The sequence below is a fragment of the Nonomuraea sp. NPDC050680 genome (genome assembly GCF_040654555.1).
Lineage (GTDB): Bacteria > Actinomycetota > Actinomycetes > Streptosporangiales > Streptosporangiaceae > Nonomuraea.
Window position 1 is genome coordinate 619,280 of the sequence record NZ_JBFAIF010000003.1, and the last position, 55,734, is coordinate 675,013.

General features: G+C 70.7%; 52 protein-coding genes (1 of these 52 running past the window's edge). 31 read left to right on the forward strand and 21 right to left on the reverse strand.

Annotated elements, in window-relative coordinates:
- Positions 1–1,422, reverse strand: partial view of an AAA family ATPase gene (locus AB0H88_RS14100; protein ID WP_357644184.1) — the beginning only. Its footprint begins 1,491 nt before the window's first position; the window shows 1,422 of its 2,913 coding nt (coding positions 1–1,422); it begins with the start codon at positions 1,420–1,422; its stop codon lies beyond the left edge, outside the window.
- 367 nt (positions 1,423–1,789) lie between these two features.
- Between AB0H88_RS14100 and AB0H88_RS14105 the strand changes: the two genes are divergently transcribed.
- The 4 genes from AB0H88_RS14105 to AB0H88_RS14120 all read left to right on the forward strand — a co-directional run bounded on the left by AB0H88_RS14105 (position 1,790) and on the right by AB0H88_RS14120 (position 5,659).
- The gene (locus tag AB0H88_RS14105; protein WP_357644186.1) at positions 1,790–2,392 is read left to right on the forward strand and encodes a hypothetical protein; all 603 of its coding nucleotides are present in this window, start codon (positions 1,790–1,792) and stop codon (positions 2,390–2,392) included.
- Between the two features lie 92 nt (positions 2,393–2,484).
- Positions 2,485–2,856, forward strand: coding sequence for a hypothetical protein (locus AB0H88_RS14110; protein WP_357644188.1), 372 nt, complete (start codon positions 2,485–2,487; stop codon positions 2,854–2,856).
- 192 nt (positions 2,857–3,048) lie between these two features.
- Positions 3,049–3,636 carry a hypothetical protein gene (locus AB0H88_RS14115; RefSeq protein ID WP_357644190.1) on the forward strand — a complete coding sequence of 196 codons (588 nt, stop codon included), beginning with the start codon at positions 3,049–3,051 and terminating at the stop codon, positions 3,634–3,636.
- Positions 3,637–4,075: 439 nt separating this feature from the next.
- On the forward strand, positions 4,076–5,659 hold the full coding sequence (locus AB0H88_RS14120) for an NAD(P)/FAD-dependent oxidoreductase (protein ID WP_357644192.1): 1,584 nt from the start codon (positions 4,076–4,078) through the stop codon (positions 5,657–5,659).
- A gap of 294 nt (positions 5,660–5,953) precedes the next feature.
- On the opposite strand, the gene AB0H88_RS14125 is transcribed toward AB0H88_RS14120, so the two are convergent.
- Positions 5,954–6,799: a serine hydrolase gene (locus tag AB0H88_RS14125; RefSeq protein ID WP_357644194.1), complete on the reverse strand. Its 846-nt coding sequence runs from the start codon at positions 6,797–6,799 to the stop codon at positions 5,954–5,956.
- A gap of 62 nt (positions 6,800–6,861) precedes the next feature.
- Positions 6,862–7,356, reverse strand: coding sequence for a VTT domain-containing protein (locus AB0H88_RS14130; RefSeq protein WP_357644771.1), 495 nt, complete (start codon positions 7,354–7,356; stop codon positions 6,862–6,864).
- Between the two features lie 147 nt (positions 7,357–7,503).
- Between AB0H88_RS14130 and AB0H88_RS14135 the strand changes: the two genes are divergently transcribed.
- Entirely contained in the window at positions 7,504–8,025 is a 522-nt protein-coding gene (locus AB0H88_RS14135) for a hypothetical protein (RefSeq protein ID WP_357644196.1), read from the forward strand.
- On the opposite strand, the gene AB0H88_RS14140 is transcribed toward AB0H88_RS14135, so the two are convergent.
- The 3 genes from AB0H88_RS14140 to AB0H88_RS14150 all read right to left on the reverse strand — a co-directional run bounded on the left by AB0H88_RS14140 (position 7,994) and on the right by AB0H88_RS14150 (position 13,367).
- The gene (locus AB0H88_RS14140) at positions 7,994–11,362 is read right to left on the reverse strand and encodes a BTAD domain-containing putative transcriptional regulator (protein WP_357644198.1); all 3,369 of its coding nucleotides are present in this window, start codon (positions 11,360–11,362) and stop codon (positions 7,994–7,996) included. The genes AB0H88_RS14135 and AB0H88_RS14140 overlap by 32 nt on opposite strands.
- Positions 11,363–11,443: 81 nt before the next feature.
- A complete protein-coding gene (locus AB0H88_RS14145; protein ID WP_357644200.1) occupies positions 11,444–12,499 on the reverse strand; it encodes a lysylphosphatidylglycerol synthase domain-containing protein in 1,056 nt (351 codons plus the stop codon).
- A gap of 49 nt (positions 12,500–12,548) precedes the next feature.
- Entirely contained in the window at positions 12,549–13,367 is an 819-nt protein-coding gene (locus AB0H88_RS14150; protein WP_357644202.1) for a PIG-L family deacetylase, read from the reverse strand.
- A 39-nt stretch (positions 13,368–13,406) separates the two neighbouring features.
- Between AB0H88_RS14150 and AB0H88_RS14155 the strand changes: the two genes are divergently transcribed.
- Positions 13,407–14,489 carry a glycosyltransferase family 4 protein gene (locus tag AB0H88_RS14155; protein WP_357644204.1) on the forward strand — a complete coding sequence of 361 codons (1,083 nt, stop codon included), beginning with the start codon at positions 13,407–13,409 and terminating at the stop codon, positions 14,487–14,489.
- Positions 14,490–14,565: 76 nt separating this feature from the next.
- On the opposite strand, the gene AB0H88_RS14160 is transcribed toward AB0H88_RS14155, so the two are convergent.
- A complete protein-coding gene (locus AB0H88_RS14160) occupies positions 14,566–15,354 on the reverse strand; it encodes an NAD(P)-dependent oxidoreductase (protein WP_357644206.1) in 789 nt (262 codons plus the stop codon).
- Positions 15,355–15,392: 38 nt separating this feature from the next.
- On the opposite strand from AB0H88_RS14160, the gene AB0H88_RS14165 reads away from it, so the two are divergent.
- Positions 15,393–15,626, forward strand: coding sequence for a hypothetical protein (locus AB0H88_RS14165; protein ID WP_357644208.1), 234 nt, complete (start codon positions 15,393–15,395; stop codon positions 15,624–15,626).
- Complete coding sequence (locus AB0H88_RS14170; protein ID WP_357644210.1) at positions 15,623–16,075, forward strand: SRPBCC family protein; 453 nt, start codon at positions 15,623–15,625, stop codon at positions 16,073–16,075. Before AB0H88_RS14165 ends, AB0H88_RS14170 begins: the two co-directional genes overlap by 4 nt.
- Before the next feature lie 4 nt (positions 16,076–16,079).
- Here AB0H88_RS14170 and AB0H88_RS14175 read toward each other — a convergent pair whose 3' ends face one another.
- The gene (locus tag AB0H88_RS14175) at positions 16,080–17,537 is read right to left on the reverse strand and encodes a DUF2079 domain-containing protein (protein ID WP_357644212.1); all 1,458 of its coding nucleotides are present in this window, start codon (positions 17,535–17,537) and stop codon (positions 16,080–16,082) included.
- A gap of 124 nt (positions 17,538–17,661) precedes the next feature.
- Positions 17,662–18,042, reverse strand: a complete 381-nt coding sequence (locus AB0H88_RS14180) for a hypothetical protein (RefSeq protein WP_357644214.1) — start codon at positions 18,040–18,042, stop codon at positions 17,662–17,664.
- A 195-nt stretch (positions 18,043–18,237) separates the two neighbouring features.
- Here AB0H88_RS14180 and AB0H88_RS14185 point away from each other — a divergent pair, with 195 nt between their 5' ends.
- Positions 18,238–19,347 (forward strand): aromatic ring-hydroxylating dioxygenase subunit alpha, encoded by a 1,110-nt coding sequence (locus tag AB0H88_RS14185; RefSeq protein WP_357644216.1) that lies wholly within the window; start codon positions 18,238–18,240, stop codon positions 19,345–19,347.
- Here the strand turns inward: AB0H88_RS14185 and AB0H88_RS14190 are convergent.
- Positions 19,317–19,886, reverse strand: a complete 570-nt coding sequence (locus AB0H88_RS14190) for a DUF1707 domain-containing protein (RefSeq protein WP_357644218.1) — start codon at positions 19,884–19,886, stop codon at positions 19,317–19,319. The genes AB0H88_RS14185 and AB0H88_RS14190 overlap by 31 nt on opposite strands.
- 180 nt (positions 19,887–20,066) lie before the next feature.
- Here AB0H88_RS14190 and AB0H88_RS14195 point away from each other — a divergent pair, with 180 nt between their 5' ends.
- Positions 20,067–21,011: an anti-sigma factor RsbA family regulatory protein gene (locus tag AB0H88_RS14195; protein ID WP_357644219.1), complete on the forward strand. Its 945-nt coding sequence runs from the start codon at positions 20,067–20,069 to the stop codon at positions 21,009–21,011.
- Positions 21,012–21,373: 362 nt separating this feature from the next.
- Positions 21,374–22,003: a DUF998 domain-containing protein gene (locus AB0H88_RS14200; protein WP_357644221.1), complete on the forward strand. Its 630-nt coding sequence runs from the start codon at positions 21,374–21,376 to the stop codon at positions 22,001–22,003.
- Here AB0H88_RS14200 and AB0H88_RS14205 read toward each other — a convergent pair.
- On the reverse strand, positions 21,964–22,329 hold the full coding sequence (locus tag AB0H88_RS14205; protein ID WP_357644223.1) for a hypothetical protein: 366 nt from the start codon (positions 22,327–22,329) through the stop codon (positions 21,964–21,966). The genes AB0H88_RS14200 and AB0H88_RS14205 overlap by 40 nt on opposite strands.
- A gap of 59 nt (positions 22,330–22,388) precedes the next feature.
- Between AB0H88_RS14205 and AB0H88_RS14210 the strand changes: the two genes are divergently transcribed.
- From AB0H88_RS14210 to AB0H88_RS14230, 5 genes are all read left to right on the forward strand, one after another.
- Positions 22,389–22,853 (forward strand): universal stress protein, encoded by a 465-nt coding sequence (locus tag AB0H88_RS14210; protein ID WP_357644225.1) that lies wholly within the window; start codon positions 22,389–22,391, stop codon positions 22,851–22,853.
- 128 nt (positions 22,854–22,981) lie between these two features.
- Positions 22,982–23,959, forward strand: a complete 978-nt coding sequence (locus tag AB0H88_RS14215; RefSeq protein WP_357644227.1) for a phosphotriesterase-related protein — start codon at positions 22,982–22,984, stop codon at positions 23,957–23,959.
- Positions 23,960–24,000: 41 nt separating this feature from the next.
- The gene (locus AB0H88_RS14220) at positions 24,001–24,387 is read left to right on the forward strand and encodes an STAS domain-containing protein (protein ID WP_219530398.1); all 387 of its coding nucleotides are present in this window, start codon (positions 24,001–24,003) and stop codon (positions 24,385–24,387) included.
- Positions 24,388–24,397: 10 nt separating this feature from the next.
- Positions 24,398–25,291: a sigma-70 family RNA polymerase sigma factor gene (locus AB0H88_RS14225; protein ID WP_357644229.1), complete on the forward strand. Its 894-nt coding sequence runs from the start codon at positions 24,398–24,400 to the stop codon at positions 25,289–25,291.
- A 145-nt stretch (positions 25,292–25,436) separates the two neighbouring features.
- Positions 25,437–25,943, forward strand: coding sequence for a hypothetical protein (locus AB0H88_RS14230; protein ID WP_357644231.1), 507 nt, complete (start codon positions 25,437–25,439; stop codon positions 25,941–25,943).
- A 274-nt stretch (positions 25,944–26,217) separates the two neighbouring features.
- On the opposite strand, the gene AB0H88_RS14235 is transcribed toward AB0H88_RS14230, so the two are convergent.
- The 3 genes from AB0H88_RS14235 to AB0H88_RS14245 form a co-directional block, all read right to left on the reverse strand.
- On the reverse strand, positions 26,218–27,297 hold the full coding sequence (locus AB0H88_RS14235; protein ID WP_357644233.1) for a hypothetical protein: 1,080 nt from the start codon (positions 27,295–27,297) through the stop codon (positions 26,218–26,220).
- Positions 27,298–27,580: 283 nt separating this feature from the next.
- Positions 27,581–30,160: a Tex family protein gene (locus AB0H88_RS14240; protein WP_357644235.1), complete on the reverse strand. Its 2,580-nt coding sequence runs from the start codon at positions 30,158–30,160 to the stop codon at positions 27,581–27,583.
- A gap of 289 nt (positions 30,161–30,449) precedes the next feature.
- Positions 30,450–30,884, reverse strand: a complete 435-nt coding sequence (locus tag AB0H88_RS14245; protein ID WP_357644237.1) for an RpiB/LacA/LacB family sugar-phosphate isomerase — start codon at positions 30,882–30,884, stop codon at positions 30,450–30,452.
- A 156-nt stretch (positions 30,885–31,040) separates the two neighbouring features.
- On the opposite strand from AB0H88_RS14245, the gene AB0H88_RS14250 reads away from it, so the two are divergent.
- From AB0H88_RS14250 to AB0H88_RS14280, 7 genes are read left to right on the forward strand one after another with little or no spacing between them, the layout of a single operon-like run.
- Positions 31,041–32,120, forward strand: a complete 1,080-nt coding sequence (locus AB0H88_RS14250; RefSeq protein ID WP_357644239.1) for a DUF917 domain-containing protein — start codon at positions 31,041–31,043, stop codon at positions 32,118–32,120.
- Positions 32,113–33,711: a hydantoinase/oxoprolinase family protein gene (locus AB0H88_RS14255; RefSeq protein ID WP_357644241.1), complete on the forward strand. Its 1,599-nt coding sequence runs from the start codon at positions 32,113–32,115 to the stop codon at positions 33,709–33,711. Before AB0H88_RS14250 ends, AB0H88_RS14255 begins: the two co-directional genes overlap by 8 nt.
- Before the next feature lie 23 nt (positions 33,712–33,734).
- Complete coding sequence (locus AB0H88_RS14260; RefSeq protein ID WP_357644243.1) at positions 33,735–35,351, forward strand: ABC transporter substrate-binding protein; 1,617 nt, start codon at positions 33,735–33,737, stop codon at positions 35,349–35,351.
- A 3-nt stretch (positions 35,352–35,354) separates the two neighbouring features.
- On the forward strand, positions 35,355–36,371 hold the full coding sequence (locus tag AB0H88_RS14265; RefSeq protein WP_357644245.1) for an ABC transporter permease: 1,017 nt from the start codon (positions 35,355–35,357) through the stop codon (positions 36,369–36,371).
- A complete protein-coding gene (locus AB0H88_RS14270) occupies positions 36,368–37,309 on the forward strand; it encodes an ABC transporter permease (protein WP_357644247.1) in 942 nt (313 codons plus the stop codon). The genes AB0H88_RS14265 and AB0H88_RS14270 overlap by 4 nt, the downstream gene beginning before the upstream one ends.
- Complete coding sequence (locus AB0H88_RS14275; protein WP_357644249.1) at positions 37,306–38,043, forward strand: ABC transporter ATP-binding protein; 738 nt, start codon at positions 37,306–37,308, stop codon at positions 38,041–38,043. The genes AB0H88_RS14270 and AB0H88_RS14275 overlap by 4 nt, the downstream gene beginning before the upstream one ends.
- A 2-nt stretch (positions 38,044–38,045) precedes the next feature.
- Positions 38,046–38,909, forward strand: coding sequence for an ABC transporter ATP-binding protein (locus AB0H88_RS14280; RefSeq protein ID WP_357644773.1), 864 nt, complete (start codon positions 38,046–38,048; stop codon positions 38,907–38,909).
- Positions 38,910–38,915: 6 nt separating this feature from the next.
- Here AB0H88_RS14280 and AB0H88_RS14285 read toward each other — a convergent pair whose 3' ends face one another.
- Positions 38,916–39,392, reverse strand: a complete 477-nt coding sequence (locus tag AB0H88_RS14285; RefSeq protein WP_357644251.1) for a MarR family winged helix-turn-helix transcriptional regulator — start codon at positions 39,390–39,392, stop codon at positions 38,916–38,918.
- Positions 39,393–39,465: 73 nt separating this feature from the next.
- Between AB0H88_RS14285 and AB0H88_RS14290 the strand changes: the two genes are divergently transcribed.
- Positions 39,466–40,857 carry an MFS transporter gene (locus AB0H88_RS14290; RefSeq protein WP_357644253.1) on the forward strand — a complete coding sequence of 464 codons (1,392 nt, stop codon included), beginning with the start codon at positions 39,466–39,468 and terminating at the stop codon, positions 40,855–40,857.
- A gap of 78 nt (positions 40,858–40,935) precedes the next feature.
- Here the strand turns inward: AB0H88_RS14290 and AB0H88_RS14295 are convergent, their stop codons facing one another.
- Together AB0H88_RS14295 and AB0H88_RS14300 are read right to left on the reverse strand one after the other, a co-directional pair.
- On the reverse strand, positions 40,936–41,292 hold the full coding sequence (locus AB0H88_RS14295) for a DUF742 domain-containing protein (protein ID WP_357644254.1): 357 nt from the start codon (positions 41,290–41,292) through the stop codon (positions 40,936–40,938).
- Positions 41,285–43,186, reverse strand: coding sequence for a nitrate- and nitrite sensing domain-containing protein (locus tag AB0H88_RS14300; RefSeq protein ID WP_357644256.1), 1,902 nt, complete (start codon positions 43,184–43,186; stop codon positions 41,285–41,287). The genes AB0H88_RS14295 and AB0H88_RS14300 overlap by 8 nt, the downstream gene beginning before the upstream one ends.
- A 162-nt stretch (positions 43,187–43,348) precedes the next feature.
- Here AB0H88_RS14300 and AB0H88_RS14305 point away from each other — a divergent pair, with 162 nt between their 5' ends.
- Complete coding sequence (locus AB0H88_RS14305) at positions 43,349–44,911, forward strand: ABC transporter substrate-binding protein (protein WP_357644258.1); 1,563 nt, start codon at positions 43,349–43,351, stop codon at positions 44,909–44,911.
- Positions 44,912–44,918: 7 nt separating this feature from the next.
- Here the strand turns inward: AB0H88_RS14305 and AB0H88_RS14310 are convergent, their stop codons facing one another.
- Positions 44,919–45,089: a hypothetical protein gene (locus AB0H88_RS14310; protein WP_357644260.1), complete on the reverse strand. Its 171-nt coding sequence runs from the start codon at positions 45,087–45,089 to the stop codon at positions 44,919–44,921.
- 20 nt (positions 45,090–45,109) lie between these two features.
- Between AB0H88_RS14310 and AB0H88_RS14315 the strand changes: the two genes are divergently transcribed.
- Positions 45,110–45,736, forward strand: a complete 627-nt coding sequence (locus tag AB0H88_RS14315; RefSeq protein ID WP_357644775.1) for a hypothetical protein — start codon at positions 45,110–45,112, stop codon at positions 45,734–45,736.
- Between the two features lie 50 nt (positions 45,737–45,786).
- On the opposite strand, the gene AB0H88_RS14320 is transcribed toward AB0H88_RS14315, so the two are convergent.
- On the reverse strand, positions 45,787–46,980 hold the full coding sequence (locus AB0H88_RS14320; protein WP_357644262.1) for an MFS transporter: 1,194 nt from the start codon (positions 46,978–46,980) through the stop codon (positions 45,787–45,789).
- Between the two features lie 201 nt (positions 46,981–47,181).
- Between AB0H88_RS14320 and AB0H88_RS14325 the strand changes: the two genes are divergently transcribed.
- From AB0H88_RS14325 to AB0H88_RS14345, 5 genes are all read left to right on the forward strand, one after another.
- Positions 47,182–48,411: a transposase gene (locus AB0H88_RS14325; RefSeq protein ID WP_357644264.1), complete on the forward strand. Its 1,230-nt coding sequence runs from the start codon at positions 47,182–47,184 to the stop codon at positions 48,409–48,411.
- Positions 48,401–51,229, forward strand: coding sequence for an AAA family ATPase (locus tag AB0H88_RS14330; protein ID WP_357644265.1), 2,829 nt, complete (start codon positions 48,401–48,403; stop codon positions 51,227–51,229). Before AB0H88_RS14325 ends, AB0H88_RS14330 begins: the two co-directional genes overlap by 11 nt.
- Before the next feature lie 65 nt (positions 51,230–51,294).
- Positions 51,295–52,326, forward strand: a complete 1,032-nt coding sequence (locus AB0H88_RS14335) for an AlkA N-terminal domain-containing protein (RefSeq protein WP_357644267.1) — start codon at positions 51,295–51,297, stop codon at positions 52,324–52,326.
- 25 nt (positions 52,327–52,351) lie between these two features.
- On the forward strand, positions 52,352–52,636 hold the full coding sequence (locus AB0H88_RS14340; protein WP_357644269.1) for a hypothetical protein: 285 nt from the start codon (positions 52,352–52,354) through the stop codon (positions 52,634–52,636).
- Positions 52,633–53,865, forward strand: coding sequence for an MFS transporter (locus AB0H88_RS14345; protein ID WP_357644271.1), 1,233 nt, complete (start codon positions 52,633–52,635; stop codon positions 53,863–53,865). The genes AB0H88_RS14340 and AB0H88_RS14345 overlap by 4 nt, the downstream gene beginning before the upstream one ends.
- A gap of 41 nt (positions 53,866–53,906) precedes the next feature.
- Here AB0H88_RS14345 and AB0H88_RS14350 read toward each other — a convergent pair whose 3' ends face one another.
- Positions 53,907–54,863, reverse strand: coding sequence for a cobalamin biosynthesis protein (locus AB0H88_RS14350; protein ID WP_357644273.1), 957 nt, complete (start codon positions 54,861–54,863; stop codon positions 53,907–53,909).
- Positions 54,844–55,629 (reverse strand): aminoglycoside phosphotransferase family protein, encoded by a 786-nt coding sequence (locus AB0H88_RS14355; RefSeq protein WP_357644275.1) that lies wholly within the window; start codon positions 55,627–55,629, stop codon positions 54,844–54,846. Before AB0H88_RS14355 ends, AB0H88_RS14350 begins: the two co-directional genes overlap by 20 nt.
- Positions 55,630–55,734 lie beyond the last annotated feature (105 nt).

The window sequence follows — 55,734 nt, forward strand, 5'->3', positions numbered from 1 at the left end:
CACGGCGCGCCGATGCGAGAGCCCGATCGTCGCGAGCCGGCTGAGCTGGAGGGCCAGCGGGCCGCGGGCCTCGCGCGGCAGTTTGGGGTCCGCCAGCATGCCCTCCAGCAGCTCGACCACGAGCGGTACGTCGCCCAGCGCCGCCGCCTGGTCCGCGGCGGCGACGCCGTGCCTGCGCCACGCCTCGTATTCGCCCGCGCGTCTGGCATGGTAGGCGAGCTGTACGAGCGGCGGCGGGTCCAGGGCGGCCAGGGCCGCCATGGCCCGTCTGTGGGTGAGCTGCCTGTCGGGGCCGGGGATCGCGTCGTAGACGGCCTGCTGGGCGAGCGCGTGGCGGAAGCCGTACTGGCCGTCGGGGTGCTCCAGCAGGACGCCGGCCTTGAGCGCCTCGCGCAGGGCGGCCCCGGCGGGGGCGATCGGCGGTTGTTCGGGGGTGCCGCTCTTGTCGGCGATCGGGGGGTCGCCGGCGGTGCTGGAGACGGCGGCGATCAGCGGTTCGTCGGCGGGTAGCTTGAGTACGGCGGCGGCGTGCACTGCGCGCAGCGCGGGCGGCGACAGGTCCGCGAGCCGCTCCGCCATCGCCTCGCGGAGCAGCAGCGGCACCGCGATGCGGTCGAGCGCCTCCGGCTCCTCCACACCTCCGGGGAACTGGCCGTCACCGTCGAGCAGCGAGCGGACGACCTCCTCGATGAGGAACGGGACACCGGCCGTCCGTTCGCGCAGCCTGGCGGCGAAGCACGACGTCACCTGGGAGCGGCCGAGCAGCGTGCTGGTCAGGGTCCTGACGGCCTCGACGTCCAGCGGCTTGAGCGAGATCACCACGCTGTTGGCGCCCGGCGGATGCCGGTAGGCGTGGCCCAGCGGCAGTCCGGACCCGGGCAGGTCCTCCCGCCGGAAGGTCACCACCAGCGCCAGGCCCTCGGGCGGTTGCTGGGTGAGGAACCGCAGCAGGTCCCGGGTGCCGTCGTCGGCCCAGTGCAGGTCCTCCACCACCAGGACGACCGGCGCCGCGGCGTCCAGCAGCGCGTGGACCGCGCGGAACAGGCGGTGCCGCTCGGCCCGCGGGTCGCCGACCGGCGGTAGTGAGGGCGGCAGGTGTCCGGCGAGCTCGGGGAGGTAGCCGCGCAACGCCCCGGCCACCGGGTTGAGCGCCTCGGTCCCGGGCAGGGCGGCGGCGAGGTGGCGCAGGGCGTCGAACACCGGGCCGTACGGGAACGGCTCCCTGAGCTGGTGGCAGTGGCCGAGCAGCACGGTGCGCCCGCCGTCGCGCAGGACGTCGATGGCCGCCCGGACCAGCCGAGTCTTGCCGATCCCCGCTTCGCCCTCCACCAGGGCCACGGCGGGCGGTCGGGTGATCGCGCCGAGGAGTGCTCGCAACGGCGCTTCGCGTCCGACCATCGCGGGACTGGCGACACTCGTCATCGGCGTCTCCGAGGGTCCGGGTTTTGGTGCCCGTGCCGGAATACCGTTATCTACTACCAGTCATCTACGGTCAACCCTCGCTTTACTGGCATATCCTCCCACAACCCTATAAAGCGGACGGGGCGCCGACGCTTGGCTCGGGGCTGTCAGCGCGCTGACGAGGCTGTGCGCATCCCGATGAGCCCGAGCCGCTCTCTCGGCCGAACCTCGGCGGAGTGGCGATCCACGGATATGTCCCAAGTTTCTGCCGCTGTCCCCGGATGTTCAGGTGGCCGATAAAGGGCGCCGGGCGATTTGGGTGCGTGGCGGCTGTATTTCTCTTATGCGCGATGCCCCATATTTCAGCGGCACTCGGAATCATAGTGTCATGCGCGGTGCCGGGGCAATCCCCAAGGCTGGGTATGTGGGCGCGGTCGAATCCCTCCTAACTTTAAGGAGTCAGGAGCTCATCGCCCTAAAAAGGGGAACGGAAATGCACAGTAAAGGCATCACCAGGCGCGGGATGCGCAGGCTCGGCAGCGCCGTCATCGCCACGGGGTTGTTGTCGGCCGGCCTGATCGCATCCGCGGCCGGAGCGAGTGCGAGCGCCGGTTCCGCCCGTTCGTTCATCAGCTTCGAGGTCTTCTTGAGCAACAACACGGGTTGCGACCTGAAGATCGTCACGTTCCGGCTCGACCACGGCGAGTGGAGCAGGAAGCCGCCGGAGCGGATCAAGTCGGGCCGGCTCGTCAGCTGGGAATCCGAGTCGAACGGGGTCGGCACCGGAACCGAAGGAGAAGCCGACTACATCACCGAGAACTGCGATCCCGCGAGCAACAACACCAAGCGGATCCATGCGCACTGGGACAACCCGTTCTCTGGTGGCAATTCCGGCGATGCCAGCGGAACGGACCCCGTCTTCCATACCAATGTCGTGATCGGCGGCGGTAACCACGCGGGCGGGCAGTTCACCTACTTCCTGCCTGAGTAACCCAGGCGGCAGTCGAACTACCAGCGGATTCGCCGAGCGGTGGGTGCGGGATTCCCCGCACCCACCGCCTACCGCCGATGAGCCCACCACCGATGAGCAGGAGAGAGAGTCATGGCCAGGAAGACGATCGGCCGCAGGGTTTTCGCCACCTGTCCGTCGACGTCAAGCTGGCGAACGATCGGTCGAGTCGGCCGAATACCAGACCCGGCGACTGCCTGGACGGGCGGCTGAACGCGCGAAATGTGCGCGTTAACTGGTTCATCTCGCCCTTCGCCGCCACGTCCTATGACGTCGACGGCACCGATCCGGCCTTCCGGGTCGATATCAACGGCGATTCAGAAGAGCACGCGACCGTGCAGTTCACGCTGCGGGCAGCATGGCTTCGAGTCGGTAAGTTCCCGGCTTATTGGGAAACGATAGGTGCCTTGACGGTTTCCTGGGCCGAAGTTACTTTGTGCGGATGATCAGGAAGAAAAAACGGAAGCATACGTTATGAGAGGGCCGTTCCGCAGCTGGCGGCACGTGCTCACCACCCTCTTACTCATGGCGGCGACCCTGGCCATAGGCCAGGGCGCCGCGTACGCCGACTACCCCGGCGATCTGTGCACTGAGGCGGCGCAGGACGACATCGTCACCGTCAGCGGCGAGACCTGGGAATGCGCCTACGACGAGGACATCGACGACTACATCTGGAAGCCCACGTTCGAGGAACAGGGACACCCGACTACTGGATCTTCAGCTACGACTGGGCCACGTCCAGCACGGGCGGCTATGAGCACGGCACCCGGTCACGAGTGGAGTTCCTGCCGGACGGCGTGCACACCGGGGCCGACGGCTTCTCCTACCGCGACGGCAGCCGGTGGCGTACCACGCAGGTCAGCGAGAACCTCCTCTACTACTGGGACGGCGGCACCTGGGTGCAGTGCGGCGGCACCGGGCAGGTGTCGGGCTCGTCCTCCTTCACGTTCGCCCCGACCTGGGGCTGGGGCGGTGCCTGCGGCGAGAACCGCTACTACGCGACGACCGCCTGGTCGTGGCAGTGGACCGGGTCGGCGTGGGACGGCTCCTCGGCCTGGTCGGGCTTCCTCTGGGCGCCGTGCCGGGGGTGCCTGGCGGCGACGGAGCCGCCACCGGCACCTACGGGACGACCCTCGGCCGAGCCGCCCGCGCCGCCGACCGGGCCACCTGGACGCCTGAAGCTGCGCCCGCCGACGGGCACCACGCCGAAATCGATCCGGACGTGAGAAATCCCTGCTCGGGCCTGGCTCCGGTCCGGGCCTGTCCCCGAGTCGGGCCTGGCTCCGGTCCGGGCCTGTCCCCGGGTCGATTCTCGCTCCGGGTCGGGCCTGGCTCCGGATCAGGTGGCCGGCTTCAGACGGCTTCCTGTCCGCCGGAGCCGAGCCGTCCGCAGAGCCGGTAATCGCCCACCTGCCGTCAGCTCCTTGGGCGAATGGCGCTTGAACCATCGAACCCCCCCGCTTTCGATGGAGGAAGCCACCACGCGCGCCTCGGGCCGCAGGTGGGATCCAGCCTAGATCGGCTGACGGGCCGGGCACCTCAGGGCCCGGCCAGGGGATAGCCCTAAGACGGCACCGCCTCAGGGCGTTTCGGTGGGCCGTGCTCCCCTGTACGGGCCGTGTTCTCCTAGAGGGGAGGTCCATCTCGATCGCCGATGGAGGCGCGATGACCGCAGGATCGACCGACCACGACGTGATCATCATCGGCGCCGGATTCGCCGGCCTGTACATGCTCCACCGCCTGCGCGGCCTGGGCATGGCGGCCCGCGTCCTGGAGGCGGGCCGCGGTGTCGGCGGCACCTGGTACTGGAACCGCTACCCCGGAGCCCGCTGCGACGTCGAGAGCCTGCAGTACTCCTACTCCTTCGCCGAGGACCTCCAGCGCGAATGGAGCTGGACCGAGCGGTACGCCGCCCAGCCCGAGATTCTCCGCTACCTCGATTACGTCGCCGACCGCTTCGACCTGCGCCCCGACATCCAGCTGGACACCCGCGTCACGGCCGCCTCCTGGGAGGCGCCAGGAACATGGCGGGTCGAGACCGGCGGCGGCGAGCGTCTGTCGGCCCGCTACCTCGTCACCGCGGTCGGCTGCCTGTCCGTGGTCAACCTGCCCGGTCTGCCCTGTTCCTTCCGGGGGCCGAGCTATCACACGGGACGGTGGCCGGCCGAGGGCGTGGACCTGTCCGGGCGGCGGGTGGCGGTCATCGGCACCGGCTCGTCGGGCATCCAGTCCATTCCGGTCATCGCGGAGAGCGCCGAGCACGTGACGGTGTTCCAGCGGACGCCCAACTTCAGCGTCCCCGCGCGCAACGGGCCGCTGTCGCCGGAGTACGAGCAGTGGTTCAAGGCCAACCACCAGGACCTCCGCCGTCAGCTGCGTACCTCCCACAGCGGTCTCCTGGCCAACCCGAACCCCGACTCCGCCCTGGCGGTGACGGACGAGGCGCGGGGGCGCGAGTTCGAGGCGCGCTGGGAGCGTGGCGGCCTGGGCTTCCTCGGCTCGTTCTCCGACCTGATGATCAACGAGGAGGCGAACAGGACGGCCGCCGGCTTCGTCCACGACAAGATCCGGGCCACGGTACGGAACCCGGCGGTGGCCGAGCTGCTCCTTCCCGGCGGCCACCCCATAGGAAGCAAGCGCCTCTGCGTCGACACGGGCTACTACGCCACGTACAACCACCCGAACATCACCCTCGCCGACCTCAGGACCGCGCCCATCAGGGAGCTCACCCTTGGCGGCGTGCGTACGGCCGAGCGGGAGCACCCGGTGGACGTGATCGTGTACGCGACGGGGTTCGACGCGATGACCGGGCCGCTGCTGGCCATCGACATCCGGGGTGAGGGCGGGCTGTCGCTGCGGGAGAAATGGCGGGCTGGGCCCAGGAGCTATCTCGGGCTGATGAGCGCCGGTTTTCCCAACCTGTTCACGATCACCGGGCCGGGGAGTCCGTCGGTGCTGAGCAACATGATCGTCTCGATTGAGCAGCATGTGGACTGGATCGCCGAGTGCCTGGATCGGCTGGGCGGGCGCGCCATCGACGCGGATCCGCAGGCCGAGGACGCGTGGGTGGAGCAGGTGAACGAGATCGCGGGGCTGACGCTGTTTCCGCGGGCCGACTCCTGGTACATGGGGGCGAACGTCCCTGGGAAGCCTCGGGTTTTCATGCCTTATGTCGGCGGTGTTGGCGTATATCGGGATAAATGCAGCGAGGTGGCTGCCAAGGACTACCAGGGATTTCTCCGCAGCTGAGGAGCCGTCTGGCCCGCCCGGCCCGTCTGGCCCGGCCCGTCTGGCCCGGCCCGTCTGGCCCGGCCCGTCTGGCCCGGCCCGTCTGGCCCGGCCCGTCTGGCCCGGCCCGTCTGGCCCGGCCCGTCTGGCCCGGCCGCCCGTCTGGCCCGGCCCGTCTGGCCCGGCCCGCCCGTCTGGCCCGGCCACCAGGCTGGTCCCCGCAGCCCCGCAGCCCCGCAGCCCCGCCGCCTCGCCGGGAGCGGCCGTGAGTCGGTGATGACCTGGCCGCTCACCAGGTCATCATCGATGCCCGGATCAGCTACCCGCGATCTGCTCTCCCGCGTAGTCGAGCAGCTTCTCAGCCGTGCTGAAGCGGCGCGCGTCCTGGTCTCCGAGGAGCACGCCCACCACCTGCCTGCCGCCGCGCTCTCCCGCGAACAGCAGGCAGAACCCCGCCGCGTTCGTGTAGCCGGTCTTGACCCCAAGCACCCCGTCAGCCTGCGTGAGCAGTTTGTTGGAGTTGCGCCAGGTGTGCGCCCGGTGCGCGGACGTCTTGGTCACCTTGTGCACCTCGCGCCCGACGACCGTCTTGAACGTCGTGTCGCGGAGCGCCGCCTGCGCCAGCTTGGTCTGGTCGACGGCCGTGGAGTACCCGCCGTTGTTGGGTACGGGCAGGCCGTCCGCGTTGGTGTAGCGGGTGTCGGCCAGGTGCAGGCGATTGGCCGCGGCGTTCATCTTGGCGACGAATGCCGTGTTGCCCGGCCCGTACGTCCTGGCCAGCGCGTTGGCGGCGTCTGCCCCCGACGGGAGCATGAGCCCGTACAGCAGGTCCCTGACCGTGAGCCGCTCGCCCTTCTTCAGCGAGGCGGTGGTGCCTCCGTACTTGGTCGCGTGCTTGACGTCAGCCGCGGTGATCGTGATGGTATCGCCCAGTTTGGCCTCGCGGAGCACCACGTAGGCCGTCATCACCTTGACGAGGCTGGCGACCGGGACGCGGCTCGTCTCCCGCTTGTTGAAGTGGATCGTCCCCGCTGAATCGACCACATACGCTGACTTTGCCGCCACAACGGGCGGATCCGCCGCCTGCGCGGCCGCTGCGGGCGACGAGATCCCCACGACCACGGCGAGTGCGGCGCCGCCGATGAAACCCCCAATATGCATGCCGACATGGTCGCAGGTGATCACCGCTTAATATGCCGAACTCTGTCCCAACTTGGGGACACTCAGGCGGCCAGCACCTTGTCCGCCCGCTTCTTCCGGCGCCACACGACGAACGCGATCACCCCGCCGACGAACAGCACCGCCAGGACCGCCGCCGTGATCGGCGACCGCGCGGCTACCTGGAGCCAGGCCCAGACCAGCGCGTTCAGGCCGAACCACCAGATGGGCGCCCAGGTCAGACAGCCCAGCGCGCTGGCCACGAGGTACCAGGGGTAGGAGACCCGCAGGGCCCCGGCGACCCACGGCAGCGTGTGCCGGAGCATGGGCACCCAGAAGCATCCATAGACCGCGAACGCGCCCCACTTCTCGACGACCCGCTCGACCTTAGCGATCCGCTCACGGCCGAGGTTGACGCCGATGCGCGAGTCGTACAGCTTCTCGCCGAGCCTGCGGCCGATCCAGTAGTACGCCTGGAACGCGCCGAACAGGGCGATGATCAGCACGACTCCCAGCCAGATCGGCCCCACGGGTTCGATGGTGATCGCCAGACGTCGCATCAAGGACCCACACCCCCGTCGTGATTTAGGTCAGCCTTACCTTATTTCAAGGGGCAAGCCGTCGCCACAGCAGGGTGCAACTCGCCGACAACCAGCGTTCAACCACCTTCGCGTACCACTGTAGGTGAGGAAGAAGGAGTGTTGATCATGGCAACGAGAAGCACCGCGGTTCTGGCCTCCGGCACGGCCAGCACGGCCAAGCTCTTCGTGGCGGCCCTCGCCTTCACCGGAGCCTATGTCGGTTTCTCGGCCTACGACACCGCCAACTCCGCGCCGCGCCCGGCGCAGACGGTCACCCTGTCGGCCCGCGAGCTGCCCATCACCTACCCGGCCACCACCTGGACGCCCCAGGCCGCCAAGCCGGGCAAGATCAGCATCAGCGCGCTGCCGGGCGGCGACGCCGGGTGCGTCAGGACGTACATGGCCCGCAGCGTGGTGGTCAACCCCGAGCCTGACCACACCGTTCTGTACGGCTGGCAGCTGGCCCGCTGGAGCCCAGGCACCAACACCTGGCACTCCTACTTCGTCGACTACGACGGCTTCGCCGGCGAGAGGAAGACCGTGCGCTGGAACCCCAGCATCACGGCCAACCCCGGCTGGTATCGCATCGAGCTCACCGTCGAGGGCGCCAAGACCATCAAGAGCGACCGCTTCCAGGTGAGTTGCTGACCGACCGCCGCGCCGCTTCCACCCAGCGCGGCACGCCGACCCGCTCGGCCACCTCCAGCGCCTTCTCATAGTGGGCCCGCGACGCGTCCGGCTGGCCCAGCCGCACCGCCAGGTCGCCGAGCGTCAGGGCCACCGGCCAGAGCGCCACGACCCCGGTGCCGGCGCCCGCGATGCGGTCGGCGAACGGCTTGAGCTTGTCGTAGCAGTCGATCATCCGTTCGCGGTCGTCGAGCAGCATCCCGGCCAGCGCCCGCCAGGTCATCGCCAGCTCGTACAGGAAGTCGGGCCGCACCGGCGGGCGTACGGCGGCCACGGCCTTGGCGTCGCCCACGCGACCCGCGGAGGCGAGCGCCAGCGCGTAGGCGTCGAGGGTCCACTTCGCGCCGCGCTGGTGGGCCGCGGCGATCTGCCCGACCGTCTCGGCTGCCCGGCCGTCGACCAGGTGCAGGCAGAACGTGGTGATCAGCGGCAGGTCCTGGCGGCCCTCCAGCATGCCCGCCCGCTCGGTCATCCTGGCCGCGTCGCCGTAGGCCCGCTCGGCGCCGCGGTAGTCGCCGGCGATCATCAGCCGCTGACCGGAGTACCAGGCGCAGACGGCCGCCGGCGCCGACAGGTCGTACTGTCTGGCCAGCCGGTCGGCCGCGGCGGCGTGCTCGTCGGCGATGGCGAACTCGCCGCGGGCCGCCGCGCATTCGAGCAGCACCAGGTGGGCCAGCGCCTGCGTGGCCATCTGCCCCGAGCGCTGGGCGACCTCCAGCAGCTCGCGGCCGATGCTCTCGCGGGTGTCGACCGCAGGGATGTCGTAGGACTGGCGCAGCCGCCCGCTGAGGGCCGCCGCGAGCAGCGTCGGATCGCCGCTCTGCCTGGCCAGCTCCAGCGCCTCCAGCGACGCCTGCCGCCCGCGCTCGGGCGAGGAGGAGCCCTCCAGCTCCAGCGCCAGCGTGGTGAGCAGGCTCGCGCGCAGCGTCTGCTCCCCTTCGGGGAGCTCCATCAGCGCCTTCTCGGTGACGTCGACGATCTCCCACGCGGTGCGGGTGAAGTCGCGGGCCATCCCCTTGTGCGGTACGGCGAGCGAGGCCGCCACCCGCGCGGTGATCTCCAGGTCGCCCAGCGGCAGCGCGGAGTCCATGGCCTGGCGGCGCAGCAGCCGCGCCGCGGTCATGTCGCCGCACAGCGCCAGGGCCCTGATCTGGCGGAGCATGAGCTGCAGCCGGTCCTTGGTGTCGCCGGCGGTGCGGTCGAACGCCGCGATGGCCTGCTCCCACAGCGTGGCGGCCTCGCGGTGCGCGAACCTGCGCTCGGCCTGCTCGGCGGCCAGCCCGGCGTAGTGGACGGCCTTCTCGGCGGCGTCGGCGAGGAAGTAGTGGTGCGCCAGCGCCGCCACGTCGGACGGCGTGCGCCGCTCGATGACCGACGCGACCGCCGCGTGCAGCCGGGTGCGGCGCAGCCGCGACGCGTCGGAGTAGATCGTGTCGCGCACCAGGTCGTGATCGAACCTGAGCAGCCCCGGCCCCGGCTCGGTCACCAGCCCGGCCAGCAGCGCCGCCTCGACCGCCTCCACCACGGCGTCCTCGTCGCCCGCCACGTCGACCAGCACGTCGACGTCGACGTCGCGGCCGATCACCGCCGCCTGCAACAGGATCTGCTGGGCCCCGGCGGGCAGCCGGGAGATGCGCCGCCGCAGCACGTCGCGCACCCCGGAGGGCACCCGCGACAGCACCTCGACCGCGCTGGCCCGGTCGGCCGCGCCCTCGGAGTCGAGCAGGCGTACGGTCTCGCGCACGAAGAACGGGTTGCCACCGGTGCGCTCGACGATGGATTCGACCGCGTCCTCGTCGATCTCGCGCACGCAGGTGGCCCTGACCAGCTCGCCCACGGCCTTGGGATCGAGGCCGGACAGCCCGACCCGCACCGGGCCGAGCCGGGCGAGCGCGGCCAGCACGTCGGACTGGCGGTCGTCGAGCTCGCTCTCCCTGCAGGTGACCACGAGCAGCACCCGGCTGGTGGCCAGCAGGCTGGGCAGCGCGCGCAGCAGCGCCAGCGTCTGGTCGTCGGCCCAGTGGAGGTCTTCGAGCGTGAGCAGCACCGGCGCGCGCCGCGCCACCCCCGCCAGGTAGCCGCCGACCGCCCGGTGCAGCCGGAAGCCGCCGGACACCTCGTCGTCGTCGGGATCGGGGTCGGCGTCGTCGAGCAGCGGCGCCAGCAGCTGGGCGTATTCGCCCGCGCCGGTCATCCCCACCAGGGCGCGCAGGATCTCCACCCACGCCCAGCCCGGCGGTGTCGCGCTGGAGTCGGGGCAGGCGCCGGAGGCGGTGATCCAGCCGTCGCCGGTGAGCTTGCCGTCGAGCTGACGCAGCAGCGTGGTCTTGCCCGCGCCCGCGACGCCCGCGACGATCGCCACCTGGAACCTGCCGGTGCGGGCGGCGGCCGTGGTCAGCCTGGCCAGCTCGGCGTCGCGGCCGACGAACGGCTCGGGCTCCAGCGGCGGCGGCTCGACCGGGACGGCCGGCCGGGGCGGCCAGGTGTCGGTGGGCGCCTGCACGGGCCTGGACGGCCGCGGCGCGAGGCTCAGCTCCAGCTCGGGCGCCTGGGCCAGGATGTCGGACTCCAGCTTGCGCAGCGCCGGCCCCGGGTCGATGCCCAGCTCGTCGGCCAGGATGCCCCTGGCCCGGCGCAGCGCCGCCAGCGCGTCGCCCTGCCGGCCGCAGCGGTAGAGGCCGAGGCCGAGCAGCCGCCAGCCCTCCTCGCGCAGCGGGTGCTCGGTGGTGAGCGCCTCCAGGTCGGGCACGGTCTCGGCGGGCAGGCCGAGGCGCAGCCCGGTGTCGGCGTGCCGCTCGCGCGCCACCAGCCGCAGCTCGGTCAGCCTGTTGACCTCGGCCTCCGCCCACTGCTGGTCGGCGAAGTCGGAGTAGGGGGTGCCCCGCCACAGGCCGAGCGCCTTCTCCAGGCGGGCGCGCGCGGACTGCGGATCGCCTTCTTCGAGGTGCTCGCCCGCCGCCCTGACCAACTGCTCGAACTTGAGCGCGTCGACCTGGTCGGGCGCCACCCGCAGCGCATAGCCGGAGGCGACGGTCACCAGCAGGCGGTTGGGCCCGCCACGCGGACGGCCCGGCTCCAGCACCCGGCGCAGCCGGGAGATGTAAACCTGGAGCCCCGACTGGGCTCCCTTGGCCGTGTCGTCATCCCACAAGTCGTAAAGGAGGGTGTCAACCGGCACGACCTGACCTCTGGCCACGAGAAGTCGGGCGAGGACGGCCCGCTGCCGCAACCCGCCGAGGTCGAGTTCGTCGTCGTGTTCGTACGCCTCGACTGGCCCCAGAACTCGGAACGCCACCATGTCAGCCGCCACGCTATGCGGGCTTCCGAATCAGGCACAAGGGCCGTGATTGATTAACGCCTGTTCGGTTTGGGATTGTCACTAGGGGGCCTTCGAGATCGCGGACGGGGGCTCCGCGTCGGCGTTCCTGGCGTTGCGCCTGCGCAGTAGCGCCCACGCGCCTAGAGCGAGGCCGCCGAACGGGATCTCGATAGTGTAAGTCCAGAAGCCGAAAAGCAGTGCGGTCGCCGTCGCCGGGGCGGGTGCCACGCCGAAGGCGAAGAGCAGCGCGGCCACGCCGCTCTCCATGATCCCCGCGCCGCTCGGCGTGACCAGCGCGCTGGTCAGCACGCGGGACAGGGCGAAGACGGCGATCGACTGGGCCAGCCCCGGATAGGCGCCGGTGGCGTGCATGCAGACGACCATGATCGCCCACTGGAAGCCCAGGAAGAAGACCATGGCCAGCGACAGGCCGATCGAGCGCGACTTCACGATCTCGGCGGTGTCCTTGCGCAGCCGCTCCAGCGCCTCGGAGGCGTGGAACTTCAGCCTGAACAGGCGTACGAGGAAGTCGAGGCCCTTGCCCAGGAGGGCGGCGGCGCGGTCCCAGTAGAGGGCGGCGGCCACGATCAGGCAGAGCGCGAGGATCGACACCGCGCCCACCCAGCCGGCTCTGGCCACCGTCGGGTTGGGCGCCTTGCCGGCCGCCAGCAGCGCGATGATGCCGACGGCGGGCAGGATGAATCTAAACAGAGTGTTCCAGATGCCGCTGACCAGCGTCATCACCACGATCGAGCGGTTGGCGAACCCCCAGCCCCTGGTCATCGCGAACGTCAGCGCCACCCCGGCCGCGCCGCCGAACGGCAGCAGGTTGCTCACCGCGCTGCCCGCCGCGTTGAGAGAGAGCGCCTGCAGGTTGTTGAGACCCGGCAGCGAGTTGGTGAGCACGAAGGTGTAGGCCAGCAGGCTCAGCAGCCAGACCGCGGTCATCAGGGCGATGGTGCCGAAGCTGAGGCTGTGGAAGAGCGCGCCGATCTCGCGCCAGGACACGGGCTTGCCGGTCAGCGAGTGGACGATCTGCGGCAGGTAGACCACGAGGGCCAGAGCCAGCGCGAGGGAGAGCGCCGACAGCGTGATCTGGAGCCATCTGTTCTTCATCGCGGTACAGTCTGCCGCTCGCGGGGGCGGCCCGGATCATACTCAGGGCTCATTTTGGCCACTGGTCCAGAGGATGACTGAGGCGGGTGCCGGGTGGAAGATCACGCCGTACGTACCACTCGGTGCCGAAGACGAGCCGATAGAGCGGGCCGGGCACCTTGAGCATCACGGCCAGCGTGCGGTCGGTCTCGCCGCCGGTCGCCTGGGAGGCGTGCGCGGACATGGACGCCCGCTTCTGTTTCGCATATTTCCGGACATTTACCCGGTGGGTGATCGTCTCACTCGCCGAGTAGGCGCTTTCGAAGGTCCGTACGTCGAACTCGGGCGGGAACCGGTAGAACTTCCCCGCCAGCTTCAGCAGCCTGACCAGCGGGTCGCGGTTGACCGTCGCCTCCAGCACGACCGCCGTGCCGGCGATCTCCGCCGCCCGCCGCCCTACCCGGTGCACCTGGACGTGGTCGGGATGGCCGTAGCCGCCCGCCGGGTCGTAGATCGACAGCAGGTCGGCCCGCTCCTCCTCCAGGATGGCGGCCAGCTTTCCGGCGGCCTTCTCGGAGTCGGCGTCGATGAAGGCGTCGTCGGGCCGTTCCTCGGCGCGGCCGCCCTGCGGGCTCAGGCCCGAGTCGCCGTAGCCGAGACACTCGACGCGGGCGCAGCCGAGCAGGGCCGCCGACTCGTACAGCTCCTTCAGGCGGGTCGCGCGCAACTCCTCGCCCGGCCCCATCTCGGCCAGGCCGCGCTCGCCGGCGGTCGCCACCACGAGGACCACGCGGTGTCCCTCGGCCGCGAGCATCGCCATCGTGCCGGCCGTCAGCAGGGCCTCGTCGTCGGGATGGGCGTGGAAGAACACAGCGGTACGTGGAGGCACAACGCCCAGATTAGTCTGGGAGGGGTGCGGATCTTTCACGTGAGTGACTGTTACCTGCCGCGACTCGGGGGGATCGAGGTTCAGGTCGCCGACCTCGTGCGTACGCAGCGCGAGGCCGGCCACGCCGTCGATGTGGCGACCGCGACCAAAGGGGAGACGCTGCCCGGCGTGCACAGGATCGTCGCCAGGATGCCCTTCGACCTGCCGGTCCACCCGTTCGGAGTGGGACATCTCACGCGGCGGCTGACCTCCTCGCGGCCCGACGTGGTGCACGTCCACATGGGCGCGGTCTCGCCCTTCGCCTGGATGGGGGTGCGGGCCGCGAAACGGGCCGGAATTCCCTGCGTCGTGACCGTGCACAGCATGTGGGACCCCGTCACGCGCGGCGTCTACCGGTTGCTGCGCCTGGTCTACGGCTGGCAGAGCTGGGGGCTGGTGGCCACCACGGTCAGCAACGCGGCGGCGGCCCCGATCCGGTCGGTCGCGGGGGAGGGGGTGCCCGTGCACGTGGTGTCCAACGGCCTCGACCTGTCGGGCTGGCGGCTGTTCTCCGGGTCGCCGCCGGAGCCGCGCGAGGAGGTGCACATCGTGGCCGTGGGCCGTCTGGCGCCGCGCAAGCAGCCGGTCCGGCTGCTCAAGCTGCTCGACATGGTGCGCTCCCGGGTCCCCGACGGCATTCCGCTGCGCGCCACCGTGATCGGCGACGGCCCGGCCCGCGCCCAGATGGAGCGCTACCTGGCCAGGCACGGCATGACGGGCTGGGTCTCGTTGCCCGGACGCTACACCCGCGAGCAGATCGCCAAGGTGCTGGAGTCGGCCGACGTGTTCGTGGCGCCGGCGCCACGCGAGTCGTTCGGGATCGCCGCGCTGGAGGCCCGCGCCGCCGGGCTTCCCGTGGTGGCGCGGGCCCAGAGCGGGGTGGCCGACTTCGTCCGGCACGGCACGGAGGGGCTGCTCGGCCGCAGCCTGGGCGACCTGGCCGGCGCCGTGGCCCGCCTGGCCACGGATCCCGAACTGCGGCAGCGCATGATCGCCCACAACCGCGCCGTCCCGCCGTCGGCAGGTACCTGGCCGACCGTCCTGGCGGGCTTCGACCGGGCGTACGCGGAGGCCATCGGATAGATCGCCGCGCCTGCCCCCTGCCGCCCGCCACCGCTACTGCCGCGACCTCACCGCGCGCCACTCACCGGCCGCGGGGTCAGGTGTCGAGGCCGCCGTGGGTGATGGTGTAGGCGGGGGTGGCGAAGTCGCCGCCCTGGGGCATGTCGTCCGTGAAGAAGGCGTCGGCGCCCGAGATCCCGTACGACTCCGCGTCGTCCTGAGGCGTGTAGCCGAGCTCGTCCGAGAGTCGCCAGAAGCCGCGCGTGTTGGCCGAGACGGCATAAACCGTGGCGAAGTGGATGCCGGGCTGGGAGACCGCGGCCAGGACGAAGCCGGCGCAGTCCCGGGGGCTGAGCCAGGTGGCCAGGTGGCGGGCCTCGGAGGGCCGGGGTTCCAGGCTGCCGATGCGGAGGCAGACAACCTGAAGCCCGAACTTGTCGGCATACAGGCGGCCCAGGGCCTCGACGGCGACCTTGCTGACCCCGTACAAGCCGTCGGGGCGCGGCGGCTCGTCCGGTGACACCGTCCGGGTGGCGGGGTAGAGGCCCGTCAGGCGGTTGCTGCTGGCCAGCACCACGCGGGGCACACCGGTGCGCCGGGCCGCTTCGAGGACGTGGTGGGCGCCGAGGACGTTCGCCTCCAGGAGGGCGGGCAGCGGGGCCTCGTCTGGTACTCCGGCCAGATGGACGACCGCGTCGGCGCCCTTGATGATCGACGCCACGGCTTCCACGCTGGACAGGTCGGCCTGCCGTACCTCCTCTTGGGGGGCCTCGGCGGTCAGGGGTGCGCGGTCGACCAGGATCAGGCGGGTCGCGGCGCGGCGCAGGGGCTCGCGGACGGCTGTGGCGACGAGTCCGGCGGCGCCGGTCAGAACGATGGTTCCCATAGGGTCATCCTATGGCGTACATTGTTACCATGGTAACAGTGGAACGCACGCAGACCGGATTGCGGGTCGAGCGGAATCTGCTCAAGGTGCTCAAGGGCCTGGCCGAATATCTGGACATGTCGCTGGGAGACCTGGTGGAGGGGATCGCGTTGCATGCCTTCGAGGGGCAGGCGCCCTTCACGCCCGAGACGCTGGGCAAGATCGAGCAGCTCAAGGCCGTCTACGGGCTGACGCTGACCGTCGCCGACGCGCACCGGCTGGTGGAGAAGTGAGCGGGGCCCAGTTCCGGCTCAGCGGGGAGGTAGCGGTGGCGATGCCGCCCGCCGAGGCGTTCCGGCTGTTCACGCCGCGTGGGGAAGAGGAGTGGGTGCCGGGCTGGCGGCCCGGGTTCCCCGTCGCCACCGACGACGACAGCGAGCCGGGCACCGTGTTCGAGACCGACGCCCATGGTGAGCGGACCACGTGGGTGGTGCTCGGCAGGGAGAAGGGAAGGCGCATCTCGTACGCACGGGTGACGCCGGGTTCGCGGGCCGGGACGGTGAGCGTGGCCGTCGGCGAGGGCGACGGCGGCGGCAGCGCCGTGCGGGTCACCTACGAGCTGACCGCGCTCTCGCCGGAAGGGGAGCGGGAGTTGCGGGAGTTCGCCGACGGATATCCGGCCTTCCTGGCGTCGTGGGAGCGGGACATCGCCGACCGGTTCGGGCCAGCGGGCACTCGATAGGCCATCACGTACGGCGGAGCACCACATACCCATCGCGGTCGAACACCTTCGTATATCCCTCGGTCACCAGCCGGTCCACCTGGGCGCGCTGATCGTCGGGGGAGCCGAACGGGTACTGCCAGCGGGCCGTGTCGGCCGCCACCCACTCGGCGCCGCGCGGCTGCCCGCTCCAGAGCAGGACGGTGGTGCGGGAGGTCAGTGCCGGGCCGAGCGAGTTGGCGGCCTCCACGGTGACGCCCGTGGGAACCGTGGCCACCGCCGCCGTGGCCGATTCGGTGCTGATCTCCTCCGCCTTGTAGAAGGCCGGATGGTAGAGCTGGTCCAGGGCGAACTTCGGCACCAGGGTGAGCGCGACCACGAGCGCGCCCGCCGACCAGGCCAGCTTGAGTGAGCGGTCGTCGGCGCGCTTGATCCGGCGCAGCAGCCTGGACAGCCCGTCGACCCCCGCCAGGAGCAGGATCACCACGGTGAAGGCGTTGTACTGGAAGTCCGCCCGCCACCACGGCTCGCGGTCCGACAGCATGCGTTCGAGCACGTGCGGCAGCGCGACCAGCGACAGCGGCGACAGCAGGCAGAGCAGCAGCGTCGGCCAGGCCAGCAGGAACAGCGTGTCGACCTTGGTCTCCTCGCTGAAGGGCAGCAGCAGCGCGGCCAGCGGGTCGCGCAGCAGCGTCAGGATCGCGCTCGGCGCGTCGGGCCCCAGGTGACCGTAGGCCCAGAAGTCCGCGCTCTCGCCGCCGAGCAGCGAAATGAGCGCGCCCCGGGTGAGCATGACCCCGCCGAGGCCGATCGCGGCGCAGCACATCCCGCGGAACCTGTCGCCGGTGAGGAAGAGGTAGAGGCCGAAGCCGATCACCGTGAGCCCCATGTCCTCCTTGACCAGGAGGAGCATGCCCATCGCCGCGAACGCGGGCAGCAGTCGTCCCGCGTGGTAGCGCTCGATCATGATCGCGGTGAGCAGCGGGACGAACATCACCTCGTGCGCGTCGAACGCGATCGCCTGCGCGACGGGCCACGACAGCGCGTAGGCCACGGCGACCAGGTAGGCCGGGGTGGTGCCCAGCATCCGCCTGGTGAACAGCCAGATGAACGGGATCGCGGCGGCGAACAGCAGCGCCTGCGCCACGATCAGCGAGGCCGGCCCGTCATGGATCCAGTAGAAGGGCGCCAGCAGTGCGTAGATGGGCGAGAAGTGGTCGGCGAGCTGGAGGTAGTCCAGCCCCCGGTCGTGGAAGGCGCCGACCATCGGGATGTACGGCGGCCGGAAGTGCGCGTAGTTGCGCACGGCCTGGTCCACGATCACCAGATCGAACGTGCTGGCGCGATAGGTGGCCAGCTTGACCAGGCCGAGCACGGCGTAGACGGCGGCCGAGATCACGGCGATCAGCCCGATGCGCAGGCGGTTCGGCGTGATCCGGGCCGTCCAACGGGCAGCGCCGGCTGCCAGAGCTTCCCCCGTCACGGGCAGCAAGCGTAGACCGATTCCCCCTGGATCGCGTTCGCGGAGAAGTTCCCCCTGGACCGCGTACGCGACAAGGCCGCCGCGCCGCGCCGCCCCCCGCGGGCGGCGCGGCGGCCACGGTTCATCAGCCGCAGGCGCTCTTGATCTTGGCCTCGATGGCCGGGATCTTCGACAGCCCCTCGGTGGCGGCGGCCGGGTTCTTGGTGTCGATCTTCATGCTCTCGAACACCGAGGCCATGTCGTTCAGAGCCCCGGCCAGGTCGCCGTCGTACTTCGAGGCGAGCGTCTTGAGCTTGCCAGCCGTCTCCTGGCTGGCCTTCTCGAATGCCTTGGCATCGGTGGCCGCGGTGGACAGGGAGGCGCTGTACTCCTGAGTGATCTTGCTTACGTCGGTGCCCACCTGGTTGCAGTCGACGGCGTTGCCGATGGCACCACAGGCGGTGGTGAGGCCGGCAAGAGAAAGCGTCGCGATCGCGATAGCGATGCGACGACGAGGGGGTGTCATTTTCCGTGCCCTTCGTTGCGTTTAGCGACGAATCGACATTATGGAGTGATCCTTGACAGGTGCTTGCACCCCACTAGCACCATCTGTATCAAGTCGTTGTAAAGCGGGCGATCAGCTCTTGACAGCCTCTGGGGCCGACCAGACGATGTCGCATATAGAGCAACTCGGTGCGTAATGCGCAACAAGGGGTGCCGGTTGACCACATCGAGCTTGATCTCCACGTTGCCCGGTCATGCCTACACCGACCCCGCGACGTTCGCCGAAGAGCAGGCCAAGATCTTCGAGAGCCTCTGGTTCTGCGCGGTCCGGTCCGGCGAGCTGGCCCGGCCGGGGACGTTCAGGACGGTCCAGGTCGGAAGAGAGAGCGTGCTCGTGGTCCGCGGCCGTGACGGCGAGCTGCGCGCCTTCCTCAACGTCTGCCGGCACCGCGGCGCCCGCCTCTGCCTGGAGGACGCGGGCGAGGTCAAGCGGACCATCAGGTGCGCCTACCACGCCTGGTCGTACGACCTGGACGGCCGCCTCGCCGCCGCGCCGAACCTGGCGAAGATGCCCGACATCGACCGGGTGGAGTACGGGCTGATCCCGGTGAGCCTGCGCGAGTGGCTCGGCTACGCCTGGGTCTGCCTGGCCGACGAGCCGCCCTCGTTCGAGCAGACGGTCACGAGCGCGGCCACCGAGCGCCTGGGCGATCCGGCCGCGATCGAGCACTACCACGTCGACAAGCTCGCCCTGGGGCGCCGCATCGTCTATGACGTCAAGGCCAACTGGAAGCTCATCGTCGAGAACTTCATGGAGTGCTACCACTGCGCCACGATCCACCCGGAGCTGACGGCCGTGCTGCCCGAGTTCGCCGGCGGCTTCGCCGCGCAGTACTACGTGGGCCACGGGGCGGAGTTCGCCGAGCGGGCCGAGGGGTTCACCGTGGACGGGAGCCCGGGGTTCGGCAAGCTGCCCGACGTGTCGGCCGAGCAGGACCGGCGCTACTACGCGATCACCGTCAAGCCGCAGGTGTTCGTCAACCTGGTGCCCGACCACGTGATCCTTCACCGCATGGTGCCGCTGGCCGCCGACCGGACGATCGTGGAGTGCGACTGGCTCTACCACCCCGACGTGGTCGCCTCCGGCGCGGACCTGTCGCTCTCGGTCGAGCTGTTCCACCGGGTCAACGAGCAGGACTTCGCCGCCTGCGAGCGGACCCAGCCCGGTATGTCGTCACGCGCCTACCGGGCGGGTGGGGTGCTGGTGCCGAGCGAGCACCACATCTCGATCTTCCATCAGTGGGTGAACCAGCGCTTACGCGGATAGCGGATCGCCAGACTCCCGTACTTCGCCTCGCCGCTCACCACCAGATAGAGGGCTCCCGGCTGAGGCCGGCCCGGCACCTCCGAGGTCACGGTGTTGCCCCACTCCGTGCGGAACCTGTCGATGTCGGCCGCGGCGCCGTCCGGCAGGACGATCTTGGCCGAACCGTACTTGAGGTCGAGGTGGATCTCGACGACCGGATGGGAGATGACCGCCTCCGACAGGTCGAGTTCGACGCTGCCGTACTTGGAGGCGACCCGGAGCCGGCGGGGGACCGCCCAATCTCCTGATCGCTTGATGTGGCCGTTCTTGGACTCCAGTTCCACCACCTCGTCGACCACGGGCCCGTCCACCGCGGGCCCGTCAGCCGGCAGGTCGGCGGTCAGGCCGGCCAGATCGCCGTAGGTTCGCGCGGTGAGGGCAAGTTCGAGCCGGTCCTCCAGCTCCAACTGGGTGAGACGGCCTTCCATGAACGCTTCTTGGAGCTTTCGCGCGCCACGCTCACGGTCGGCATCTGAGACGCGCATCTGTAAATCCGACATGTTCCGAGCATAGGTTCGCCCGGTTCAGAACGGGAGGCGTCGGCCGGAGGGCGTACGCAGATCGAGAGGGAGCGGCCGGGGGGCGGGCTTCGTCGGCCGCACGATCTGGAGTCTCTTCATAACACATGGATACCCAACGGATTGCCGTAAAGACCTCATCGCGGGGTAGCTTGAAGTGTGATGGTGGCAGACCCTTTCGTGCACCCGGCCCTCTTCTACCGAGGCGATCGGGAATATGTGGCTGCCACCACGGCTTTCGTCCGCGAAGGGCTCAGCTCGGGAGAGCCTGTCGCCGTCGCGGTTCCGCCCCGGAATCTCGCCCTGATCGAGGCCGGTCTGGGGCGTGACGCCGACGAGGTGCTCCTGCTCGACATGACCAGCGCCGGGCGCAACCCTGGACGCATCATCCCCGCCGTGCTCCGCGAGTTCGCCGACCGCCACCCCGTCGGTCATGTACGGATCATCGGCGAGCCCATCTGGCCCGGCCGCACGGTGACGGAATATCCCGCCTGCGCCCAGCACGAAGCCCTGATCAACTACGCCTTCACCGGCCGGCACGTCACGATCCTGTGCCCGTACGACCTCGACGGGCTCGACCCCGAGGTCATCCGCGAGGCCGAGCAGACCCATCCCGTGCTGCGCGACGGCTCCGGCGAGTGGCACAGTGGCGACTACGCGCCCCAGAAGGTCGTCGACGGGCACAACCAGCCGCTGGACGAGCCCGCCGACTTCCTCTCGCTCCGCTTCGACCACACCAACCTGGCCGCCGCGCGCGGGCTGGCCGCCGGGCTGGCCGCAGACCTCGGGTTCAGCCGGGCCAGGCTCGACGACATCCGCCTGACGGTCGCCGAACTGGGCGCCAACAGCCTCGATCACGGCGGCGGCGCCGGGCTGATCAGGGTCTGGGCCGAAGCCGACCGGCTGGTGTGCGAGGTCAGCGACTCGGGCCACATCATCGACCCGCTGGCCGGCCGGACGCCGGTCGATCCGCGCGCTCCCGGTTCGCGCGGCCTGCTGATCGTCAACCTGCTCAGCGACCTGGTCCGCGTGCACACGCGAGCGGGCGCCACCGTGATCAGGGTCTACTTCGACCTGCCGGGCCCTGTTCATGGCCTCACTTCGTGAGGCGGGCTCGGTCGCCCAATGCCGCCGTCTTCCCCCGTCGCTCTGGTCGCTACGCTCCCGGCGCTCCTCCTCCAGACGACGGCGCTCCCTCGCCGGCTCCTCCTCCAGACGACGGCGCTCCCTCGTGTTCATGGCCTCACTTCGTGAGGCGGTCTCGGTCGCCTCATGCCGCCGTCTGTGACCCGCGATGGTATGGCTGGCCCTACCTACCCTGAGGCGGCGGGCTCGACCCAGGGGTGGCTTCCCCCAGGTCAGCGGGCAGGTATCCGAAGTGCTACGACCTAGGTATTAAGGGGCGGTTCAGGGCCCGTTCGGGTCGATCTCCGATACTCCGGAAGCCCGTATTCCACGACCTTTGAAGCATGAAGGCATTGCTTGTCAGTGGATTCGCGGCCATCGGCACCGGGGCCGGCGCCATGCTCACCTTGCACGCGGAGTCGGGGCTGGACCCCATGCACAGCGTGATCAGTGAGTACGCTTTTCAGCCCTTGGGATGGTTGCTGCCGACCTCGCTGACGCTGTTCGCGGTCGGCTCGGCACTGATCGCCGAGGCGCTGCGCCGGACGGGCGCGAGCGTCTGGGTCGTGTTGCTGCTGCTGGCGTGGGGCGGGAGCATGTTCCTGATCGGTGCCTTCCCCACGGACCGCCCCGGGGTGCCGCTTTCGCTGTCGGGCGGCATCCACAGATATGCCGCCTTCGCCGCCTTCCTGGTGATGCCGGCCGCGGGGATGCTGCTGGCCAACGCGCGAGTCCGGTACGCCAGGGCCGTACGGGTCCTGAGCGCGGTGGCGCTGGGCGCGCTGCTGCTCGTCGTGGTTCCGTACGTCGTGCGGATGTTCGGCATCGAGCTGTCCAACGACGACATCCCCGCCGGGCTCACCCAGCGGGTCGTGGTCCTCACCGAGATCGGGGTGCTGGCCCTGGCCGGGATGTCGATGCTCAAGCCCTCGGTTCAGCGCTCCCAGGGCGGCGTGTCGCCCATCTTGGCGTAGTACTTGGCCAGGTTCTTCTTGACCCGCTCGATGTCGCCCTGCGGGATCTTGACCCCGCCCCTGGCACCGTCCACGACCCCGGCGGCGGCGATCACGGCCCGCGGGACGACTTTCAGCTCACCACCGACGACGTCGGCGATCGGCAGCTTGTAGGCGCCGAACTCGTCGGCGTCGTCGCTGTCGTACCAGAGGAAGGCGCCCCGGTACTTCCCGTTGGGCCCGTTCTCGGCGTCCGCCCATCTCCGCACCCGTTTCTCGGCCGCCGCCGCGTCCCACTCGCGGTCACGGTCGGCGAGAGGCAGATCGTGGAACTGTGTGACAGTCATAACCGCTGGCTACCCCGCTCCGGGGCGTGAAACGGCCTGGTCTGGAAAAGAGCTCGCCTATGGGAGCAACTGAGAACACCATTCTGATCGCGTACGACGGCTCGGACGACGCCAAGGCGGCCATCGCCTTCGTCGGCACGCTGATGCCCGGCGCGCGCGCCGTCGTACTGACCGTGTGGGAACGTCTGGCGATGGCCTCGGCGCGGGCGTCGGCCGGGATGATGATGACCATCGGCGATTCTCCCGCCGAGGACGAGGCCGTTGGGCAGGCCATGAGGGAGCTCGCGGCGCAGGGCGCGGAGCTGGCCGGACAGGCGGGGCTCGACGCCTCGCCGCGGTGCGATCTGGACGCGGTCGCCGTGTGGTCGTCCATCGTGGACGTGGCGGAGGATATCGGCGCCACGTTGATCGTCACCGGGACTCGGGGGCAGGGCGGAGTGAAGTCATTGCTGCTCGGCAGCACGTCCGACCGGGTGCTGCATCACGCGCGCCGGCCGGTACTGGTGGTGCCCGCGCCGGAGTAGTTCTGGCGGCGGCGGTGAGCGGGGAACGGCTGCCCCGGCCCGAGCCGTTGGTCCCGCGGCCGGCTGGTTGACGGGGGGTAGGGGGCGGCCTAGGTTGGCGGCACCGACCAGCCGGTATGGAGGCGCTTATGCCCACCGTCAACACCGTTCGCGGTCCTGTCGACGTCGATGAGCTCGGTCAGACCCTGATGCACGAGCACGTCTTCATCCTGTCCACGGAGTTTCTCGACAACTACGGCAAAGGTGCCTGGTGGGACGAGGAGTTCCGGGTCGCGGACGCGATCGGCAAGCTCCAGGCGGTGGCGGCGAAGGGCGTGCGGACGATCGTGGACCCGACGGTGTGGGGGCTTGGGCGGTACATCCCCCGCATCCAGCGCATCGCCGCCGAAGTGCCGGATCTGCACATCATTGCCGCGACCGGCATCTACAGCTTCGAAGAGCTGCCCCACCAGTACGACTACCGCGGCCCCGGCCTGCTCCTGGACATGCCCGATCCGATGATCGACGACTTCGTGCGCGACCTCACCGAGGGCATCGCCGACACCGGGGTCAAGGCGGCGTTCCTCAAGTGCGTGGTCGAGCAGAAGGGCCTGACGCCCGGGGTCGAGCGGATCTGCCGGGCCGTGGCGCGGGCTCACGCGCGTACCGGCGCGCCGATCACCGTCCACACGAACTCCTTCACGCAGAGCGGGCTGACCGCGCTCGACTTCTTCGCCAAGGAGGGCGTCGACCTGGCGAAGGTCGTCGTCGGGCACGCGGGCGACACCAACGATCTCGACTACCTGATGCGTCTCGCCGACACGGGCGCCACGCTGGGGATGGATAGATTCGGGTTGGATGTCTACAATGCGACGTCTGACCGGGTAGCCACCATCGCCGCCCTCTGCCAGCGGGGATACGCTGATCGGATGGTCCTCAGCCACGACACCGCCTGCTTTATGGACTACTTTGTGGAGTCTTGGGATGACGCACTTCGCACGATGGCGCCCAACTGGCGCTACGATCACATCCACGACGAGGTCTTGGCCGCACTGCTGGACTCGGGTGTGACCGGCGATCAGATCGAGCAGATGCTGGTGTCCAACCCGAGACGCTACTTCTCGTAAAGTGGTGGCTTCGGGCAAGCAATGCGGGTAGGTGGAACTGGGTGACTTCGGAGCAGGCCTTGTCGATCAGCCTCGGGCTCCAGGGACCGTGTGTCATCGCCAGGCTCACGGGAGACTTCGACTTCGGATCCGCGGCCGAGGTGCGTGATCGCGTCACCAAGGCGCTCGACCTGACCCAGCCACCCTTACTCGTCATCGACATGCAGGCGGTCAGCGTCTGCGATTCTTCCGGGCTTTCCGTGCTCGTTTATCTGCACAAGGCGGTGACCGCCTCCGGCGGCCGGCTGTTGCTTTCTGGACTGAACGGCAGGTGTAAGCACCTTTTCGCGATCACCGCCCTCGACAAGTTCTTCGACATCCGCACCACCGCCGAACTCGCCATCGCGGAACTCAATGAACCGGGGAGTTCGCCGCCGTTTACCGGGTAGTCGCTTTGGTATGTCGGCCGAAGAGCCCGACCTGCTCGGCATGTATCTGGAGCAGATCGGAAAGACACCATTGCTCTGCGCCGCGGACGAAGTGGACCTGGCACGACGGATCGAGGCGGGGCTCTACTCGGGCTACCTGATCAGTCGTGGCGAGGGAACACCGGAGCTCGAACACGTCCGCCGCGACGGGCAGCGTGCTAAGGACCTGCTCATCAGGTCCAATCTCCGGCTGGTGGTGGCCGCCGCCAGACGCTACGCCTTTCGTGGGCTCCCGCTCCTCGACGTCATCCAGGAGGGCAATCTCGGGTTGATCAGGGCCGTGGAGAAGTTCGACTACAAACGTGGCTACAAGTTCTCCACCTACGGGATGTGGTGGATCCGCCAGGCCATCGAACGCGGCATCCACGACAAGAGCCGCACCGTACGGCTGCCCACGCACGTCGCCGAAGAGCTGGCGCGACTGAGCAGGATCGCCCGGCAACTCGCCGTCGCCCTGGGGCGCGAGCCCCGAGAGGCGGAACTCGCCAAGGCCGCCGAACGCTCGCTCCGCCACGTCGCCGTGCTACGGCGGCTCGCCCAGGAGACGGTCAGCCTGGACGTGCCCGTCGGCGAGAACGGCGAGGGAAGCATCGGCGACATGATCTCCGACGAGGACGGTCTCCAGGTACAGGAGCTCACGGAGCGCCGCGCGCTCAACGCCGAACTGCACCAGGTGCTCACCTCACTCCCGCCGCGAGAGGCATTCGTCCTCAGTCTCAGGTACGGCCTGGCGGGCCAGGAAGCCCGTAGCTATACCGAAATCGCGGAACGGCTCGGCCTCACCAGAGAGCGCATCAGGCAACTGGAGAAACAGGCGTTGAAACGCCTGCGCCAGCTCAGCCCATTGCTCGCCTGGGCTTCGTGACCGGGTAATAGGGGTGTGGTCGGAAGGCCGATTGACTCGGGCATTTTCCTGACGGTTAATCGGGAGCCGGATGTCGCTTTCAAGGGCTTTCGACGGTTTTCGACGGGCGGAAGCGGCGGCATGTTGACGCTATGGGGGCAACAACATGGTCAAACGTTTCGTCTTCTTCTTAGCGGCCACGGTGGCGGCGGTGCTCGCGGCGCCGGCCGCGGCGGACGCCGCTTCTCCAGCTCGCGCTGTCATGGGAGCTTCCGCCTTCACGGGGGCTTCCGCCTTCACGGGGGCTTCCGCTTTCGTGGGGGTGGCCGCGGGTCCGACGGCCACCCTCTCCAGCAACGCCAAGCCACACCTGGTCAAGTACAAGATCTACTTTGGCCGATGCAAGGACACGTGCCTGGTCAAGGTGCGGATCACCAACATCTCCCGCAGAACCCTCTATGCCGTCAGCCTGAACGCCCGGCTCAAGGTCAACGGCAAGAAGGTCGGGTCCTGCTACGACTACGTCGGCACCATCCGTGCCAAGCGCACCCGCTGGGGGTCGTGCACCGTCAGAACTCGTACGCTCTCGAACATGTGGAACCGGTGGCTCGACGGCGGGATCCGCTTCGACCTTGACGTCACCACGGTCGTGCACTCCGAGTATTACCGCTGACCAGGACGCCAGGGGTCGCACCCGGTCCGGCCTCTGACCGTCAGGAGGTGACCATCAGAGCGAGGCCGATGAGGACCACGACCGGGACGAGCCAGACCACGGCCTCTGCGGCGAACTCCTTGTACATTACGTTGATCTCCCTTGTGACGCCCGTGCGGGGGCGGCGGTAAAACGTTCAGTGCGCAGCATAGCCGCCCACACCTACTACTCCAGTTGTAGATCGTGAGGTTCGTGGCTGCTGGTGCGACTCGCCGCTGGTAGCGGGCTTGCGTGGTTATCGGTCGTTCTGGGCCATGCGCTTGCGGAGGCCCGCCAGCGACTCGTCGGCCATCAGCGCGGGCAGGTGCGGCGCGTCGGCCTCGATCTGCCGGAGCACCTCCGGCTCGGCGCCGTGGAAGCGGCTCCAGGCGCGGACCACCTCGGGCATGGCCGAGACGGCCGCGTCCGTCAGGATCGCCTCGCGGGGCAGCCATGAAGTGAGGAATCGTGAGACCCGGGCCGGGCTCCACCAAAGGGGCCGATCACCCACGAACTCGACCAGCTTCCCGAACGCCTCCTGCGCTCCGGGCAGGTCCGGCAGATCCAGGAACCGGGACAAGGTGTCGTCGGGCGCTTGTCGTACCGGATCGGGGACGGCCTGCGCGCGGGCGAGCGCCAGCGGGCGGACGGCGGGCAGGCTCTCGGCGATCGGTGCCCCCATGACGAGGTCGGTCATCTCGAACGCGTCCAGCACCCGCCCCGCCACCACCGCCGGATCCGCCGGCCGCAGGTCCAGGTCGTCGAGGAACTTCGGCTCCTCGACCGTCGCATCGACCGCCAGTCCGCCGTTGACCTGGTCGATGCCTACGATCAGGATGTGCGGTTCCTTGTCGTCGGGATAGCGGAAGCGCAGGGCGGCCAGGGTCTGCTCGCCGTAGCGGTCGGCCTTGCCGTACCACGCCTGCTCGCACACCACCTGCCCCATCCGCCCGACCCACTCGGGCAGCCCCCGCGCGGCCTCCGTCCCGGCCTCCCGCAGAGTCTCCCGGAGCGTCTTGTCTCCTCCCGGCTCCCGCGCGATCGCCTGCCCGGCCGCCCGCTCCGCCTCGTCGTTCAGAGGTACGGGCTCCACGTCGTCCAGGGCGGCGGTCTCCACGGCTTCCAGAGCTGCGGTCTCCACGGTGGCCAGGGCAGCGAGGGTGAGGCGGGCCTCCTGGCTGCCGTCTTCGGTCAACCGCCGGATGAGCGGCTGGACCTCCTCTGGGCGCAGTGTGGCCGTGAGCCGGGCCGCCCAGAGCTCGGTGCGCAGTGGTGAGCGCCACCTGAGCAGGTCGCGGGCCTGGGTGATCGCGGTGGTAAACGCAGTTGTGCTCACCCTCCGACCGTATCGCCCCAGTGGGGTACGGCCGACTCGCCGAGGTTCCGCTGGCAGCGGACCATCCCGACGGTGGGCGGCCCCTGGCGACAGAAGCACACCGGCCGAGGGTGGGGCGGCATGTGCCGACGTCGCGCTATATGCGAAAGGTGAAGGTCATGGGGAGGGTGTGGGCACGGTGCGCGCCGACGCCGTGGTGTCCGACCACGACGCGGGCCAAGGGGCGGGCACGGCGTGCGGTGACGCCGTGCCCGCTGCCCAAGGCGCAGGTCGAGTGCGGGAGTTACTTGTCGTCGCCGGTGAGGCCGGCCTTGCGGAGGGCTTCGGCCATGGCGCCTGAGGGGGCCGGGCGGCGTGCGCCACCGCCGCGCTGTCCGCCCTCTCCACGACCCCGCTGGCCGCCGTCGCCGCGCTGACCGGCATCGCCTCGCCCGCGCTGACCGCCGTCACCGCGGCCGCCGGACCCGTCACCGCGTCCGCCGTCACCCCGCGTACCGCCGCGGGGCCCGCCGTCGCCACGGCCCGCCGTCGCTCCACGGCCACCGTCTCCGGCGCCGGCAGCCCCACGGCCTGCCGCGCCGCGCCCGCCGTTTCCGGCCGACGAGCCGCCGCGGGCACCGCCTGAGCCCCGGCCGCCGTCCCCGGCTGAGCCCCGGCCGCCGTCTGTGGCTGAGCCGCGGCCCGCGCCGCCCGTGCCGCGGGAGGCGCGGCCTTCGGAGGTGGTCTCGTCGTCCAGGCGCAAGGTCAGGGAGATGCGCTTGCGGGGGATGTCGACCTCGAGGACCTTGACGCGGACGATGTCGCCGGGCTTGGCGACCTCGCGCGGATCCTTCACGTAATTTCGGGACATGGCGGAGACGTGGACCAGGCCGTCCTGGTGTACGCCGACGTCCACGAACGCGCCGAAGGCCGCCACGTTCGTCACCACGCCCTCCAGGATCATGCCGGGCAGCAGGTCGGAGATCTTCTCCACGCCCTCCTTGAAGGTCGCGGTCTTGAACGCCGGTCGAGGGTCACGGCCGGGCTTCTCCAGCTCGCGCAGGATGTCGGTGACCGTGGGCAGGCCGAACGTGTCGTCCGTGAACTCCTGCGGCTTGATCGCCCGCAGCGTCGCCGTGTTGCCGATCAGCGTCTTGAGGTCGGTCTGGACCGAGCCGAGGATGCGCCGGACCACCGGGTAGGCCTCGGGGTGCACGCTGGAGGCGTCGAGCGGGTCGTCGCCGCCCGCGATGCGCAGGAAGCCCGCGCACTGCTCGAACGCCTTGGGGCCGAGCCGGGCCACGTCCTTCAGGGCCGCGCGGGTCTTGAAGGGGCCGTTGGAGTCGCGGTGGCGCACGATGCTCTCGGCCAGCGTGGAGCCGATGCCCGACACGCGGGTGAGCAGCGGCGGCGACGCGGTGTTGACGTCGACGCCCACGGCGTTGACGCAGTCTTCGACCACCGCGTCGAGCGAGCGGGACAGCTTGGTCTCGGCGAGGTCGTGCTGATATTGGCCGACGCCGATCGACTTGGGATCGATCTTGACCAGCTCGGCCAGCGGGTCCTGGAGGCGGCGCGCGATGGAGACCGCGCCGCGGATCGACACGTCGAGGTCGGGCAGCTCCGCGGAGGCATAGGCCGAGGCGGAGTAGACGGACGCGCCCGCCTCCGAGACCACGACCTTGGTCACCGACGGCATGTGCTGGACCAGCTCACCGGCCAGCTTGTCGGTCTCGCGCGAGGCGGTGCCGTTGCCGATGGCGATCAGCTCGACGCCGTGCTTCTGCGCCAGCGCGCCCAGGACGGCCAGCGACTGGTCCCACTGCCGCTTCGGCTCGTGCGGGTAGATGGTGGCGGTGTCGACGACCTTGCCGGTGGCGTCGACCACGGCCACCTTCACGCCGGTGCGCAGGCCCGGGTCGAGGCCCATGGTCGTGCGGGTGCCGGCCGGGGCGGCCAGCAGCAGGTCGCGCAGGTTGGTGGCGAACACCCGCACCGCCTCGTCCTCGGCCGCCTGCCACAGCCGCATCCGGATGTCGATGCCCAGGTGCACGAGGATGCGGGTGCGCCAGGCCCAGCGCACGGTCTCGTTGAGCCAGCGGTCGGCCGGGCGGCCCTGGTCGGAGACGCCGAAGCGGGAGGCGATGCGCATCTCGTATTCGGGGCTGTCGTCGGGCTCCAGCGTGACGGAGAGGATCTCCTCCTTCTCACCCCGGAACATGGCCAGGATCCGGTGCGAGGGCAGCTTGGTGAACGGCTCCCCGAACTCGAAGTAGTCGGAGAACTTCGCCCCCGCCTCCTCCTTGCCCTCACGGACCTTGGACAGCAGCCGGCCGCGGCCCCAGAGCTGTTCGCGCAGGCCGCCGATGAGGTCGGCGTCCTCGGCGAAGCGCTCGATGAGGATCGCCCGCGCGCCCTCCAGCGCGGCGGCCGCGTCGGCGACGCCCTCTGTCACGAACGTCTCGGCCAGCACGGCGGGTTCGAGCGAGGGATCGGCGAGCAACTGGTCGGCCAGCGGCTCCAGACCCAGCTCGCGGGCGATCTGCGCCTTGGTGCGCCGCTTGGGCTTGTAGGGGAGGTAGATGTCCTCGAGCCGGGCCTTGGTGTCGGCCGCCATGATCTGGGCGCGCAGCTCGTCGTCGAGCTTGCCCTGGGATTCGATCGACTCCAGGATCGCCGTCCTGCGCTCCTCCAGCTCGCGCAGGTAGCGCAGCCGCTCTTCGAGCGTGCGCAACTGGGCGTCGTCGAGGGCGCCGGTGACCTCCTTGCGGTAGCGGGCGATGAACGGCACCGTCGCGCCGCCGTCGAGCAGCTCGACGGCCGACAGCACCTGCCCGTCGCGTACGCCGAGCTCTTCCGCGATCCGCTGGTGAATAGAGAGCACTTGCCTGCCTTTCGATGGTCCCGCCGGTCAATTGTGCAGGACGGTGCCGTCTTTCATGACCAGAGTGCGCGCCGGGTGCACGATCGCCGTCTCGGCCGCGCTTCCCAGGCGCCGAGAGAGCCGCTGTCGGGGAGGTGGATGTCGAGATGGCAGTGCGCCTCATGACCCCACGGCCGCCCGCCGTGGGGGAGCACATCCGTCATGCCCAGCACCCTAAAGGGCGGCACCGACGTTTCCGCGGTTCCGCCGAAGGTCATTTCCCGCGCGGCGGTGTCATGGCGGGTCGCCGTCAGATCGTGTCGAGGTGGGAGACGTTCGCCTGGTCCGTGGCGTCCGTGCTCGGCACACCGGCCAGCCAGGCGTCGAGGATCTCGTTGAGCACCACCTCGGACGTCAGCCGCAGGCTCAGCGCCAGCACGTTGGCGTCGTTCCACTTGCGGGCCCCGTCGGCCGTGTAGGCGTCGACGCAGAGCGCCGCCCGTACGCCCGGCACCTTGTTCGCCGCGATCGAGGCGCCCGTGCCGGTCCAGCAGCACACGACGGCCTGGTCGGCGCGTCCCTCGCTCACGTCGCGCGCGGCGAGTTCGGACGCCCAGGCCCAGTCGTCGCGTTCGTCCGGGTTGAGAGCGCCGTGCGTGACCACCTCGTGCCCGCGCGTGCGCAGCAGCTTCACGACGTGCTCGGCCACGCCGTCCAGGCTGTCGGTCGCCACCGAAATCCGCATGCTCACGCTCACCTTTCCGCAGAGGCCACTACACCGAAGCTTGCCCTCACCCGAGCCTCGCCGCGCGGACCGGGTGGCGCAACCGGTTTGCCGGTTCACAGAGCTGACGGTCCTGACTGGCGCAATGAGTGGCTATGTGCTTGGTTGTGTCGCCATATGACCATCGATATCAGTGACATTCCCGCCCTCGCCCGAGGATGTGCCGTCCTGGGCACCGGAGGCGGAGGAGACGTCCGTACCGGATCGTTGGCGGCGATCTGGGCGATCCAGACGTACGGGCCGGTGCCGCTCATCGAGCTGGCGGACCTGCCCGCAGACGCGCTGGTCGTGCCGCTGTCCGGCATCGGCGCGCCGACCGTCAGCCACGAGATGATCCACGGCGAGGACGAGCCCAAGCGGATCGCGGAGGAGATCGAGCGGATCTTCGGCCGCCCGCCGGCCGCGGTCATGTCGTCGGAGATCGGCGGGGCGAACGGCGTCGCACCCGTCGCCTGGGCCGCCCAGCTCGGCCTGCCGCTGCTCGACGCCGACGGCATGGGGCGGGCGTTTCCCGAGGTGCAGATGGTGTCGATGTACGTGGCGGGGCTGCCTGCCGACCTCGTCATCATGTCCGACATCGTGGGGAACATCGTGACGATCCGCCCCATCGACGGCCTCTGGTCCGAGCGTCTGGCGCGCGCCGTCTGCGTGGCGGCGGGCTCGCACGCGCTGATGGCCGACTACGTGCTCACCGCCGCACAGGCGCGCGGCGCGATCATCGAGGGCACGGTCACCCGCGCGCTGGCCGTCGGCCGGGCCACCGAGGGCACGGCGGAGCCGCTGCGCGCCCTGACGGAACGGCTCGGCGCGGCCCGGCTGATCACCGGCAAGCTGACGGACGTCGAACGGCGGACCACCGGCGGGTTCGTCAGGGGCACGGCCACGATCGAGGGCACCGGTGAAGACCGGGGGCGCACGCTCATGCTTGAGCTCCAGAACGAGAACCTCGTCGCCCTCGAGAACGGCCGCCCCAGGGCCATGGTGCCCGACCTGATCACCTTGGTCGACACCGAGACGGCCGCCGCCGTACAGACCGAGGGCCTGCGCTACGGCCAGCGCGTCACGGTGCTCGCCTGGCCGTGCGACCCGCTCTGGCGGACGCCCAAGGGGCTGGAGACCGCCGGGCCGCGCGCGTTCGGCTACGACCTGGAGTACGTGCCGATCGAGGAGCTGGCGAAGGGGGAACCGCGTGGCTGAGGGCGCGTTGCGGGTCGGGATCGACGTCGGCGGCACGAACACGGACGCCGTCGTGCTGGACGCGTCCGACCGGGTGGTGGCGAAGGCCAAGCGCCCGACGACGCCGGACGTGACCGAGGGGTTACGGGCGGCCTTGGACGCGGTGCTGGCCGACGTGGCCGCCTGGGAGCGGATCACCCGGGTCATGCTGGGCACCACGCACGCGACCAACGCGATCCTGGAGCGCGCGAACCTCGGCCGGGTGGCCGTGCTCCGGCTCGGCGCGCCCGCGACCACCGCCGTGCCGCCGCTCTCCGACTGGCCGGACGACCTGCGCGAGGCCGTGTCCGCCGGTGAGGTCATCGTGCCGGGCGGTCACTACGTCGACGGCCGCGAGATCGGCCCGCTCGACCTCGGCGCGATCCGCCGCTTCCTGGACGGTGTGCGGGCCGACGCCGTGGCGGTGACCGGCGTGTTCAGCCCGGCCAGCGCCGACCACGAGCGGGCGGTCGAGGAACTGGTCCGGGACGAGTACGGGCTGCCCGTCTCGATGAGCCATGAGATCGGCTCCCTCGGGCTGCTGGAGCGGGAGAACGCGACCGTGCTCAACGCCGCCCTGTACGGCGTGGCGGCGCAGGTGACTGAAGCCCTGGTGAGGGCGCTGGCCGAACGGGGGCTGGGGGCGCGGCCGTACCTCGCCCAGAACGACGGCACGCTCATGACGGTGGCGCACGCCGCGCGGCTGCCGGTGTCCACGATCGGCTCCGGACCGGCGAACTCGCTGCGCGGGGCGGCGTTCCTGTCGGGGGTAGGCGACGCGATCGTGGCCGACGTGGGCGGCACCTCCACGGACCTGGGCGTGCTCGTCGGTGGCTTCCCGAGGGAGTCGGCGGCGGCGGTGGAGATCGGCGGGGTGCTGACGAACTTCCGGATGCCGGACATCCTGGCCATCGCGCTCGGCGGCGGCACTGTCGTGAGGCCGGGCGGGGCCGGCGTGCGGGTGGGGCCGGGCGGGGCCGGCGTGCGGGTGGGGCCGGACTCGGTGGGGTACCGGATCGCGGAGGAGGCGCTGGTCTTCGGCGGCTCCACGACGACGGTCACCGACGCCGCCGTGGCGGGCGGCCGCGTCCCGGCGAACGCCGCCGACTGGCGCGAACGGCTGGAAGCCGCCACCTACATGTCGGAAACATTCAGCGACACTCTGCAAAGCGCGCTGGCCGTCGCCGACGCCATGGTGATCGACGCCGTGGACCGGATGGCGCTCGGCCGGGCCGACCGTCCGCTGGTCGCGGTGGGTGGCGGCGCGTTCCTGCTGCCCGCCGTGATCCCCGGCGTGAGCGGCGTCATCCGGCCCGAGCACGCCGAGGTGGCCAACGCCGTCGGTGCGGCCATCGCCCTCGCGAGCGGCAGAGTCGATACGATCTTGCCTGCGGGCGAAAGCCGGGCAAAAGCGATCGAAAGAGTCAAAGAGGAGGCGGCGGCTCGTGCCGTGGCGGCGGGCGCGGACCCGGCCAGGGTGGAGATCGTCGACCTGCTCGAGGTGCCGCTGAGCTATCTCTCAGAACCCGCGGTGCGGGTACACGTCAAAGCCGCCGGACCTCTGTCCCGGTGACAGATCGAAAGGACTCCCCACCCATGCGCTGGCACAAGCGTCTGCTCGTAGCCGGGGTCGCCGGGGCCGTGGCCATGACTGCAACCGCTTGCGCGGGCGGCCAGGTGCGCGGTGCTGATCGGACCCCGAAGCCGAGTGCCGCGACGAGCGAGTCCGCCGCCGCCACCAAGGCCAACGACGCCACCTTCGTCTACGCGCCCAACCTCGACGTGGTCACCGACTGGGACCCGGCGACCTCGTACTCCAACGAGATCATCGCCATGTCGAACATCTACGAGGGGTTGACCAGGTACAACACCCAGTCGCAGAAGCCCGAGCCGCGGCTGGCCACCGAGTGGACGTCGGCCGACGGGGGCAAGCAGTGGACGTTCAAGCTGCGCCAGGGCGTGAAGTTCCACACCGGCGCCCCCATGGACGCCGGGGCGGCCAAGAAGGCCATCGAGCGCACGATCAAGATGAACGCGGGCGCCGCCTACATCTGGGGCTCGGTCAAGACGATCGAGGCTCCCGACCCGGCGACGCTGACGTTCACGCTCAAGTACGCGGCTCCGCTCGACCTGATCGCCTCCTCCGGCTACGCCGCCTACATCTATGACACGGCCGCCGCCGACAAGCTCAAGGACGGCAAGACCGACGCCGGCACCGGCCCGTACACCATCGACACCTGGCAGAAGGGCAAGGAGACCGAGCTCACGCTGAAGGCGTACGAGGACTACTGGGGCGGCTGGAAGCCCGAGCAGTACAAGAAGATCGCCTTCCGGGTCACCCCCGAGATCACCACCGCCTGGCAGCTGCTGCAGAAGGGTGAGGTGAACTTCGTCCAGCGCCTCAACCCGCAGCTCTTCGAGCACGCGGGCGCGACCCAGGGCGTGCAGACCTCGCAGACGCCGTCCTTCCAGAACCTCCTGCTGCTGTTCAACACCGCCACCGGCCCGATGAAGGACGTCAGGATCCGGCAGGCGCTCCAGCTCGCGCTCGACTATGACGGTCTCGTGGCGGCGCTGAAGGGCGCGGGCAAGAAGAGCACCGGCCTGGTGCCGCAGGGCCTCATCGGCTACACCGCCAACCTGGAGCCCAAGCAGGACCTGCCCAAGGCGCAGGCGCTGCTGGCCGAGGCGGGCTACGGCCGCGACCTGCCCGAGCTGAAGCTGAAGATGACCTACGCCCAGGGCGACGAGGACCAGAAGCTCCTGGTGACGCTGCTCAGCTCGGCGCTGAAGGAGCTCAACGTGAGCCTGGAGGCCAAGCCGATGGCCTGGAACGCGCAGTGGGAGCAGGGCAAGAAGCAGGGTCAGGACATCTTCGTCATGTACTGGTATCCCGACTACGCCGACGCCTACTCGTGGTTCCTCAACGTGTTCAGGAGCGCGGACAAGCCGCAGTTCAACCTCTCCTACCTGAAGAACGCCGAGATCGACAAGGAGATCGACGCGCTGCCGCAGCTCACGGCCACCGACAAGTTCGCCGCCGAGCAGTCGTACGCGACCATCCAGAAGCAGATCATCCAGGACCAGGCCGCGGTGGCGGTGCCGTACGTGCAGACCTACCAGCGCGCGCTGACGGCGGACGTGCAGGGGTACGTCGACAACCCGGCCTATCCCAACGTGGTCTTCTTCTACGACCTCAAGCCCGCAAGCTGACCCATGCCGCGCTATCTGGCCCGCCGCCTCGGCCAGGCCGTCCTGGTCGTGGCCGGGGTGGTCGTGCTGACGTTCGCTATCATGCGGCTGGTGCCCGGCGATCCGGCCGTCGCCTTCGCCGGGCCGAAGGCGACGCCCGAGGAGCTCGCCGCGGCCCGGCTGCGGTTCGGGCTGGACGACGCGATCCCGGTGCAGCTCTGGAACTACGTCAGGGACCTGGTCACGGGCGACTGGGGCACCAGCCTGCGGACCCGGCAGCCGGTCCGCGACGACCTGCTGCTGGCGTTCCCCGCCTCTCTGGAGCTGGTCGGTACGGCGCTGCTCATCGCGATCGCGGTGGGCATTCCGGTCGGCGTGCTCGCAGCCCGCTATAAGACGAAATTTCCGGACTTTGGGGTGCGGGTCGCGAGCATGCTGGCCGTCTCGGTCCCGGTGTTCTGGCTGGCCCTGGCCCTGCAGACGGTGTTCGCCAGCAACCTCGGCTGGTTCCCGGTCGCCGGCGAGTACGACTCCGCGCTCGACACCACCAGTCCGCTGACGCTCTGGACCAACATCACCGTCGTCGACGCGCTCATCACCGGCAACTGGCCGATCTTCACCAGCACGCTCGAACACCTGGTGCTGCCCGCCCTGGTCGTGGCGGCCTACCCGGCGGGCGTGATCGCGCAGATGACCAGGGCGGCGCTCATCGAGGAGTCCGGCCAGGACCACGCCCGGCTGGAGCGGGCGCTCGGCTTCGGGGAGACGTCGATCCTGACCAGGTTCGCGCTGCGGCCCGCGTTGAACCCGGTGCTGTCCCTGATCGCCCTGGTCTTCGCGTACGCGATCGTGAACGGGTTCCTGGTCGAGGCGGTGTTCAACTGGCCGGGGCTGGGCCGGTACGCCGTCGAGTCGATCCACAGCCTCGACACCCCGGCCATCGCGGGTGTCACGCTGCTGGTCGCGATGGTCTATGTGCTGGCCAACCTGCTCGTGGACCTCCTCCAAGGCGTGGTGGACCCGAGAGCGAGGGCCCGATGAGCGCGCAACCCGAGGTCGCCCCTGAGCCGGTGCGGTTGCGTCGTACGCTGCCGAAGATCACCGACCGGTTCGCCGCCGCAGGGGCGGTGCTCATCGCGCTGGTCCTGCTGGCCACGATCCTGGCGCCGTGGCTCGCGCCGTACCCCGTGGACCGGCTCGCTCCCGTCGACGCGCTGCTCCCGCCGAGCGGCGCGCACTGGTTCGGGACCGACAAGGTCGGGCGCGACGTGCTCACCCAGGTCCTGTACGGCGGCCGAACCTCCTTGACCATCGCCGTGGCCGTGCTGGCGGTCTCGGCGGTCGTGGGCGTCACGCTGGGCGTGGTGGCGGGCTACGCGGGCGGCTGGGTGCGGGACGTCATCATGCGGGTCACCGACGTCTTCCTGGCCTTTCCCGCGCTGCTGCTGTCGCTGGCGCTGGCCGTGGTGCTGCAGCCCAGCGTGACGACCGCGATCGTGGCCATCGCGGCCACCTGGTGGCCCTGGTACGCCCGGCTGGCCGCCTCCGTGGCGGCCTCCATCTCGACGCGTGGCTACGTGGACGCGGCCCGCTGCCTGGGTGTGCCCGCGCCCATGATCGTTCTGAGGCACGTCCTGCCGAACTCGCTGACCCCCGTCCTGGTCCAGATCTCCCTCGACGCGGGCGGGGTGATCCTCACCGCCGCCGCGCTGTCGTACCTGGGGCTCGGCGCGCAGGAGCCGACGGCGGAGTGGGGGCTGATGGTGGAGCAGGGCCAGACGCTGTTCACCACGAACTGGTGGGTCGTGACCTTCCCTGGGCTGGCGATCCTGGTGACGGCGTTCGCCTTCAATGTGCTGGGGGAAGGGTTGCGCAACGCCCTGGACCCCCGGAGCGGAGGAGCTCGGCAGGAGAGAGCGACGAAGGAGCCAACGAGTGCCGAAGCGGCCGCGACCATGAGCACGGGGGGCGTCAAATGATCGAGGTCAGGGGTCTTCAGGTGCGGTATGGCGAGCGGGTGGTCGCCCACGTGCCGGAGCTGGAGGTGCGCGCAGGGGAGTGCGTGGCGATCGTGGGGGAGAGCGGGTCGGGCAAGTCGACCACGCTGCTCGCGCTGCTGGGCCTCACCGAGGGCGCCCACGTGTCAGGAAATATCCGGGTCTGTGGGGTCGAGGTGCTCCAGGCGCCGGAACGACGGCTCCGCGAGATCAGGGGCGCCAGGGTGGCGCTCGTGATGCAGTCACCCCAGGCCGCGCTCAGCCCCACGACCCGCCTGGGCACCCTGATGCGCCGCGCGCTGAGGCTGCACGGCCTGGGCGCCGACGGCCGGGTCATGGCGGAGGCCGTCGAGGCGGTCATGCTCGACCCCGGCATCCTGCGCCGCTATCCGCACGAGATCTCCGGCGGTCAGGCGCAGCGGTTCGCGATCGCGCTGGCCATCGCGCTCGGCGCCGAGGTGATCCTGGCCGACGAGCCCACCAGCGCGCTCGACGTCACCGTGCAGGCCGAGGTCGTCGGCGTGCTGCGGCGGCTGCGCGCGGAGCGCGGCCTGGCCCTGCTGCTCGTCTCCCACGACCTGGCTCTGGTCTCCACGATCGCCGACCGGGTGCTGGTCATGAAGGACGGCGCGGTCGTGGAGAGCGGCCTCGCCGCCGAGGTACTCGCCGAGCCGTCGCATCCGTACACCCGTGAGCTGCTGGAGGCGCTGCCGTGACGATGCTCAGGGCGGAGGGGGTGACCCTCGGGTACGGCCGGACGCCCGTCGTGCACGACGTCACGCTCGACCTCACTGACGGCGGCGTCGGCCTGATCGGGGAGAGCGGCTCGGGCAAGACCACGCTGGCGCGGGCCTTCCTGGGCCTGCTAGCCCCCATGTCCGGAAATATCTTGTACGGCCAGCAAACCCTGAAAAAAGCGGACATGAGGGCGTTCCGCAGAGACGTCCAACCGGTCTTCCAAGCCGAAGCCCTCGACCCCAGGATGCGCGTCGGCGCCTCCATAGCCGAAGCCCTGCCCAGGAACGCCAGACACCGTGTCCCCGAGCTCCTGGACCAGGTCGGCCTCTCCCCGGACCTGGCCACCAGGCGTCCGCACCAGCTCTCCGGCGGCCAGCGGCAGCGCGTGGTCATCGCCAGAGCGCTCGCGGTGGGCCCACGGCTGCTCATCCTCGACGAGCCCACCAGCGCCCTCGACGTGACCGTCCAGGCCAGGATCCTCGACCTGCTGGCCGGCCTCGACACGGAACACCTGCTCATCACGCACAACCTGGCCGTGGTCGGCCGGCTCTGCCGCACCTCGCACGTGCTGTTCGCCGGCCGCGTCGTGGAGTCGGGCCCGACGGCCGACATTCTGGCCCGGCCCGCGCACCCGTACACGCTGGCGCTGCGCGACGCCGTGCCGAAGCTCGGCGGAGAGCCGCCCGTGACCAGGGGCAGGACGGAGGCGCGGCCTGCGGAGACGGGCTGCGCGTTCCGGCTGCGCTGCCCGCTGGCCGCGCCGCAGTGTGCGACGGCGCCCGCGCTCAGGGCGGTCGAGGGCCGCCAGGTGGCCTGTCACCGCGCCGAAGACGTGCTGAGCTGAGAGCGCTTACCTGACGGAGCTGTCCGCCAAGCGGCTCTGCAGGTGTACGCACAGGTCGTCGGAGAGTTTCGACAGCAGCCGCTGCAGCTCGGCCCGGTCCGCCACGGGCCAGTCGGAGATCGCGGCGCCGAACCACTCGACGGTGACGCGCCGGCACCTGGCGGCCGCGTCGGCGCCCTCCTCCGTGAGCGCGATCTGCCAGGCGCGGCCGTCTTCGGGGTCCTTGACCCGGGTGAGCAGCCCGCGCCGCTCCAGCGACGAGACGTGCCGGGTCACGTGCGGGCTCTCCACCTGCAGGCCCTCGGCGATCGCGCCGACCCTGCGCGGCCCGCCCGCGTCGAGCAGGTGGACGAGGATCTGCACGTCGGGCCGGTCGAGCTGGACACCCGCCGCCTCGGTCAGCATGCCGTGGGTCTTGGCGCGGTTGATCGTGGTCACCAACTGCCTGAAGGCCGCCACGGTCTTGCTGAGATCTTCGTCCATCTGTTTGCTTACCTAACTTAGGTATGTATTATCGTCGCTTGGTTACTTACCCAAGTTATCTAAAGGAGCCGTCATGGCGACAGTTGTCGCTCCTCCAACGCGCGAGACGCCGGTCAAGAGCCCGTGGCCCGCGGTGGTCGCGCTCGCGTTCGCGGCCTCCATCGCCGCCTTGCAGAACACGGCCGTGGTCCCCTTGCTTCCCGTGCTCCAGCGCGAGCTGCACACCTCGCTGTCCGCCGTCAGCTGGACGCTCACGCTGAGCCTGCTGGTCGGCGCGGTGTCCACGCCGCTGCTGTCCAGGTTCGGCGACATGTACGGCAGGCGGCCGATGATCCTCGGCGCGCTGGCCCTCCTGGTGATCGGCTCTGTCATCGGGGGACTGGCCACCTCGTTGCCATGGTTGCTCGTGGGCCGGGTCCTGCAGGGATTCGTGGCGGCGCTGGTGCCTCTGGCCATCGGGGTGGTCCGTGACATGCTGCCCAGGCAGCAGCTGGCCACCGGCATCGGGGTGCTCAGCGCCACGATGGGGTTCGGCAGCGGGGGCGGGATGATCCTCGCGGGGCTCGCCTCGGGCGACTACCACGCCGTGTTCTGGATCACCGCCGCGATTACGGTGGTCGCCGCGACGATCGTCGCCTTCCTGGTCCGCGACCAGGCGCCGGGTCGCGGCGGGCGGCCGGACCTGGCCGGGGCGTTCCTGCTGACCGTGTGGCTCGTCGCGCTGCTGCTGGCCATCAGTGAGGGCGGATCGTGGGGATGGGGCTCGCCGGGGGTGCTCGGGCTGTTCGCGGTCGCGGTGGTGGTCGCGGTGGTCTGGGTTGCCGTCGAGCGGCGGGTGGCCGAGCCGCTGGTGCAGATGTCGATGCTGGTGCAGCGCGGCACGGTCGGCGCGACGGTGGCCTCGATGCTGCTCGGGTTCGCCTTCTTCACCGTCATGACGGGCATCTCGGGGTTCACCCAGGCGCCGGCCTCTGGGTTGGGTGCCTCCACTTTGGACGTGGGGTTCTACCTGTTGCCCAGCACGCTGTTCATGCTGGTGATCTCGCTGTTCGCCGGGCGGTTCATGCGCAGGTTCTCGGCCTCGTCGATGGTGGCGGCCGGTGCCGGGGTCGTCGCGCTCGCGGCGGTCTGGCTGGTCTTCGCGCACCGGACCGGGGGTGACATCTACGTGGCGACGTCCCTGCTGGGCATCGGGCTCGGGGTGGGCTACGCGGCCCTCGGCACCATGGCGGTCGAGCACGTCGCCCCGGACAAGACGGCTCTGGCCGCCGGGGTCAACGCGCTGGTACGCATCGTGGGCGGCAGCACAGCGGGCGCGGTCATCGCCGCCGTCCTGGCCGCCCAGCCGGGCGTACTCGGATATCAGTGGATCTTCGGGGTCGCCGCCGTCGCGGGCGGGGTGGCGGCGGCCTTCGCCGCCGTGTTCGGCCTGCTCAACCGCCGCGTGGCGGTCGCGACGGCCTGAGCGCGGCGGCGCAATCGCGGCGCCGTGAGCGCGGCGCTCGTAAGTGCGGCGCCGTGGGGTGACGCGGCCTGGGGGCGCTCAGAGCGCCTTCAGGCCGCTGATCACCTCCAGCAGCACCGTGGCGTCGGGCGCGGGGCGCGGCGGCTCGACCTGGACGAGCTGCTGCGCGTGCAGGTCGCCGACGAGCACCCTGACCACACCGATGGGCAGGTTCAGCTCGGCGGCCACGTCCACGAGCCGGGTCGGTTTCGTGCACTTCTGCATGATGATCAGATGCTCGGGGCCGAGACCCGCCGGCGGCGTCAGGCCGCCGGCCGTGATGATCACCGCGATGAGGTCGATGGCCTTGCTCGCGGGGACGGTCCGGCCCCTGGTCAGTAAGTAGGCGGGGACGATAGGACCAGCGTCCTCGTCCAGCCACCGCTCGTCATTCACTGGGCACCACCCGCATGGGCCGGGCGGCGGGCTCCTTGGCGCGGCTCTCCGGCTCGGCCGGCGGGTCGCTCACGTGTTCTGCCGGGATCAACACGATCGCGGTGGTCCCTCCATATGGTGAACCGCGTAACGTGACGCGGATGTCATGCCTGGCGGCCAGGCGGGAGACGACGAAAAGGCCGAGCTCGTCACTGTCGGCCAGGTCGAACTCCGGTGGGCTGGCCAGGCGCTCGTTGCACTCGGCCAGCTTCTCTTCGCTCATCCCGAGACCGCGGTCCTCCACCTCGAAGACGAAGCCGCGGGCCGCCGCCTCGCCGCGCACGACGACCGTGGTGTGCGGCGGGGAGCTGACGGTGGCGTTCTCGATGAGCTCGGCGATCAAGTGAATCACATCTCCGACGACCGGGCCGGCCAGGCGCTGTCCGGGCATCGGCTCGACGGTGACGCGCTGGTAGTCCTCGACCTCGGCCGCCGCGCCGCGCGCCACGTCGAGCAGCGGCACGGGCTTGCTCCAGCCGCGGCCGGGGGTGGCGCCCGACAGGATGATCAGGCCCTCGGCGTGGCGGCGCATGCGAGTGGTCAGGTGGTCGAGGCGGAACAGGTCGTCGAGGGCGTGCGGATCGGTCGTACGGTGCTGCATGCCCTCGAGCTGGATCCGCTGGCGGTGCAGCAGCGTCTGGCTGCGCCTGGCCAGGTTGCGGAAGACGTGGCCGACACCGTCGCGCAGCTGCGACTGCCCGACCGCGGCCTCCACGGCCGTCTGCTGGACGGTGGAGAACGCCTGGCCGACGTCGGCGATCTCGACGGTCGTGCTCGCCACCGACAGCTCGGGCACCTCGACCGTCTCACCCTTGCGCAGCTTGGCCACCACCTGCGGCAGCCGTTCCTGGGCCACTTCGAGTGCGGCCTGCCGCAGCGCGAGCAGCTCCTTGGACAGCCGCGTGCCCATCCGCAGTGAGAAGGCGATCGACATGATCACCAGGACGAAACACGTCCCCGCCAGCACGAACGACTGGTAGAGCACCGAGTCCGCCACCGGCTCCGACCGCGCGGAGAGCATCGTGCTCGCCTGCATCTGGGCTTCCTGGAACGACTTGGCCAGCGTGTCGGCCGTGGTCAGCCAGGACTTCGGGGCGCCGCCCGCGATGATCTGGTCCTCCATGAGCCGCATCCGCTGGTAGGCGGCCGAGGTGATCAGCGACACCTGCGTGTCGCGCAGGCGCGGGTCGAGCTCGCCGAGCGCCTGGTCGATGAGGAAGCGCCGGTTGCCGACCCACTGGGTGAACAGCCTGCGCTCGGCGACCGAGGTCGGCCCGACCGCGATGGCCTGCTCCCTGGTGAGCAGCTCCTTGGCGTACCCCATGTCGATGACGATGCGCGACTGCTCGTAGATGGGGATGTCGTCGATGAACGCCACCCGCCGGTGCAGCCCGAAGAGCGAGTCGGTCATCGCGTTGTAGGACTCGACCGCGCGCAGGCGGTCGGACAGGCCCGCGTCGATCTCGGCCCTGATCGCGTCCAGCCGGTCCATCTGCGTGAGCACCGAGTCGACCTGGGTCCGGATCGTCTCCGAGGCGTTCATGGACAGGCTGGAAAGTTTCTTGAAGTCCGCGTCGGCCACGTCGGTCTTGGTGCGCTGCGCCGCGGTGGCCGACCGGTCGGCCGAACTCCCCGTACGCAGCAGCTTCACCGAGGCCAGGCGCTCGCGCTGGATCTCGTTGATGAGCTTGTACGCGGGCAGCCGCAGGTTGGTCCAGAGCGTCTTGTACTGGCGCAGTTCCAAGCTCTGGCTGGCGCTGACGGCGGTGATGACTCCCCACAGCACCACCATCGAGGCAAGCGGAACCAGCAGTAGGCCGATGATCTTCATGCGGATCGTTCGGCTACGACCCATGGCACCTCATTCCGGTCGGTCCCCTGCTGGCAACCCCGGACGGGACAAGCCCAGAGAATAGCAATTCGATCTCTGGATTACCTAATTTTTCGGGACTTTTGGACTTTTGGCGGGCATTCGTGCAGTAGGTTTCGGCGTACATCCGTCACAGAGGGAGATGCGTTGCGCCGTCGTCTCGCAGCGGTCGCCGCGCTGGTGCTCTCCATCGCCGCGTGTTCGACCCCTACAGAGGTACGGCAGGCACCGGCCGGAGAGTCGCCGTTCGTCTACGTCCAGAATCTGGACATCATCACCGACTGGGACCCCAGCCGCTCGTACTCCAACGAGATCATCGCCCTGCAGAACATCTACGAGACGCTGACCGTCTGGAACCCGGTGACCAAGAAGTCCAGCCCCCGGCTGGCCACCGCGTGGCGCTCGTCGCCGGACGGCAAGACGTGGACGTTCACGCTGCGGTCGGGAGTCACCTTCCACACCGGCCGGCCCCTGGACGCGCCGGCGGTGAAGGCGTCGATCGAGCGGACCATCAAGAGCGCGACCGGGGCGTCCTACATCTGGGACGCGGTGTCCGGCATCCGGGCCGACGACCCGGAGACCGTGACGTTCACCCTCAAGTACCCGGTTCCGCTGGACCTGGTCGCCTCCTCCGGCTACGCGGCCTACATCTACGACACCCAGGCCGCGCCCGATCTCGGCAAGTGGTTCCAGGAGGGCCGGGACGCGGGCTCGGGGCCGTACACGGTCGCGAGCTGGCGCAAGGGCAAGGAGAAGGAGCTCACGCTCAAGTCCTACGACGGCTACTGGGGCGGCTGGAGCCAGCCCCACTACCGCACGGTCGAGTTCCGCGTCATACCCGACCCCGAGCGGTCCTGGAAGATGCTGGTCCGCGGCGACGTGAGCTTCGTGGACCGCCTCAACCCGCGCCTGTTCGCCAGGGCGTCGGTCACGCCGGGCCTGCGTACGTCCGAGCGGGCGTCGTTCCAGACGATGATGCTGCTGTTCAACACGGCCGCGGGCCCCATGGCCGATGTACGGGTGCGGCGCGCGGTGCAGAAGGCCATCGACTACCAGGGCATCATCCGGGCGCTCAAGGGCGCCGCCTCACCCTCCAGCGGCATCGTTCCGGAAGGACTGCCCGGCCACACCCCGGGACGGGTGCCGAAGCAGGACCTCGTGGAGGCCGCGCGGCAGCTCCAGCTGGCGGGCTACGGCCCCACCGGCCGGCCCCTGCGGCTGCGGCTCACCTACGCCGAGGGCGACAACGACGAGCGACTGCTCGTGACCAGGTTGCAGGCCACGCTCAAGGCGCTCAACGTCACGCTGGACGCGCGGGCGATGCCGTGGAACGCCCAATGGGAGCAGGGCAAGAAGCGCGGCCAGGACATCTTCGTCATGTACTGGTGGCCCGACTACGCCGACGGCTACTCGTGGTTCGGCAACGTCTTCCACAGCGCCGAGCCGCCGGTCTTCAACCTGGCCTATCTGAAGGACAAGCGGACGGACACGCTGCTCGACACGCTGCCCGAGCTCACGGTGACCGACAAGGCCGCCGCCCAGCGAGGCTTCGAGCAGGCCACGAGCCGCGTACTGGACCAGCGGGTCGCCGGGGCGCTGCCGTGGGTGGTCAACTACCAGCGGGCTTATCTTGGCGGCATCCAGAACTATGACGACAACCCGGCGTATCCCGACGTGGTGTTCGTCTACGACCTGCGGCCGGCGGGCTGAGTTGTGTTCATGGCTTCACTTCGTCAGGCGATGCTGCCGCTTGCACGCGGTCGCGCAGTCGTTGCTTGATCTCGTCGGGGGTGTAGGCGCGGCGGCGTCGTTCGGCCCGCGCGATCGCCACCCCGGTGGCCGCGACTCCCGCGACCCCGGCCAATCCGAGTACCTTCCACCAGCGCATGTGCCTAGGCTAGCGGTGTGCTGACTCTCGACGAGGCCGTGAGCCTGACCAGGACCGGCGATCTGTGGGTCTTCCGCGGGCGCTCGGTGCCGGACCGCGCCATCCAGACGATGACCAACAGCCCGATCAACCACGTCGGCATGGCGATCGTCGTCGAGGACCTGCCGCCCATGATGTGGCACGCCGAGCTCGGCAGGTCGCTGCCCGACCTCTGGTCGGGCACCCACCAGCGCGGGGTGCAGCTGCACGACCTGCGCGAGGCGGTCACCGTCTGGGCCAACAGGTACGGCCAGCGCGCCTGGCTCCGCCAGCTCGAACCCGAGGCGAGTCCCGAGATGGAGGACGCGGCCCTGCGCGCGGTGGCCCGGCTCGACGGCACCCCGTTCCCCTCCACCGCGAGATTGGCGGCCCGCTGGGCCAGGGGACGGGTCCCGCAGCTGCGGCGCCGGCTGGGGGAGAGCACGCTGGAGAGCGCCTACTGCGCCGAGATCGTCGCGATCACGTACGAGGAGATGGGGCTGCTGCCCGGCGGGCGCCGGCCCAACTGGTACGACCCGGGCAGGTTCTGGAGCGGCGACTCTCTCGACCTCGTGGGCGAGCACAAGCTGGGCAACGAGATCACGGTGGGCGTCGAGCGGGCCGGCTGACCCGCGTGTTCAGCGGTGCGTTGTAGCGCTGGTTTGCCGCAGAGCGGCGTTCAGCTGTGCGGTGTGGCGCGGGTGCGTCGCAGTGCCAGTGGCAGGGTGGCGGCGACCAGTGCCGCGGTCACGGCGAAGCCCACGGGGTAGCCTGTGTAACCGATGAACAGGCCGAATCCCATCGCGCCGACACCCATCCCCGCGTCGTAGGCGAGGTTCCACAGGGCGCTGACCGGGCCGGCGGGGCCGCGTTCGAGCATCAGCGCCAGCGTGGCGTTCTGCAGCACCCCGAACCCGACGCCGAACAGCGCCATCCCGGCCACCACCGCGACCGGCTCGGCGGCCCAGACCTGGAGGGCGACGCCGACAGCGGTGACGAGGACGCCGGGCACCAGCAGCCGCTGCGAGCCGTGCCCGTCCCCGATCTTGCCCGCCCACCAGCGGGCCAGCGGCGTGCCGATCGACTGGGCGAGCAGCGCGCCCGAGGCCAGCTCCGGCGACCCGGCCAGCGGCAGGAACGTCACCAGCACGCCGACGGCCAGCGTGACGGCGGCGAAGATCAACGTGGGCCGCACCTGACTGCGCAGATCGAACGTCCCGGCGGGCCCGGTGGCAGGGCCGGTAGTGGGCGCCGTGTCGGGCCCGGTGGTGGGCGCGGCGTCGGGTTCTGTGGCGGGTCTGAGGGCGGGCAGTCCGAGTACCGCGACCAGTCCGGCCAGCGGGATCAGGCCGCCCACGACGAGCACCGGGGTGAAGCCGAGCGCTCCGGCCGCCCACAGGCCCAACGGCAGCCCGATGACCGACGGTACGCCCACCGCCACGCCGTACAGGCCCAGTCCCTCGCCACGCCGTTCGGTGGGCACCAGCTCGGCGGCCAGCGCGGTGCCCGCGACGACCAGGATGCCGAGCCCGCCGCCGCGCAGCAGCGCCACGCCGAGGACCAACGGCAACCCCGCGGACAGGGGGAGCAGCAAGGCGGGCAGGCCGAGCAGCACCAGACCGAGCGCCAGCACGGCGCGGTAGCCGTACCTCGCCAGCAGCCACGGGACGGCCAGCTCCAGCAGGACCGTGGACAGCATCATGACGCCGGTCGTCAGCCCCACACCGGACTCGCCCGCGCCGCCTGAGGCGGCGTAGAGCGGCATGGTCGCGAACAGCAGGTAGAACCCGAGCAGCCCACCGGCCGCGGCGGCCATGGTCATGAGCAATGGGCGGGTGAGCAGCGAGCCAGAAGGGACGGGGCGGGTCAACATGACGTAAACGGTGCCGGAGGCGCGTCCTAGGCACATCCGGCATGATGCGTAGCCGCCTCTTCATCTGAATGGTGGCGCGGAGACCCGGTCCTTCGGGGCAGGGAGGAAGTGTCGATCTTCCTTTCGAAAACAGTATGGAAAGGCTCGGTCGCGTTCGGTAATATGTGCGGTGGGTGAGGGTGCTGTGACAGGAGGTGCGCGATGGCGATCCGCCGCTCCGCCGTCAAACGCAACGGCCTGCCCGCGATCGTGCAACTGCGGCTCACGCCCACCCCGGCCCAGGCCGAGGCGCTGGCTGGGGCGGTGCTGTTGTGTAATCAGGCGGCCACCATTGTCTCCCGCCTGGCGTGGCAGCGCCGCGTCTTCGCGGCGGTGGAGTTGCACCGGGTGGCCTACTACGAGGTGCGGGCGCAGGTGGCCGGGCTGGGCGCGCAAGCGGCGGTGCGGGCGATCGCCCGGGTCGCCGCCGCTTACGCCAACCGGCGCGCCACCAAGAAACGCGCTCATGTGTTCCGCCCGCACGGCGCCATCCCCTACGACGCCCGGTTGATGAGCTGGAATCGTGACGCCCGGACGGTGTCGTTGTGGACCCCCACCGGCCGCGTCACCGTCTCCTACGCTGGTCGGCCGGAAGACCTCAAGGCCGTGGATGCGCTGCCGCTCGGCGAGGCGGACCTGATCTGCCGGCGCGGCGTGTGGTTGCTGCACGTCGCGCTCACTCTGCCGAAGCCGGTGGTGTGTGAGCCGGTCGGCGGCTTCGTCGGGGTGGATCAAGGAGTAGCCAACCTGGCAGTCACCAGCGACGGCGCGGTGTTGCCCGGCCCGGCTCTGCCGGGGCCGGTCGGCGGTAACGGCCACGTCCGCACCTTGCGGGAGCGGCGGCATCGCCAACGCCGGCGCCTGCAGAAGAAGGGGACGTCCGCGGCGCGGCGGGTGCTGCGCCGCCTGTCCGGGCGTGAACACCGGATGATGACCGACCTCAACCACCAAATCTCGAAGTTCGTGGTGCGCGAAGCCGAACGCACCGGCCGCGGCATCGCACTGGAGGATCTGCAGGGCATCCGCGGGCGGGTAAGGGCTCATCGGTTCCAGCGGCGCACCCTGCACAACTGGGCCTTCGCCCAGCAGATCACCTTCACCCGCTACAAGGCCGCCCGAGCCGGAGTCGCCTTCCTGCTGGTCGACCCCGCGTATACGTCGCAGGCGTGTCCGGACTGCGGGCACATCAGTAGGGCGAATCGGCCGGCGCGGGGCCGGTTCGTCTGCACCAGGTGTGGCCTCGCTGGGCACGCCGACCACATCGCGGCCCGCAACATCGCCACACGCGGCGTAGCGGGCTGGGCTGCCATCAACCAGCCACACGCTACCGGCCTCCCTTCAGCCAGACGGGACCGTGAGAGCAAACCACCAGCGTCAACAGGTGGTAGTTGACAAGATGAGCGGTGTGTTCGTCGGACGCCAGAAGCAGCTCGCCGCGCTGGCGGCCGCCCTGGAGCGCACACCGGGCGCGGTGCTCGTCGTCGGAGAGGCGGGCATCGGCAAATCGGCCCTGGTTCGCGAGTTCGCGCGCGGCGTCGACGCGCTGGTGGCCGAGGGCGGCGCCGACCCGGGGACGGCCCTTCAGACGGCGGCCGCGCACGGCCTTCAGACGGCCGCGCACGATGTTCGGGTGGGCGGGCATGGTGTTCAGGCGGCCGTGCATGGCGTTCAGGGCGTTCAGGGCGGTATGCCGTATGCGGTGTTCGTGCCGGTGCTGCGCCGCCTGGTCCGGGAGTACGGTGCTGAGCTCGTTCCCGGCGGTGGCCGGAAGGGGCTGGCTCGGCTGCTGCCCGAGCTCGGCGAGCTGGAGGAACACCCGGAGCTGGGGCGGGCCCGGCTGTTCGAGGAGGTGCTGTTGCTGGTCGAGCGGGCGGCCGAGCGGCGGCCCGTGGTCCTCGTACTGGAAGATCTGCACTGGGCCGACCAGGCCACTCGCGACCTGCTGGTGTTCCTGCTGCGTAACCTGACGCGGCCCGGTGTGCTGGTGATCGCGACTTCGCGCGAGCCGCTGCGCCTGCCCATGGCCGAGGTTCTCAAGGTTCCGCCGCTGGGCCGCGACGAGGTGGCGCGCATGCTCGGCGGCAGCGAGGGTGAGCAGGTCGCGCCGCTCGGGCGTACTGACGGCGAGCAGGCAGCATCGCTCGGGCGTACTGACGGAGGGCGGCCCGCGCCGCTCGGACGTGCCGACATCGACCGGATCGTGGCGCGTAGTGAGGGCAACCCGCTGTTCGTGGAGGCGCTGGCCGACGCGGGCACCGCCGCCACGCCCGCGTCGCTGCGCGAGCTACTGCTCGCCGGAGCCGAGCGGCTCGGCCGGGCCAGCTTGGACGTGTTGCGGATCGCCGCCGTGTCGTCGTCGGTGTCGCCCTCATATGGAGGGAGCAGGACGCCGCACGAGGTGCTGCGGGCCGTGGCGGGGCTGGACGACCTGGCGCTCGACGAGGCGCTGCGGCCGGTCGTCCGGGCTCGGCTGCTGCTGGTGGACGGGGACGGCTACGTGTTCAGGCACACCTTGATCCGGGACGCCGTCTACGACGACCTACTGCCGGGAGAGCGCATCCGGCTGCACACCCGCTGTGCCGAGGCGCGGCCCGAGCTGGCCGCCGACCACTGGTACGCGGCGGGCGACCGGCGCCGCGCCTTCGAGGCGGCCTGGCGGGCGGGCCGGTGGGAGCGCGTACTGGAGCTGTGGGATCGGCCCGGCCTGCCCGACGGCGGTGTGGAACTGCGGGGTCGGTCCGACTCGCCTGATGACGCTGTGGAACAGTTCGACCCGTCCGATGGCGGTATGGATCACGCGGCGGTGCTGGAGCTGGCCGCCAAGGACGCGCTGCACGCCGGTGACGCCGAGCGGGCAGAGGAGCTCGCGAGCCGGGCGCTCGACGAGGTGCGCGACCCGCTGCGCGCCGCCCACCTGCTGGAGCTGCGGGTGGCGATCCGCGACCTGCTCGGCGAGGAGGGGCTGGCGGACCTGCGTGAGGCGATCCGGCTGGCGCCGCGCGAGGCCCGGCTGATCGGCGCCCTGGCCAACACGCTGGCCTGGAACGGCCAGGACGCCGAGGCCCGTGCCCACGCCGAGGACGCGCTGGCGCTCGGCGACGCCAGGTCCCTCGTCACGCTGGCCGCACTCACCGCGCTCGAAGGCGACCTGGCGACCGCGTCGAGACTGCACGCCGAGGCGCGGGCCGCCGCGCCCGACGACGACACGGTGCTGGCCGCGTACGCCGGCGAGGCCGACGTGCTGGAGGCGGCGGGCGAGCACGCCCGAGCGGAGGCGGTCGCGCGCCGGGGAATGGCGCAGGCCAAGCGCCTGGGCATGGCCCGCTCGCGCGGCGCCCACATCGCCGCGAACCTGGCCGAACCCCTGGCCTCGCTCGGCCGCTGGAAGGAGGCGCGCGAGGTCATCGACGCGGCCCTGGCGCTCGACCCGCCGCCGATCCACCGGGCCTGGCTGCTGATGGTGCTCGGCACGGTCGCGGTGTGGGAGGGCTCGCTGGGGGAGGCGGCCGACGTTCTGGATCGGGCCAGGCCGCTGATGCGCGGGCGCTCGCGCGGCTACGACTCGTGCCTGGAGCCGGACCTGCTCGAAGGCAGGCTCGCCGTCGCCGCCGGTGACGTGGAGCGGGCCGGGCGGCTGGCCGACCACGTGCTGTCCGCGCACGACCTGACGCTCAGCCGCCGCTACGCCTGGCCGCTGCTGGTGATCGCCGCGCGTACGGGCCGGGTGCGCCGGGCGCCCGCGGGCATGGAGACGACGGGGCGGGTTCAGGAGGCGTACCGGGCGACGTTCGAGGCCGAGTGCGGTGGCTCGTGGGTGGCCGCCGTGGCCGCCTGGCGGACGGTCGGCCAGCCGTACGCGCTGGGACAGGCCCTGGTCAGGGCGGCCGAGCAGGATCCGGGGACGGCACGCGAGCTGTTGCGTGAGGCCGCCGCCATCGCCGAGCGGCTGGGCTCGGCGCCGTTGCGGCAGGAGGTGGAGGCGGCGGCGGCCAGCGGCAAGGTGCGTCTGACGGCCGATCCGGGGTTGTCGGCGCGGGAGCTGGAGGTGCTGGAGCTGGTGGCCGAGGGGCTGAGCAACAGGCAGATCGCCGAGCGGCTGTTCATCTCGGCCAGGACCTCGGGCGTCCATGTGTCCAACATCATGGCCAAGCTCGGCGTGGCCTCCCGGGTCGAGGCGGCGGCACTGGCCCGCCGTACCGGGCTCCTTTAGCCTTGTCGTCGGCGTCCGATCGTGGCTAGCCGCCGCGCTCCGGGCCACGTCACAGTGGGTCGGTGATGAATGCTGACAATCTGTACGCGGTGCTCAGGAGCCGCGACCGGCGCTTCGACGGGCGGTTCTTCGTCGGGGTCGCCACCACGGGCGTCTACTGCCGGCCGAGCTGCCCGGCGGTCATGCCCAAGCAGGAGAACCTGCGGCTCTACCCCTCGGCGGCGGCCGCCCAGCAGGCGGGCCACCGGGCCTGCAAGCGCTGCCGTCCCGACGCGGCGCCCGGCTCGCCCGACTGGAACCTGCGGGCCGACGTGGCCGGCCGGGCGATGCGGCTGATCGCCGACGGGCTGGTGGACCGGGAGGGCGTCTCGGGGCTGGCCGCCCGGCTCGGCTACAGCGAGCGGCAGTTGCACCGGCTCCTGCTGGCCGAGCTGGGCGCCGGGCCGCAGGCGCTGGCCAGGGCGCAGCGGGCGCAGACCGCGCGGGTCCTGCTGGAGTCGACGGGGCTGGGGGCGGGGGAGGTGGCGTTCGCGGCGGGGTTCGCGAGCATCAGGCAGTTCAACCAGACGATCAGGCAGCTGTACGGGCTGACGCCGACCGAGCTGCGGTCGCGCACTTTTGGGCACCCTTCGACCGAGCGGGGCTCCGGGGAAGGCTCGCGGGCTGTCCGGGTCGAGGTGCGGCTGGCCTACCGGCCGCCGCTGGACGCGGAGGCGCTGTTCGGCTACCTGGCCGCGCGGGCCGTGCCCGGCGTCGAGGAGGGCGGGGCCGGGTTCTACCGAAGATCGCTGCGCCTGCCGTACGGGACAGCCGTGGTGGGCGTGACGGACGGCGGCGATCACATGCGGTGCGAGCTGCTGCTGGCGGACGTCAGGGACCTGGCCGTCGCGGTGCGGCGGTGCCGGGTGCTGCTCGACCTCGACGCCGACCCGCGCGAGATCGAGGAGGTGCTCGGCGCGGATCCGGTGCTCGCCCCGCTGGTCACGGCCCGTCCGGGGCTGCGCGCGCCGGGCCACGTGGACCCGGCCGAGCTGGCCGTACGCGCGGTGTGCGGGCCAGGGGGGGGAGCTGGCGGCACTGGTCGAGCGCTTCGGTGAGCCGCTCGGCAGCCCGGCCGGAGCGGTGACCCACCTGTTCCCGCCGACGGCGGCGCTGGCCGAGGTCGCCCCGATCGCCGAGGCGCTGGTCACCGGGCGGCTCACGCTCGATCCTGGCGCCGATCGGGACGAGGCCGAGCGACAGCTGCGCGCCGTACCCGGCGTGGACGAGCGGACCGCCGCCTACATCCGCATGCGCGCCCTCGCCGACCCCGACGTCTTCCTGCCCACCCCGCAGGTACGGCAGGCGCCCGCGAGCTGGCGCCCCTGGCGCTCCTACGCCCTGCACCACCTGTGGGCCGCGGCGTGACGCTCACCGTTCTGGCCGCGCGGGACTTCCGCAGGCTGTGGATCGGCTCGTCCATCTCGCTGATCGGCGACGGCATGACGCTCGTGGCCCTGTCCTGGCTGGTGCTCAACGGGCCGGGCGGTGTCGGCGCGCTCAGCCTGCTGGCCGCCTGCTACACCGCTCCGGTGCTGGCCGGCGGGCTGGCCGTGGGCCCGCTGCTCGACCGCTTCGACAAGCGGCACGTGCTGGCCGCCGACAGCCTGATCAGGGGTGTCGCGGTGGCCACCGTGCCGCTGACGGCCGTGCTGGGCGGCGTATCGGGCTGGCTGCCGTTCGTCGTGGCGGCCCTGCACGGCCTGCTCAAGATGGTGCCCATGGCCGGTGTGCCCGCCGCCATCCCGGACCTCGTCGAGCCGGACGCGCTCGACAAGGCCAACGCGCTGGAGTCCCTGGCGTACGCCGTGTCCGGAATCGTGGGCTACGCCCTGGCCGGGACGTTGATCGAGGCCATCGGCGCGGTGAACGTCCTCGCTCTCGACGCGGCCAGCTACCTGTGCTTCGCCGTTGCCGCGCTGCTGGTCCGCACGCCACTGCGGCCGCACGCGACGCCGGAGACAGGCCGGCCGCGCCTGGGCCACCTCCTGCGCGATCGGGCGCTGGTGCGCACGACGCTGGCGTTCATGGCGTTCAACATCGCCGAGGGCGCCCTGGTGCTGGTCGCCGGGCCGTGGCTGGCCAAGGATCAGTTGCCCGGCGGCCCGGCCACGCTGGCGCTGCTGCTGAGCGCCCTGTCGGCGGGTGAGCTGGCGGGCGGTTTCCTGGCCGGGTCGTGGAAGCCGGGCGTCAGCCGGATGCGGGCGATGAAGCCGGGCGTCAGCCGGATACGGGCGATGAAGCCGAGTGTCAGCCGGATGCGGGCGATCGGGCTGGCGCAGCTCGTGGCGGCGGCCGGATTCCTGGCGCTGCTGGCCGTACCCGATCGGTGGGTGCTCGCGGCCGGGTTCCTGCTGATCGGGGCGGCGGGCGTGGTGATGACCATCTGGGCCCAGTCGCTGCGCATGGAGCTGATCCCGCCCGCCCTGCGCGGCCGCGCGTTCAGCGTGCTCCGTACGCTGATGCAGGCCACACCGCCGGTCGGCGCCGCCGCAGTGGCCCCTCTCCTGGCCGGCGGGAACCTCACGCTGACCGCCGTCCTCATGGCCGCTCTGGCCGGGCTGCCCGCTCTCCTCCTGCTCCTGCCGCGCGACTGAGCCGGACCCGCCGGACCCGCCGGACCCGGGTCGGACGGCTTTCAGCGGCGGCGGCGCAGGCCCCATGCGGCCAGCACCGCGATTCCGGCGGCGGTCAGGCTCACCGCGCGGGTGAGGCGTACTGCCCGCCAGACGTCCGCGGGCTCGGGCTTGGGGCCGTCGCCCATGGTCGGCCGGTGCTCGGTTCTGCCGCCGTAGACGTTCGTGCCGCCCAGCGTGAGGTCGAGCGCACCGGCGAACGCGGCCTCGCACCTGCCCGCGTTGGGGCTGGGATGGCGGTGCCCGTCTCTTCGCAGTACGGCCAGCGCCTGAGCCCGGTTCGGGGCGACGAGTACGGTGATCAGCCCCGTGAGCCGGGCCGGCAGGTAGTTGGCCACGTCGTCGAGCCTGGCCGCCGCCCACCCGAAACGTTCGTAGCGGGGGGAGTGGTGGCCGATCATCGCATCCAGCGTGTTGATCGCCCGGTAGGCCAGCAGCCCCGGCACGCCCGCCACGGCGCCCCAGAAGAGCGGGGCCACGACGGCGTCGGAGGCGTTCTCGGCCAGCGACTCGACGGTGGCCCTGGCGATCTCGGGCGCCTCCAGCGCGGCGGGGTCGCGGCCGCACAGGTGGGGGAGGCGGGCGCGGGCCCTGGTCAGGTCGTCCTCCTCCAGCGCCACGGCCAGGTAGGCGCCCTCGCGGGCCAGCGTGGTGCCGCCGAGCACCGCCCAGGTGGCGACGGCCGTCAACGCCGTACGGACGACGGGGTTCGCGACGCGCTCGGCGAGCACGCCCAGGCCCGTGGCCGCGCCCGCGCAGAGGGCGACGTGGACGACGCCGTTCGGCCTGGCGTCGCCGTAGAGGGCCCGCTCCAGCCTGGTGGCGGCGCGGCCGAACAGCGCGACCGGGTGGGCCGCGCGCGGGTCGCCGATGACGGCGTCGAGCGCCACTCCCAACGCGATGCCCACCGGCCTGGAGGTGTCTTCGGTTGGGTGGGACTTAGCTGACCAAATGCGCATGGAGCTTATCTTCGTGCTTGTCCAGCCAGGCGGCCGCCCGGCGGATGCGCTCGCCCGCGCCGCCCGCCCACATCCTGGCCCAGCTCCCGCCCGTCGCCGCCCGGTCGCGCATGACCGTGTACGAGCGCTGGAACCGGAGCCTGGACAGCTCCAGCAGCCGGCGGCGATCGCGCGGCGGCACCCCGTACGCGTCGCAGAACAGGCGCAGCCGCGCCCCCACATCCAGCCCACGCTGGAGCGGCGCCAGGTCGACCGGGTCGCCTATGGGCGCCCAGTGCCTGAGCGTCGTGACGACGTCGAACAGCCGGGTCGTCGGCCGAGCCAGATCGAAGTCGATCAGCGCCCGGGGCCTTCCGTCGCGAAATATCACGTTTTGAACGGTTAAATCGCAGTGCCCGATGACCTCTGGGGCGGCGTCGTCGTTCGAACCGCCCTCCCATCCGTCGCGGGTGAGCGGGAAGCCCTCCGTCGCGTCGTGGAAGTCGCGCAGCAGCTCGGCCAGCCGTACCAGGGCCTCGTCGGTGACCGTCACCAGGCCGAGCCCGGTCGTACCCGGAACATAGGTGAGGACCTCGCGCCCGAGCCCGTCCATGCCCACGACGCGCGGCGCGCCCTCGAACCCGGCGGCTTCCAGGTGGCGGAGCAGGGCGTGCACGGCGGGCGTCGACGGGCCTGCCGGTCTACGGACGGTGTCACCGACCCGGACCACCCCGTCTGTCACGTCCCCGCCCTGCAAGGGGATCTCGTGCAGGAGCGTCGCGACCATGCCCAGAAAGCTTAGACCCTTTTGCACCCCTCCCGCCTGGCGTTTAGCGTGCCTACTGCCTGGCGTTTTACCGTGTCGCGACTCTGTGACGCGCACGCGCCCCCT

Coding starts and splice junctions, on each gene's coding strand:
- AB0H88_RS14105 (WP_357644186.1), top strand. CDS start 1,790: ATGCGCGGTGCCGGGGCAATCCCCAAGGCTGGGTATGTGGGCGCGGTC.
- AB0H88_RS14110 (WP_357644188.1), top strand. CDS start 2,485: ATGAGCAGGAGAGAGAGTCATGGCCAGGAAGACGATCGGCCGCAGGGT.
- AB0H88_RS14115 (WP_357644190.1), top strand. CDS start 3,049: ATGCGCCTACGACGAGGACATCGACGACTACATCTGGAAGCCCACGTT.
- AB0H88_RS14120 (WP_357644192.1), top strand. CDS start 4,076: ATGACCGCAGGATCGACCGACCACGACGTGATCATCATCGGCGCCGGA.
- AB0H88_RS14125 (WP_357644194.1), bottom strand. CDS start 6,799: ATGCATATTGGGGGTTTCATCGGCGGCGCCGCACTCGCCGTGGTCGTG.
- AB0H88_RS14130 (WP_357644771.1), bottom strand. CDS start 7,356: ATGCGACGTCTGGCGATCACCATCGAACCCGTGGGGCCGATCTGGCTG.
- AB0H88_RS14135 (WP_357644196.1), top strand. CDS start 7,504: ATGGCAACGAGAAGCACCGCGGTTCTGGCCTCCGGCACGGCCAGCACG.
- AB0H88_RS14140 (WP_357644198.1), bottom strand. CDS start 11,362: ATGGTGGCGTTCCGAGTTCTGGGGCCAGTCGAGGCGTACGAACACGAC.
- AB0H88_RS14145 (WP_357644200.1), bottom strand. CDS start 12,499: ATGAAGAACAGATGGCTCCAGATCACGCTGTCGGCGCTCTCCCTCGCG.
- AB0H88_RS14160 (WP_357644206.1), bottom strand. CDS start 15,354: ATGGGAACCATCGTTCTGACCGGCGCCGCCGGACTCGTCGCCACAGCC.
- AB0H88_RS14180 (WP_357644214.1), bottom strand. CDS start 18,042: ATGACACCCCCTCGTCGTCGCATCGCTATCGCGATCGCGACGCTTTCT.
- AB0H88_RS14190 (WP_357644218.1), bottom strand. CDS start 19,886: ATGTCGGATTTACAGATGCGCGTCTCAGATGCCGACCGTGAGCGTGGC.
- AB0H88_RS14195 (WP_357644219.1), top strand. CDS start 20,067: ATGGTGGCAGACCCTTTCGTGCACCCGGCCCTCTTCTACCGAGGCGAT.
- AB0H88_RS14200 (WP_357644221.1), top strand. CDS start 21,374: ATGAAGGCATTGCTTGTCAGTGGATTCGCGGCCATCGGCACCGGGGCC.
- AB0H88_RS14205 (WP_357644223.1), bottom strand. CDS start 22,329: ATGACTGTCACACAGTTCCACGATCTGCCTCTCGCCGACCGTGACCGC.
- AB0H88_RS14210 (WP_357644225.1), top strand. CDS start 22,389: ATGGGAGCAACTGAGAACACCATTCTGATCGCGTACGACGGCTCGGAC.
- AB0H88_RS14215 (WP_357644227.1), top strand. CDS start 22,982: ATGCCCACCGTCAACACCGTTCGCGGTCCTGTCGACGTCGATGAGCTC.
- AB0H88_RS14225 (WP_357644229.1), top strand. CDS start 24,398: ATGTCGGCCGAAGAGCCCGACCTGCTCGGCATGTATCTGGAGCAGATC.
- AB0H88_RS14230 (WP_357644231.1), top strand. CDS start 25,437: ATGGTCAAACGTTTCGTCTTCTTCTTAGCGGCCACGGTGGCGGCGGTG.
- AB0H88_RS14245 (WP_357644237.1), bottom strand. CDS start 30,884: ATGCGGATTTCGGTGGCGACCGACAGCCTGGACGGCGTGGCCGAGCAC.
- AB0H88_RS14250 (WP_357644239.1), top strand. CDS start 31,041: ATGACCATCGATATCAGTGACATTCCCGCCCTCGCCCGAGGATGTGCC.
- AB0H88_RS14260 (WP_357644243.1), top strand. CDS start 33,735: ATGCGCTGGCACAAGCGTCTGCTCGTAGCCGGGGTCGCCGGGGCCGTG.
- AB0H88_RS14265 (WP_357644245.1), top strand. CDS start 35,355: ATGCCGCGCTATCTGGCCCGCCGCCTCGGCCAGGCCGTCCTGGTCGTG.
- AB0H88_RS14270 (WP_357644247.1), top strand. CDS start 36,368: ATGAGCGCGCAACCCGAGGTCGCCCCTGAGCCGGTGCGGTTGCGTCGT.
- AB0H88_RS14275 (WP_357644249.1), top strand. CDS start 37,306: ATGATCGAGGTCAGGGGTCTTCAGGTGCGGTATGGCGAGCGGGTGGTC.
- AB0H88_RS14280 (WP_357644773.1), top strand. CDS start 38,046: ATGCTCAGGGCGGAGGGGGTGACCCTCGGGTACGGCCGGACGCCCGTC.
- AB0H88_RS14285 (WP_357644251.1), bottom strand. CDS start 39,392: ATGGACGAAGATCTCAGCAAGACCGTGGCGGCCTTCAGGCAGTTGGTG.
- AB0H88_RS14290 (WP_357644253.1), top strand. CDS start 39,466: ATGGCGACAGTTGTCGCTCCTCCAACGCGCGAGACGCCGGTCAAGAGC.
- AB0H88_RS14300 (WP_357644256.1), bottom strand. CDS start 43,186: ATGGGTCGTAGCCGAACGATCCGCATGAAGATCATCGGCCTACTGCTG.
- AB0H88_RS14310 (WP_357644260.1), bottom strand. CDS start 45,089: ATGCGCTGGTGGAAGGTACTCGGATTGGCCGGGGTCGCGGGAGTCGCG.
- AB0H88_RS14320 (WP_357644262.1), bottom strand. CDS start 46,980: ATGTTGACCCGCCCCGTCCCTTCTGGCTCGCTGCTCACCCGCCCATTG.
- AB0H88_RS14325 (WP_357644264.1), top strand. CDS start 47,182: ATGGCGATCCGCCGCTCCGCCGTCAAACGCAACGGCCTGCCCGCGATC.
- AB0H88_RS14335 (WP_357644267.1), top strand. CDS start 51,295: ATGAATGCTGACAATCTGTACGCGGTGCTCAGGAGCCGCGACCGGCGC.
- AB0H88_RS14350 (WP_357644273.1), bottom strand. CDS start 54,863: ATGCGCATTTGGTCAGCTAAGTCCCACCCAACCGAAGACACCTCCAGG.
- AB0H88_RS14355 (WP_357644275.1), bottom strand. CDS start 55,629: ATGGTCGCGACGCTCCTGCACGAGATCCCCTTGCAGGGCGGGGACGTG.